This is a genomic window from Micromonospora sp. LOL_014, assembly GCF_048060245.1.
Taxonomy (GTDB): Bacteria; Actinomycetota; Actinomycetes; order Mycobacteriales; family Micromonosporaceae; genus Micromonospora_E.
The window spans coordinates 115,012-172,682 of record NZ_JBHMIP010000006.1 but is presented as its reverse complement, the minus strand read 5'-3'; the positions used below and the strand labels follow the sequence as shown (position 1 = coordinate 172,682).

The 57,671-nt window shown below is 70.1% G+C and carries 48 protein-coding genes, 2 tRNA genes and 1 riboswitch (2 of these 51 only partly in view); of the genes, 25 read left to right on the top strand and 25 right to left on the bottom strand.

Annotation, left to right across the window (positions count from 1 at the left end; all coding sequences use genetic code 11):
* The 4 genes from ACFHW1_RS07785 to fabF all read left to right on the top strand — a co-directional run.
* A protein-coding gene (locus tag ACFHW1_RS07785) for an acyltransferase domain-containing protein (protein ID WP_416556308.1) crosses the window boundary here: on the top strand, positions 1–535 show its 3' end. The gene continues 671 nt to the left of window position 1, outside the view; the window shows 535 of its 1,206 coding nt (coding positions 672–1,206); its start codon lies beyond the left edge, outside the window; its stop codon occupies positions 533–535.
* A gap of 38 nt (positions 536–573) precedes the next feature.
* Positions 574–1,518, top strand: coding sequence for a beta-ketoacyl-ACP synthase III (locus ACFHW1_RS07780; RefSeq protein ID WP_416556307.1), 945 nt, complete (start codon positions 574–576; stop codon positions 1,516–1,518).
* An 86-nt stretch (positions 1,519–1,604) separates the two neighbouring features.
* On the top strand, positions 1,605–1,844 hold the full coding sequence (locus tag ACFHW1_RS07775) for an acyl carrier protein (protein ID WP_123602866.1): 240 nt from the start codon (positions 1,605–1,607) through the stop codon (positions 1,842–1,844).
* Positions 1,841–3,067 (top strand): beta-ketoacyl-ACP synthase II, encoded by a 1,227-nt coding sequence (gene fabF, locus ACFHW1_RS07770; RefSeq protein WP_416615143.1) that lies wholly within the window; start codon positions 1,841–1,843, stop codon positions 3,065–3,067. The genes ACFHW1_RS07775 and fabF overlap by 4 nt, the downstream gene beginning before the upstream one ends.
* Before the next feature lie 84 nt (positions 3,068–3,151).
* On the opposite strand, the gene ACFHW1_RS07765 is transcribed toward fabF, so the two are convergent.
* Positions 3,152–4,891, bottom strand: a complete 1,740-nt coding sequence (locus tag ACFHW1_RS07765; protein WP_416556305.1) for a glycoside hydrolase family 3 protein — start codon at positions 4,889–4,891, stop codon at positions 3,152–3,154.
* A gap of 93 nt (positions 4,892–4,984) precedes the next feature.
* Positions 4,985–5,476: a DUF3145 domain-containing protein gene (locus ACFHW1_RS07760; protein WP_416556304.1), complete on the bottom strand. Its 492-nt coding sequence runs from the start codon at positions 5,474–5,476 to the stop codon at positions 4,985–4,987.
* Positions 5,477–5,870: 394 nt separating this feature from the next.
* Here ACFHW1_RS07760 and ACFHW1_RS07755 point away from each other — a divergent pair, with 394 nt between their 5' ends.
* Positions 5,871–6,200, top strand: a complete 330-nt coding sequence (locus tag ACFHW1_RS07755) for a hypothetical protein (protein ID WP_278170518.1) — start codon at positions 5,871–5,873, stop codon at positions 6,198–6,200.
* A gap of 100 nt (positions 6,201–6,300) precedes the next feature.
* Here ACFHW1_RS07755 and ACFHW1_RS07750 read toward each other — a convergent pair whose 3' ends face one another.
* Entirely contained in the window at positions 6,301–6,960 is a 660-nt protein-coding gene (locus tag ACFHW1_RS07750; RefSeq protein WP_416615141.1) for a carbonic anhydrase, read from the bottom strand.
* A gap of 508 nt (positions 6,961–7,468) precedes the next feature.
* Between ACFHW1_RS07750 and ACFHW1_RS07745 the strand changes: the two genes are divergently transcribed.
* The 4 genes from ACFHW1_RS07745 to ACFHW1_RS07730 all read left to right on the top strand — a co-directional run bounded on the left by ACFHW1_RS07745 (position 7,469) and on the right by ACFHW1_RS07730 (position 15,438).
* Positions 7,469–9,613 carry a HelD family protein gene (locus ACFHW1_RS07745; protein WP_416556302.1) on the top strand — a complete coding sequence of 715 codons (2,145 nt, stop codon included), beginning with the start codon at positions 7,469–7,471 and terminating at the stop codon, positions 9,611–9,613.
* 45 nt (positions 9,614–9,658) lie between these two features.
* Entirely contained in the window at positions 9,659–10,567 is a 909-nt protein-coding gene (locus ACFHW1_RS07740; protein ID WP_416556301.1) for a cation diffusion facilitator family transporter, read from the top strand.
* Between the two features lie 168 nt (positions 10,568–10,735).
* A riboswitch (cyclic di-AMP (ydaO/yuaA leader) is annotated at positions 10,736–10,866 on the top strand.
* A 4-nt stretch (positions 10,867–10,870) separates the two neighbouring features.
* A complete protein-coding gene (locus ACFHW1_RS07735) occupies positions 10,871–12,070 on the top strand; it encodes a coiled-coil domain-containing protein (RefSeq protein WP_416615139.1) in 1,200 nt (399 codons plus the stop codon).
* Positions 12,071–12,480: 410 nt separating this feature from the next.
* Positions 12,481–15,438, top strand: a complete 2,958-nt coding sequence (locus ACFHW1_RS07730) for a glycosyl hydrolase (protein WP_416567514.1) — start codon at positions 12,481–12,483, stop codon at positions 15,436–15,438.
* A 161-nt stretch (positions 15,439–15,599) separates the two neighbouring features.
* On the opposite strand, the gene ACFHW1_RS07725 is transcribed toward ACFHW1_RS07730, so the two are convergent.
* Entirely contained in the window at positions 15,600–16,478 is an 879-nt protein-coding gene (locus ACFHW1_RS07725) for a serine/threonine-protein kinase (protein ID WP_416615137.1), read from the bottom strand.
* Between the two features lie 112 nt (positions 16,479–16,590).
* Positions 16,591–16,950, bottom strand: coding sequence for an STAS domain-containing protein (locus tag ACFHW1_RS07720; protein ID WP_278170530.1), 360 nt, complete (start codon positions 16,948–16,950; stop codon positions 16,591–16,593).
* A gap of 431 nt (positions 16,951–17,381) precedes the next feature.
* On the opposite strand from ACFHW1_RS07720, the gene ACFHW1_RS07715 reads away from it, so the two are divergent.
* Entirely contained in the window at positions 17,382–17,777 is a 396-nt protein-coding gene (locus ACFHW1_RS07715) for a hypothetical protein (RefSeq protein WP_416556298.1), read from the top strand.
* An 85-nt stretch (positions 17,778–17,862) separates the two neighbouring features.
* Here ACFHW1_RS07715 and ACFHW1_RS07710 read toward each other — a convergent pair whose 3' ends face one another.
* Entirely contained in the window at positions 17,863–20,583 is a 2,721-nt protein-coding gene (locus ACFHW1_RS07710; RefSeq protein ID WP_416556297.1) for a cellulose binding domain-containing protein, read from the bottom strand.
* Positions 20,584–20,826: 243 nt separating this feature from the next.
* Between ACFHW1_RS07710 and ACFHW1_RS07705 the strand changes: the two genes are divergently transcribed.
* Complete coding sequence (locus tag ACFHW1_RS07705) at positions 20,827–21,264, top strand: hypothetical protein (protein ID WP_416556296.1); 438 nt, start codon at positions 20,827–20,829, stop codon at positions 21,262–21,264.
* A gap of 176 nt (positions 21,265–21,440) precedes the next feature.
* The gene (locus ACFHW1_RS07700; protein WP_416556295.1) at positions 21,441–21,857 is read left to right on the top strand and encodes a hypothetical protein; all 417 of its coding nucleotides are present in this window, start codon (positions 21,441–21,443) and stop codon (positions 21,855–21,857) included.
* A gap of 104 nt (positions 21,858–21,961) precedes the next feature.
* Here ACFHW1_RS07700 and ACFHW1_RS07695 read toward each other — a convergent pair whose 3' ends face one another.
* Both ACFHW1_RS07695 and ACFHW1_RS07690 read right to left on the bottom strand, forming a co-directional pair.
* A complete protein-coding gene (locus ACFHW1_RS07695; RefSeq protein ID WP_416556294.1) occupies positions 21,962–23,278 on the bottom strand; it encodes a hypothetical protein in 1,317 nt (438 codons plus the stop codon).
* A 523-nt stretch (positions 23,279–23,801) separates the two neighbouring features.
* Positions 23,802–24,560 (bottom strand): S1 family peptidase, encoded by a 759-nt coding sequence (locus ACFHW1_RS07690; protein WP_416556293.1) that lies wholly within the window; start codon positions 24,558–24,560, stop codon positions 23,802–23,804.
* A 285-nt stretch (positions 24,561–24,845) separates the two neighbouring features.
* Between ACFHW1_RS07690 and ACFHW1_RS07685 the strand changes: the two genes are divergently transcribed.
* Positions 24,846–28,778 (top strand): patatin-like protein, encoded by a 3,933-nt coding sequence (locus tag ACFHW1_RS07685; RefSeq protein WP_416615135.1) that lies wholly within the window; start codon positions 24,846–24,848, stop codon positions 28,776–28,778.
* On the opposite strand, the gene ACFHW1_RS07680 is transcribed toward ACFHW1_RS07685, so the two are convergent.
* Complete coding sequence (locus ACFHW1_RS07680) at positions 28,743–30,842, bottom strand: prolyl oligopeptidase family serine peptidase (RefSeq protein ID WP_416556291.1); 2,100 nt, start codon at positions 30,840–30,842, stop codon at positions 28,743–28,745. The genes ACFHW1_RS07685 and ACFHW1_RS07680 overlap by 36 nt on opposite strands.
* Positions 30,843–31,105: 263 nt before the next feature.
* Between ACFHW1_RS07680 and ACFHW1_RS07675 the strand changes: the two genes are divergently transcribed.
* Complete coding sequence (locus ACFHW1_RS07675; RefSeq protein WP_416556290.1) at positions 31,106–32,698, top strand: restriction endonuclease; 1,593 nt, start codon at positions 31,106–31,108, stop codon at positions 32,696–32,698.
* A gap of 65 nt (positions 32,699–32,763) precedes the next feature.
* Here the strand turns inward: ACFHW1_RS07675 and ACFHW1_RS07670 are convergent, their stop codons facing one another.
* Positions 32,764–34,020, bottom strand: a complete 1,257-nt coding sequence (locus ACFHW1_RS07670) for an FAD-binding protein (RefSeq protein WP_416557622.1) — start codon at positions 34,018–34,020, stop codon at positions 32,764–32,766.
* A gap of 78 nt (positions 34,021–34,098) precedes the next feature.
* On the opposite strand from ACFHW1_RS07670, the gene ACFHW1_RS07665 reads away from it, so the two are divergent.
* The 3 genes from ACFHW1_RS07665 (at position 34,099) to ACFHW1_RS07655 (ending at position 36,774) form a co-directional block, all read left to right on the top strand.
* Positions 34,099–35,103: a 2-hydroxyacid dehydrogenase gene (locus ACFHW1_RS07665; protein ID WP_416557621.1), complete on the top strand. Its 1,005-nt coding sequence runs from the start codon at positions 34,099–34,101 to the stop codon at positions 35,101–35,103.
* A 263-nt stretch (positions 35,104–35,366) separates the two neighbouring features.
* Positions 35,367–36,188 carry an alpha/beta fold hydrolase gene (locus tag ACFHW1_RS07660; protein ID WP_416557619.1) on the top strand — a complete coding sequence of 274 codons (822 nt, stop codon included), beginning with the start codon at positions 35,367–35,369 and terminating at the stop codon, positions 36,186–36,188.
* A gap of 512 nt (positions 36,189–36,700) precedes the next feature.
* Positions 36,701–36,774: transfer RNA gene (locus ACFHW1_RS07655), tRNA-Ile, on the top strand.
* Positions 36,775–37,311: 537 nt separating this feature from the next.
* On the opposite strand, the gene ACFHW1_RS07650 is transcribed toward ACFHW1_RS07655, so the two are convergent.
* Entirely contained in the window at positions 37,312–37,992 is a 681-nt protein-coding gene (locus ACFHW1_RS07650; protein ID WP_416554533.1) for a TetR/AcrR family transcriptional regulator, read from the bottom strand.
* Between the two features lie 114 nt (positions 37,993–38,106).
* Between ACFHW1_RS07650 and ACFHW1_RS07645 the strand changes: the two genes are divergently transcribed.
* Positions 38,107–38,841: an NAD(P)-dependent oxidoreductase gene (locus ACFHW1_RS07645; protein ID WP_416568095.1), complete on the top strand. Its 735-nt coding sequence runs from the start codon at positions 38,107–38,109 to the stop codon at positions 38,839–38,841.
* A 5-nt stretch (positions 38,842–38,846) separates the two neighbouring features.
* Positions 38,847–39,011 carry a hypothetical protein gene (locus ACFHW1_RS07640; RefSeq protein ID WP_416568096.1) on the top strand — a complete coding sequence of 55 codons (165 nt, stop codon included), beginning with the start codon at positions 38,847–38,849 and terminating at the stop codon, positions 39,009–39,011.
* A 68-nt stretch (positions 39,012–39,079) separates the two neighbouring features.
* Here ACFHW1_RS07640 and ACFHW1_RS07635 read toward each other — a convergent pair whose 3' ends face one another.
* Positions 39,080–39,763 (bottom strand): hypothetical protein, encoded by a 684-nt coding sequence (locus tag ACFHW1_RS07635; RefSeq protein ID WP_416554527.1) that lies wholly within the window; start codon positions 39,761–39,763, stop codon positions 39,080–39,082.
* 58 nt (positions 39,764–39,821) lie between these two features.
* Positions 39,822–39,894 (bottom strand) — tRNA-Asn (locus ACFHW1_RS07630).
* Between the two features lie 354 nt (positions 39,895–40,248).
* Here ACFHW1_RS07630 and ACFHW1_RS07625 point away from each other — a divergent pair.
* The gene (locus tag ACFHW1_RS07625; RefSeq protein ID WP_416554525.1) at positions 40,249–40,611 is read left to right on the top strand and encodes a hypothetical protein; all 363 of its coding nucleotides are present in this window, start codon (positions 40,249–40,251) and stop codon (positions 40,609–40,611) included.
* 116 nt (positions 40,612–40,727) lie between these two features.
* Here the strand turns inward: ACFHW1_RS07625 and ACFHW1_RS07620 are convergent, their stop codons facing one another.
* From ACFHW1_RS07620 to ACFHW1_RS07605, 4 genes are all read right to left on the bottom strand, one after another.
* Positions 40,728–41,738 (bottom strand): sugar phosphate isomerase/epimerase family protein, encoded by a 1,011-nt coding sequence (locus ACFHW1_RS07620; RefSeq protein ID WP_416554523.1) that lies wholly within the window; start codon positions 41,736–41,738, stop codon positions 40,728–40,730.
* 352 nt (positions 41,739–42,090) lie between these two features.
* Positions 42,091–42,996: a sulfotransferase family protein gene (locus tag ACFHW1_RS07615; RefSeq protein ID WP_416554521.1), complete on the bottom strand. Its 906-nt coding sequence runs from the start codon at positions 42,994–42,996 to the stop codon at positions 42,091–42,093.
* Positions 42,997–43,000: 4 nt separating this feature from the next.
* Positions 43,001–44,110, bottom strand: coding sequence for a sulfotransferase family protein (locus tag ACFHW1_RS07610; RefSeq protein ID WP_416554519.1), 1,110 nt, complete (start codon positions 44,108–44,110; stop codon positions 43,001–43,003).
* Complete coding sequence (locus ACFHW1_RS07605) at positions 44,107–45,342, bottom strand: glycosyltransferase (protein ID WP_416554517.1); 1,236 nt, start codon at positions 45,340–45,342, stop codon at positions 44,107–44,109. The genes ACFHW1_RS07610 and ACFHW1_RS07605 overlap by 4 nt, the downstream gene beginning before the upstream one ends.
* A gap of 275 nt (positions 45,343–45,617) precedes the next feature.
* On the opposite strand from ACFHW1_RS07605, the gene ACFHW1_RS07600 reads away from it, so the two are divergent.
* From ACFHW1_RS07600 to ACFHW1_RS07590, 3 genes are read left to right on the top strand one after another with little or no spacing between them, the layout of a single operon-like run.
* Positions 45,618–46,580, top strand: coding sequence for a hypothetical protein (locus ACFHW1_RS07600; RefSeq protein ID WP_416554515.1), 963 nt, complete (start codon positions 45,618–45,620; stop codon positions 46,578–46,580).
* 18 nt (positions 46,581–46,598) lie between these two features.
* Positions 46,599–47,405, top strand: coding sequence for a sulfotransferase family protein (locus ACFHW1_RS07595; RefSeq protein ID WP_416554513.1), 807 nt, complete (start codon positions 46,599–46,601; stop codon positions 47,403–47,405).
* Positions 47,402–48,880, top strand: coding sequence for a hypothetical protein (locus ACFHW1_RS07590; protein ID WP_416615133.1), 1,479 nt, complete (start codon positions 47,402–47,404; stop codon positions 48,878–48,880). Before ACFHW1_RS07595 ends, ACFHW1_RS07590 begins: the two co-directional genes overlap by 4 nt.
* Here the strand turns inward: ACFHW1_RS07590 and ACFHW1_RS07585 are convergent, their stop codons facing one another.
* Positions 48,881–49,828 (bottom strand): DUF559 domain-containing protein, encoded by a 948-nt coding sequence (locus ACFHW1_RS07585; RefSeq protein WP_416554509.1) that lies wholly within the window; start codon positions 49,826–49,828, stop codon positions 48,881–48,883. It lies immediately after the preceding gene.
* Between the two features lie 214 nt (positions 49,829–50,042).
* Positions 50,043–50,852 carry a helix-turn-helix domain-containing protein gene (locus tag ACFHW1_RS07580; protein ID WP_416590574.1) on the bottom strand — a complete coding sequence of 270 codons (810 nt, stop codon included), beginning with the start codon at positions 50,850–50,852 and terminating at the stop codon, positions 50,043–50,045.
* Positions 50,853–51,008: 156 nt separating this feature from the next.
* On the opposite strand from ACFHW1_RS07580, the gene ACFHW1_RS07575 reads away from it, so the two are divergent.
* Positions 51,009–51,200 carry a hypothetical protein gene (locus ACFHW1_RS07575; protein WP_416568102.1) on the top strand — a complete coding sequence of 64 codons (192 nt, stop codon included), beginning with the start codon at positions 51,009–51,011 and terminating at the stop codon, positions 51,198–51,200.
* A 38-nt stretch (positions 51,201–51,238) separates the two neighbouring features.
* On the opposite strand, the gene ACFHW1_RS07570 is transcribed toward ACFHW1_RS07575, so the two are convergent.
* Together ACFHW1_RS07570 and ACFHW1_RS07565 are read right to left on the bottom strand one after the other, a co-directional pair.
* Positions 51,239–51,682, bottom strand: coding sequence for a nitroreductase family deazaflavin-dependent oxidoreductase (locus tag ACFHW1_RS07570; RefSeq protein ID WP_416615131.1), 444 nt, complete (start codon positions 51,680–51,682; stop codon positions 51,239–51,241).
* Positions 51,679–52,503 (bottom strand): SDR family NAD(P)-dependent oxidoreductase, encoded by an 825-nt coding sequence (locus ACFHW1_RS07565; protein ID WP_416554501.1) that lies wholly within the window; start codon positions 52,501–52,503, stop codon positions 51,679–51,681. The genes ACFHW1_RS07570 and ACFHW1_RS07565 overlap by 4 nt, the downstream gene beginning before the upstream one ends.
* A 55-nt stretch (positions 52,504–52,558) precedes the next feature.
* On the opposite strand from ACFHW1_RS07565, the gene ACFHW1_RS07560 reads away from it, so the two are divergent.
* A complete protein-coding gene (locus ACFHW1_RS07560) occupies positions 52,559–53,167 on the top strand; it encodes a TetR/AcrR family transcriptional regulator (RefSeq protein ID WP_416554499.1) in 609 nt (202 codons plus the stop codon).
* Between the two features lie 414 nt (positions 53,168–53,581).
* On the opposite strand, the gene ACFHW1_RS07555 is transcribed toward ACFHW1_RS07560, so the two are convergent.
* The 4 genes in view from ACFHW1_RS07555 to ACFHW1_RS07540 are tightly spaced (at most 17 nt apart) and all read right to left on the bottom strand, a layout consistent with a single transcriptional unit that may run on beyond the window.
* Entirely contained in the window at positions 53,582–54,433 is an 852-nt protein-coding gene (locus tag ACFHW1_RS07555; protein WP_282231720.1) for a sulfotransferase, read from the bottom strand.
* Positions 54,430–56,076 (bottom strand): oligosaccharide flippase family protein, encoded by a 1,647-nt coding sequence (locus tag ACFHW1_RS07550; protein WP_416568104.1) that lies wholly within the window; start codon positions 56,074–56,076, stop codon positions 54,430–54,432. Before ACFHW1_RS07550 ends, ACFHW1_RS07555 begins: the two co-directional genes overlap by 4 nt.
* Complete coding sequence (locus ACFHW1_RS07545; RefSeq protein ID WP_416568105.1) at positions 56,045–57,193, bottom strand: Wzz/FepE/Etk N-terminal domain-containing protein; 1,149 nt, start codon at positions 57,191–57,193, stop codon at positions 56,045–56,047. The genes ACFHW1_RS07550 and ACFHW1_RS07545 overlap by 32 nt, the downstream gene beginning before the upstream one ends.
* 17 nt (positions 57,194–57,210) lie before the next feature.
* Positions 57,211–57,671, bottom strand: partial view of an O-antigen ligase family protein gene (locus ACFHW1_RS07540; protein WP_416568106.1) — the end only. It continues 1,021 nt past the right edge of the window; only the last 461 of its 1,482 coding nucleotides appear in the window; its start codon lies beyond the right edge, outside the window; it ends in the stop codon at positions 57,211–57,213.

Here is a 57,671-nt window from a genome sequence, read left to right as displayed (position 1 = left end):
CCGAATTCTGCTGTCCAACCTGGATGGCGCGGCCGTCGACCACGGCCGGGAACTGCTGCAACGCCTCGTCCGGCAGGTGACCGCACCGGTGCGCTGGGATCTGTGCATGCACACCCTGGCGGACCTCGGTGTCACCGGAATACTGGAGCTGCCACCGGCCGGCACCCTCGCCGGTCTGGTCAAGCGGGAGTTCAAGGACCGCGGCGTGCCGGAGATCGTCACCCTGAAGACCCCGGACGACCTGCCTGCGGCGCGGGCCCTGATCGCCCGGCACGGAATGGCCCCCAGCCACGAGCCCACCAGGCAGTTCCGGATCGTCGTGTCGGCCAGCGCCGGCACCTTCGAACCAGCTGCCGGACTCGCCGAGGGCGACCCGCTCACCGCCGGTCAGATCATCGGACACGTCACCACCCGGCAGGGTCCGGTCGAGGTCGCCGCACACGACGCTGGTGTGCTCACCGAATGGCTCGCCCACCACGACGACCCGGTCGCACCGGGCCAGCCGCTGGCCCGGATCAGCGGTTCCGCACTGTGAGCGCGCGCCCCGACAGCGCGCCGGGAAAGGCAGCAACCATGACCGGATCGCAGATCGTGGCACTCGGGCACTACCAGCCCTCCCGGGTGGTCACCAACGACGAACTCGCCCAACTGGTGGAGACCGACGACGCCTGGATCCGGGACCGTGTCGGTATCGTCACCCGCCGGATCGCCGACTCGGAGACCGTCGCCGACATGGCCTCGGCGGCGGCCGAGAAGGCGCTGGCCAACGCCGGCCTCACCGCGGTCGACATCGACCTGGTGGTGGTAGCGACCTGCACCGCCATCGACCGCAGCCCGAACGTCGCCTGCCGGGTCGCGGCCCGGCTCGGCATCACCGCCCCAGGCGCGTACGACATCAACACCGCCTGCTCGGGCTTCAGCTACGCGCTCGGCACCGTCGACCACGCCGTACGGGCCGGTGCCGCACGCAACGCCCTCGTCATCGGCGCGGAGAAGCTCTCCGATTTCACCAACTGGACCGACCGCTCCACCTGCATCATCTTCGGCGACGGCGCCGGTGCCGCCGTGGTCACCGCCACCGGCGGCAACGAGCCGGCCGGGATCGGACCGGTGGTCTGGGGCTCGGTTCCGGACAAGAGCGACGCGGTACGCATCGAGGGTTGGCGGCCGTACATCGAGCAGGAGGGCCAGTCGGTGTTCCGGTGGGCGACCACCGCGCTCGCCCCGTTGGCCCTGCAGGCCTGCGAGCGCGCCGGGGTCGACCCGACGGAAATCGCCGCCTTCGTCCCCCACCAGGCAAACGCCCGGATCATCGACGGCATCGCCAAGCGGCTCGGGATGCCCGGCGCGGTCGTCGCCAAGGACATCGTCGAGTCCGGAAACACCTCGGCGGCCAGTGTGCCGTTGGCGCTGTCGAAGCTGGTCGAGCGGCGGGAGATCCCGTCCGGCGCCCCGGTGCTGCTGTTCGGCTTCGGCGGTGGACTCACCTACGCCGGGCAGGTCGTCCGCTGCCCGTAAGCTCCTACCGCCCGCTCCGAGGTGGAGCGGGCCGCCCGCCGATCCGGCAGGCATCATTGGTTCAACCGAGAGGAAAGTAGAAACCCATGACCCGTGACGAGATCACCGCCGGCCTCGCCGAGATCCTCGAAGAGGTCGCCGGGGTCAACCCGGACGACGTGGCCGGCGACAAGTCGTTCACCGATGACCTGGACGTCGATTCGCTCTCCATGGTCGAGGTCGTGGTGGCCGCCGAGGAGAAGTTCGGCGTGAAGATCCCGGACAACGAGGTGCAGAACCTCAAGACCGTCGGCGACGCGGTCGCCTACATCGAGACGCAGGCGTGACGATGGTCGACGTCGTCGTCACCGGGCTCGGCGCGACGACCCCGCTCGGCGGGGACGTCGCGGCGACCTGGGATGCCATGCTCAACGGCAAGTCCGGAGTCGACAAGCTCACCCACGACTGGGCCGCGCAGCTGCCGGTCCGGATCGCCGCCGAGTTGGCGTCCGAACCCGCCGAACGGTTGGACCGGGTCAAGCTGCGCCGGCTGGACCGATCCGAGGCGATCGCGCTGATCGCCGCAGGTGAGGCGTGGACGGACGCTGGGCTGGACGACGCCGGCGTCGACCGGGAACGGCTCGGCGTCAGCATCGGTTCCGGCATCGGCGGCGCGCTCACCCTGCTCGCCCAGGACGACATCCTGGAAGCCTCCGGGCCCCGACGGGTGTCGCCGCACACCGTACCGATGCTGATGCCCAACGGCCCGGCCGCCTGGGTCGGGTTGGAGTTCGGTGCGCAGGCCGGCGTCCACTCGGTCGCCAGCGCCTGCGCGACCGGCGCGGAGGCGATCGCGCTCGGCCTGGACATGATCCGGGCCGGCCGGGCCGACGTGGTGATGGCCGGCGGCACCGAGGCCGTGGTGCACGGCCTGCCGATCGCCGGTTTCGCCGCGATGCGGGCCATGTCCACCCGCAACGACGACCCGGAACGGGCGTCGCGACCATGGGACAAGGCCCGCGACGGGTTCGTCCTCGGTGAGGGTGCCGGCGTCGTGGTGCTGGAACGGGCCGAGCACGCGGCGGCCCGCGGCGCCCGGGTGTACGCCCGGCTCGCCGGGGCCGGGCTCACCTCCGACGGGTACGACATGGTGCAGCCGCACCCCGAAGGGCTCGGCGCGGCCCGGGCGATCCGGCTGGCCCTCGCCGACGCCGGAGCATCCGGCGGCGACATCCTGCACGTCAACGCGCACGCCACCTCGACCCCGGCCGGCGACCTCGCCGAGCTGGTGGCGCTACGCGAAGCGATCGGCGACCACCCGGTGCTGACCGCGACCAAGTCGATGTCCGGCCATCTGCTGGGTGCGGCCGGCGCGTTGGAGTCGATCGCCACCATCCTGGCGATCCGCGACAGCGTCGTCCCGCCGACAATCAACCTGGACGACCCGGACGACCAGCTCGACCTCGACGTGGCAGCGCAGAAGGCTCGACCGATGGACGTACCCGCCGCGTTGAACAACTCGTTCGGATTCGGTGGGCACAACGTCGCGCTCGTCTTCACCCGGGTCTGATAGCCGACCGGGTCACGACGACAGCCGGCGGCGCTCCGGCCCGCCACGGCCGGAGCGCCGCTGGCGCCTGGTCGACGCGCGTTGTCAGCCGGTGCAGCTGGTGGCGGGCAGGGCGGACACTGGCACCGGCAACCGGCCGGGCGCCGGTACGGCACCCCGCAGTACGTCGGCCAGCGCGGACATCGACGCCGGGCTCGAGGAGTAGGTGGCCAGCAACGTCGCGGACCGGGCCTCGGCAAGCAGGTGCGGGGTGTCCATGGCAACAGTCACCGCCGCGTCGACGTTCAGGTCGGACGGGCCGTCGCCGTAGCCGACCAGGTGCACGACCGTACCGCCCTGGCCGACCACCTCGACGCCGGCGGCGCGCAACTCCTCGATCAACAGCGCCCGGGTACGCTCCCGGCCACCCGAGGCGGTGACGGTCACCGGCCCGTCGACCCCGGCGCAGTTCCCACGCACCTGGGTAACGGCGGCGGCGGCCAACCGCCGGGCGGCTGCGTAGTGGTCTTCGGCACCGAGCACCGTCATCGGCGGGGTGGGCTCCTCGGCGAGCCGCTGTTTGAGGGTCAGCACCCGGGTGACCGCCTGCACAAGTCGCGCCCGGGGCAGTGACCCGTCGCGCAGCGCGGCGAGCAGACCCTCGTATGCGGCCGTCACGTCCGGCGGCATGAGGATCAGGTCGTTCCCGGCGTTGATCGCCGCGACGGCCGCGTCGCCGGGCGACAACACGCGGGCCGGCGCCATGTTCATCCCGTCGGTGACCACCACCCCGTCGAAGCCGAGTTCGCCGCGGAGCAGGTCGGTGAGGACCTTGCGGGAGAACGTCGCCGCCACCCCCGGGTCGACCGCCGCGACGTCCAGGTGTCCGGACATCACCAGGCCGGCGCCGGCGTCGATGCCGGCCACGAACGGCGGCAGGTCGGCGGCGACGAGAGCGGTCCGGTCCTGGTCGAGCACGGGCAGGTCGCCGTGGGAGTCGACAGCGGTGTGGCCATGCCCCGGGAAGTGCTTGAGGGTGGCCGCGACGCCGGCCGCCTGCAGGCCGCGGACGGCGGCGGCGACCTGTCCGGCTGCCGCGTCCGGGTCGGCGCCGTACGACCGGGAGCCGATCACCGTGCTGTTCACCCCGAGGACGTCGGCTACCGGCGCGAAGTCGACGTTGACGCCGAGCGCCGCGAGTTCGGTACCGGCCGCCCGCCAGGCCGCCTCGGTCAGCTCCGGCTGCCCGGCCGCACCGGCTGCCATCGCGCTGGGCAGCAGCGTCACCCCCTGGTTGATCCGGGTGACGATGCCGAACTCCTGGTCGGTGCCGATCAGCAGCGGCAGCTCGCCGACGCCGTCGGGCAGCTCGGCGGCGGGCAACCGCCCGGCGGCGTCCTGCAGCCCGGTGGTCAGCTCCCGCACCTGGGTGGTGCTGTCGACGTTGGTGGTGGGTTGGTTGCTGCCGGTCGGGTCGTCGGCCGAGAAGCCGACCAGGATCAGGCCACCGACCCGGTAACGGTCGATCATCTCAGCCGGGGTGTCGACTCCGGCGAGCTGCTGGTTACCGGCCGCCGACCCCGGCGAGACCTCGGTCGCGGACGCTCCGTACGCGTACGGCATCAGCACCTGACCGACCAGATCCTCGTCACTGAGAGTCGCGGTCAGCTGGGCGGCCGGCGACGCTGCAGGGCTGGCTTTCGGTTCGCCGGAAGGGCCTTTTGGACTGCTGGGAGTGCTGGCTTCAGGCCGGTCGCCGGGTCCGGCGCAGCCGCTGGTGACACCGAGGATAGCCAGCAGAACGGAGGCGATGGTTACGCGGGGTGAGGGGAGCACACCGGCCATCCCATCAGGCTACGGTCGCGGCGGCAACCCGTGGCCGGCTGGCGTAGGTTCGTGCCCGGCTCACCCGGCCGGGTCTCTCACCCGGTGACCGGGTCAGCCCACCCGGGTGAGCAAAGTCACCGGCGCTCCTTCACCGGCGTGCCGGTACGGCTCGAGTTCGGTGTCCCAGGCGGTGCCCATCGCCTTGTCGAGGGCGTGCGCGACCGCTTCGGGAGCCGGCGACGCCGCGATGATCGCCCGGATCCGGTCCTCGCCGAGCTGGATGTCCCCGGCCGCCCCGATGGTGGCCCGGAACAGGCCGCGACCGGGTACGTGCATGAACCGCTCCCCGTCGGCACCCGGGCTGGGTTCCTCGGTGACTTCGAAGCGGGTCATCGGCCACTGTCGTAGGGCAGCGGCCAGCTCGGCCCCGGTCCCCGCCCGGCCGGTCCAGCTGCACTCGGCACGTCGGCCGTTCGGATCAAGCGGCTGAGCGGTCCAGTGCAGGTTTACCGGCGCGACAAGGACGCGCGATATCGCCCATTCGACGTGAGGGCACACGGCGAGCGGGGTCGAGTGGACGTATACGACGCCACGCGTTGGCACGGTGACCTCCCGGAGAGCGAGGTGCGTCTTCCCCTACGACCTCGACCACCGGGCGGTGGGACCAATGATGACTGGTGTGACGGGTGGTGCGCCAGTTAATCGGCGAACTGGTCACGGAAATTGTCGCCGCCCGACTCCTCGGGTCCGCCCCGCCGCTGGGAATGCCGGCTCCGGGTGCGTCGTTGTCCCTGCTGGTCGGCCGGAAACCATGGCCGAGCGCAAGGTGGCCGAGCCGATCTGCGGCCAGCCGTCCGGTAAGATGAGGGCGGCGTATGCCCGACACCCAACGAACCCGTTCGTGTGATCAGCCGCACCGCCAGCCCTGCCCGTACCACCAGACTTGCCCGTACCACCAGTCCTGTCCGTACCGTCAGTCCTGCAAGGGAGTCCCCCCGTGGCGAGCAACACCTCCAAGACCGCGCGCGCGTCAGTCCGCGCCGGCCAGGCCGGTCAGGGTGGTGCCCTGAGCGTCCTCGGCGAGTTCAAGTACCTGATCCCGCTCAACGGCGGCAAGCACGCCTATGTCCGCAACCTCACCAACGGGAAGACCGCTCACCTGCGTACCGACTCGGACGCGTTCGTGGAGGAGATCCGGTCGCTGGCCGGTGCCGGCCACGCCGCGAAGATCCGGTTGGAGATCAACGCGCTGGCGGCCGCCCACCCGGGTCACGGCTGGGAGCTGACCGAGAAGCGGCTCGTCGAGGCCGGGGTCTTCGAGGCCTGAGCATGATCTGACGGGTCGGCGACGACCCGGACCTTGGACGGCCCCGCCGGGCGACACGCCCGGCGGGGCCGTTTCCGTCGCTGGTGGTGGCGGTGGCTGCTCAGTTGAGCAGTTCCACCTGACCGTTTCCGAGGTCGTAGACCCCGCCGGTGACGTCGATCCGCCCGTCCGCGAGCGCCGCGGCGAGCAACTCCACCTGCCGCAGCCGATGCACGGTCCGCCGCACATTGGCCCGTACTGCGAGGGGCTGCACGTCGGGGTGCCCGACACCGACCTCGGTCACCGCCGGAGCGATCTGCTCCACCAGGTACCCGATGCTGCCGGCCGGGCGGCTGCCGGTGCGTTGCGCGCTGATGGTCGACGCCACCGCTCCGCACCGCTCGTGTCCGAGCACGATGACCAACGGCACACCCAACGCGCCGACGGCGAACTCGATCGACCCGACGATCGCCTGGTCCAGCACCTGAGCGCCGGACCGTCCGACGCAGATCGAGCCGAAGTTCTGATCGAAGATCGCCTCCAGCGGCACCCGCGAGTCGATGCAGCCGAGCACGAACGCGATCGGATGCTGCTCGCCGAGCGCCGCGCTGGCCGCAGCCGCCGACACGTCGTGACCGTGCCGTGGTCGTCCGGTGACGAAGCGCTCATTGCCGGCCAGCAGCTCAGCCAGCGCCTCGGCCGGGCCGGGGTGATCGGGTGGTGGCGGGCCGGACGGACGCGGTGCCCGGGAGTCCGGCATCGGGAACGACGGTGACGACATGGTTGCAGCGTGGCGTGCTACTGGCCGGTCGGGAAGGCAGTTGCGAGTCTTCTCACCGTGCTGGTTCCAGATCCGACCTACCGGGGTGCGTCCAAGTCGGGACCGCCAGCGACATCGGCGGCGGTGACGACGGTGGGCAGGCCTCAGAAGTTCAGCGTCCGGCTACCGGACGGAGCGGTGCTGCGCGGGCGGTCGAGCGGCCCGGGCGCTGCGGAACTGGCGCCCGGTCGCCCGGCTGGTCCGGCTCTACGAGGTGCCCGGAGCCGGCGTGCTGGCCAGGTGCGGCACCTGGCGACCCCATCCGGGCTCGGCAGGGCGGAGCGCGGTCGCCGGGTGCCCCGGGAGCCGGCACCGGGCTGGCGCGCGGACGGTAACGTCGTTAGGCTGCCGGGTCCGATCACGTGACGGGGTCACCACGCTCCGCCGTCGCTGCCCGGCGCCGTGACCGTCCGCCGACGGACCGGCCGCCCTGCCCCGGCCGGCCCGCCCTCGCCCAGGAGCCGCAGCGTTGACCGACGCCACCACGTTGGACCAAGAAATCGCCGCCGAGCAGCGGCACGTCGACCGGGTCTACGCCCGGTTGGCGCAGCTACGCCAGGACGCGGTACGCGCCGAGCGGGACGGCTACCGCCTCGCCCGGGTGGGCAACGTCGGCGCCCTGGTGGAGCGCGACGCGATGGTCTTCCACGCGGCCCGGCGGCGGCATCTGCTCGACGCCGAGCACGAAGGGCTGGTGTTCGGCCGGCTCGATCTACGCGACGGCGCGGTGTTGCACGTGGGTCGGCTCGGCGTGCGCGGCGAGCGGGCCGAGCCGCTGCTGATCGACTGGCGTGCCCCGGCCGCCGCCGCGTTCTACCAGGCGACGCCGGCCCGACCGCGGGGCGTGGTGCGGCGGCGCACCATCCAGTCCCGGGGCGAGCGGGTCACCGGCGTCTCCGACGATCTGCTCGATCCGGCGGCCGCGCCGGCCGGGATGCGGGTGGTCGGCGACGGCGCGCTGCTGGCCACCCTGGCCCAGGCCAAGGGACGTGGGATGCGCGACATCGTGGCCACCATCCAGCAGGAGCAGGACCAGGCGATCCGGTCGCCCGCCACCGGGGTGACGATCGTCTCGGGCGGCCCTGGCACCGGCAAGACCGCGGTCGCGCTGCACCGGGCGGCGTACCTGCTCTATTCGGACCGGAGCCGGTTCGCTGGCGGCGGCATCCTGGTCGTCGGCCCGACCGGTGTCTTCGTCGAGTACATCGCCGCGGTGCTGCCGGCCCTGGGCGAGGAGAGCGCCACCCTGAGGTCGTTGGGGTCGCTGCCACCGGGAGTGTCGGCGACCCGGACGGATCCAGCGGCGGTCGCCGTGCTGAAGGGGTCACTACGGATGCGGCGGGTACTGGAACGGGCGGTACGTGACGCGGTACCGGACGGGCCGACCGAGCTACGCCTGCTCTACCGGGGGCAGTTGCTGCGGCTGCGCGGCCCGGAGCTGGACGGCATCCGAGCCCGCGCGCTGCCCCGGGGCGCACGGCGCAACGAGGTCCGGCGGGCCGGTATCGACGGGTTGTTCGAGGCGTTGTGGGCGCAGGCCCGGCAGTTGGTGGCCCCGGCCCGGCTGCCCGGCCAGGCCGAGTTCGAGGACGAGTTGTCGGACCGGGACGATTTTCGGGACTTCCTGCGGGCCTGGTGGCCCCGGCTGCTGCCGCGACACGTGCTGGGCTGGCTGGCTCGGCCGGACCGGCTGCGTCGGTACGCGCGGGGAGTGCTCGACCCGGCCGAGATCACGGTGCTGGCCGATTCGTTCGGTGACCTGGCGGACAACGGGCTGACGATCGCGGACGTGGCGCTGCTGGACGAGTTGGACGAACTGCTCGGCCGGCCACCCCAGCCCCGCCGCCGGCACCGGGATCCGTTCCAGATGGCCGGCGGGGTGCGTGAGGTGACGACCTTCGCCGACCGGGACCGGGCGGCCCGTGCCGCCGCCCGGGAGCGGCCGGCCGACTACCGGGAGTACGCCCACGTGGTGGTCGACGAGGCACAGGACGTGTCGCCGATGCAGTGGCGGATGATCGGGCGCCGGGGCCGGCTCGCCTCCTGGACAGTGGTCGGAGATCCGGCGCAGACCGCGTGGACCGGAGATCCGGCCGAGCTCGCCCAGGCCCGGGACCGGGCGTTGGGGCGGCGGCCGCAGCGGGAGTTCCAGCTGACCACGAACTACCGCAACCCGGCGGAGATCTTCGAACTGGCCGCCGAGGTGATCCGCGAGGTCGCTCCGGACGCCCCGTTGCCGACGGCGGTCCGATCGACCGGGGTGGCGCCGCGCCGGGACCGGGTAGCTGCGGCGGTGCTGCCGGCTGCCGTCCGTACCGCGACCGCCGAGATGCTGGCCGCCGTGGAGGGGACGGTCGGCGTCATCGCCGCGGTGGCCCGGCGGGACGAGGTCGCCGGCTGGCTCGGCGAGCTGACGACCTCCCGGCTACAGGTGGTGTCGAGCCTGCAGGCGAAGGGCATGGAGTACGACGCGGTGGTGCTGGTGGCCGGCGAGGAGATCCGTGCCGAGTCCGAGGCCGGGGTGCGCACGCTCTACGTCGCGCTCTCCCGGGCGACGCAGCGGCTGGTCACCATCGACCTCGACCCGGAGTCGACTGCACATATTGCTATGTGAGCATTAGTCTACTGACGAGACGCCGGGCAACGGAGGGTGGCAGGCGTGGGAGTCGGACACGATCACAGCGCCGGGAGCACCGGCCAGCGACACTACGGGCGTCTCTGGGCCGCCTTCGCCCTGCTGGCGGGCTTCATGGTCGTCGAGGCGGTCACCGCGCTGGCCACCGGCTCCCTGGCGCTGCTGTCCGACGCCGGGCACATGTTCACCGACGTGCTCGGCATCGGCATGGCGCTCGCGGCGATAGCCGCGACTCGGCGACCGACCGGGGAGCCGCAGCGAACCTTCGGCCTCTACCGCCTCGAGGTGCTGGCCGCGCTGGCGAACGCCGTACTGCTCGCCGGGGTCGCGCTCTACGTCCTGGTGGAGGCGGCCCGCCGGTTCGCCGATCCAGAGCCGGTGACGGTCGGCCCGATGCTGATGGTGGCGGTCGCCGGACTGCTCGCCAACATCGTCGCCTTCGCCCTGCTGCGCCAGGGGGCCGGGGAGAGCCTCAACGTACGGGGCGCCTACCTGGAGGTACTCGGCGACCTGCTCGGCTCGGTGGGGGTGCTGGTGGCCGCCACGGTGATCGCCACCACCGGCTGGTGGTACGCCGACCCGCTGGTCGCCGTCGGTGTCGGGGTGTTCATCCTGCCACGCACCTGGCGGCTGGCCCGGGCCGCGCTGCGCATCCTGGTGCAGGCGGCGCCGGAGCATGTGGAGGTCGCCCGGGTCCACCGCCGGCTGGCCATCGTGCCGGGCGTCTGCGACGTGCACGACCTCCACGTCTGGACGCTCACCCCGGGCATGGAGGTGGCCTCGGCACACCTGGCCGTGACCCCGTCGGCCGATATCGGCACGGTGCTGCGGGACGCCCGGACGGCCCTGCACGACGAGTTCGGTATCGAGCACGCGACGCTGCAGATCGAGCCGCTGGCCCCCGCCGACTCCTGCGGACCGGCCGACTGGTGATTAGCAGATGCTTAAGTTTCGTGACCTTACCGCGACGGTCACAGCCACGATATACGTATATTTCTGATTTTTCCAGACATAACATGGCTATCGATACCGGGACGACGACCCGGGGAGCCGGTAGTCTCGGCCCCGGTCTCCGCTCGGGCGGCGCCCCTCCGGCGCCCGCGGAGGCCGTCGCCTAATCGCCGTACGGCGAGCCGGGGAACCACGTACCTGGGGTGCATCCGCGTCACGCGGTAGGGATCTTCCGTCCCGAACCCGTCAGCTAACCCGGTCGGCGGCTGACGGAAGGAATGCACAGTGTCGCGCACAGTCCACAGAAAAACCCGATTCACGTTATTGGCGGCGTTGACCGCCGCCCTGATGGCCGTCACCGGCACCCCGACCGGCTCGCCGGCCGGAGCCGCCCTGCCCGCCAACCGGCCCGACCGGGTCGACAACGAGGGAGGCACCGACAGCCTGCGCAAGGAGCTCGATGCGGCCTCGAAGGGCTGGATCGACGCCAAGGCGGCGCTCAACCATTCGAAGGACCGGCAGAAGAAGCTGTCCGAGCAGCTCGACACGGTCGGTGCTGAACTGGAGCAACGGAACAGGAACGTCGGGCACATCGTCGACCGCGCGTACCGCAACGGCCGGCTCGGCCCGGTCTCCGCGCTACTCAACAGCACCTCGCCGGAAGGGTTCATCGACCGGGCGGCGGCGCTGAGCGCGGTGACCGCCAACGAGGAGAAGCAGCTCCGCGAGCTGTACCGTACCCGTGACCAGGTGACCAGGTCCAAGGCCGCGATCGAGCATGAGATCCGGGAGCAGCAGAAGCAGGTCACCATCATGGACCAGCGCCGGAACCAGGCGGAGCGGGCACTGGCCGTCGCGGTCGCCGCCGAGAAGCAGGCGGAGGAACAGGCGAGGCAGCAGGCGGCGGAGGAGGCCGAACGGGCGGCCGCCGCCAGCGGTTCCTCCGGCTCCGGGTCGTCGGGATCCGGTTCCTCCGGCTCCGGGTCGTCGGGATCCGGGTCGTCGGGATCCGGGTCGTCGGGATCCGGGTCGTCGGGATCCGGGTCGTCCAACGCGTCGGCGACCCCGGCTCCGCGCAACGCGAACGGTTCCTGGCCGGCCGAGTCGTGCAACGTCGACGACCCCACCACCTCCGGCTGCATCACGCCCCGTACGCTGCACGCCCTGAACCAGGCGAAGGCTGCCGGCTTCACCCGCTACGTGTCCTGCTTCCGCAACGGCAGCTCCGGCGAGCACCCCAAGGGCCGGGCGTGTGACTTCGCCGCCCAGCCCAACGGCTTCGGTGGAGTGGCGACCGGCGGTGACAAGAGCTACGGCGACAACCTCGCGAACTACTACATCAACAACGCCGACCGGCTCGGTGTGCTCTACGTGATCTGGTACAAGCGGATCTGGCTGCCCAGCAGCGGCTGGAAGACGTACAGCGGTGCGGGTGGCGACCCGTCCAGCGACCACACCAACCACGTGCACCTGTCGGTGTACTGACGTCGCGCGCATGGGGGCGGACGGCCACGTCGGCGGCCGACCGCCCCCATTTTCTATTCGCGACGGAATCAGCATACGGAGTTATTTGCGCAGCATCGGCAGACCGATCGGCATAACGACCGACGGCCACCGGCAACTATGCGAGAGCGCTCTACCACCACGCAGTCACACCCGGCTCACGCTGGGCACATTGCAGCTCGCGCGACTGAGAGAGCGCTCTCACAGTTAGATATATAGCAGCAGCGGTACGGCTGTCAACAGACCGCGACGACCCCGTGCCGGATGCACGAAACTTCATGTCGGGATATTGACAGAAGCCCGCATGTCTGGTGACCTCCTGGCAATAACTCATTAATGGTCGTGAAAATTTTCGCGATCGTGGACCGCGCCCTACCCAACCCGGAGGCACCATGAACCTGTCGATCCGTGGCGCGCGAACAGGTCGTACGCCGCGCCGGATCCTGGCAGCCACCACCGTGACGGCGCTGGCCGCCACCGGACTGATCTTCGGCGTACTGCGCACCGCCGACGCCGCCATCGTCGGCGCCGGCAGCTACACCACCACCCGTCCGGCGGGCGCGGCCGCCCCGACCGCCTGCGGCAGCATCTCCGCCAACCCCCGGCAGTACGTCACGGGCAGCGCCCCGGCTGGCGCGGTGCCGACCAACGACTGGTGGTCGTCGCTGTTGTTCAAGCGGTACAACTGTGCCTACTCCGACCCGCTGCACGCCCACCCGATGTCGTTCCAGCCGACCGCTGGCGGGCTCGGCGTCTCCTACACCACCGAGGCGGCGATCTCCGGCACATCGACCGGCGTCGGCGAATACCACTACCCGTACACCCGGGAGTTCACCCTCGGCGTCGCCGGACTCAACGCCCCGGACGTCAAGGTCGACGGCTGGACCGACTGGACGGTCAGCCCGTACTGGTCCGACGGCACCCGTACCCTGCGCGCGACCGTCGGCCACGGCCTGCCGTTCGTATACGCCCAGGTCACCGGCGGCAACGCCGAGCTATCGTTCCCCGGCACCCCGACGGTCTGGCACCACAGCGGCACCCGGGTCGGCTTCTCCATGCGCGGCCACGACTACGTCGCCTACGCCCCCAGCGGAGCGACCTGGTCCGTCAACGGGACCACCATCAGCTCCACCCTCGCCGGCCGCAGCTACTTCTCCGTCGCGCTGCTGCCGACCGGCGCCGGCACCAGCGCCGCCCGGCGCACCGCGCTGATGGACAGCTACGGTCGGTACGCCCACGCTCACGTCACCGGCACCCGGGTCAGCTGGAGTTACGACCAGGCCGGCAGCACTGTCGACGCCACCTACAGCTTCACCACCACGGCCCGGGAGGGCTCCGCCACCGGCACGGTCGTCTCCCTCTACCCCCACCAGTGGAAGCACCTCGACGGCGGCAGCCCGATCGCCGAGACGTACGTGTCGGCCCGCGGCCCGATGCGCAACCTGGTCGGTGCGACGTCGTTCCGGACCGCGATGCGCTTCCACGGCGTACTGCCGGAGGTGCCGGCGGTGGCCACCAGCGTCGGGGCCGACCTCGCCACGCTCACCGCACACCTGGACCAGGCCGCGTCCGGCGACCCGCTCGCCGGCTTCGACAACGACACCTACTGGACCGGCAAGGCGCTCGGCCGGGCCGCCCGGCTGGCGGAGATCGCCGATCAGCTCGGCCGCACCGCCCAACGCGACCATCTGCTCACCGCCATCCGAAACCGGCTGACCGACTGGTTCACCGTCAGTCCAGGCAAGACGCAACGGGTGTTCTTTTACGACCAGGCGTGGGGCACCCTGGTCGGCTACCCCGCCTCGTACGGCTCCGACACCGACCTCAACGACCACCACTTCCACTACGGCTACTACATCGCCGCCGCCGCGACGCTGGCCAAGTTCGACCCCACCTGGGCGTCGACCAGCCAGTACGGCGGCATGGTCGACCTGCTGATCCGCGACGCCAACAGCTGGGACCGCAACGACCCGATGTTCCCGTTCCTGCGCGACTTCGACATCTACGCCGGCCACGACTGGGCCGCCGGGCACGGAGCGTTTTTCGCCGGCAACAACCAGGAGTCGTCCTCGGAGGGGATGAACTTCGCCAACGCCCTGATCCAGTGGGGACTGGCGACCGGCAACACCGCGATCCGCGACGCCGGGCTGTACATCTACACCACCCAGTCGGCGGCCATCCAGGAATACTGGTTCGACTCCTCGGACACCAACTTCCCGGCCTCCTTCGGCCACCGGTCGGTCGGGATGGTCTGGGGCGACGGCGGAGCGTACGCCACCTGGTTCAGCGCCGAGCCGGAGATGATCCAGGGCATCAACATGTTGCCGGTCACCGGCGGCTCGCTCTATCTCGGCTACCGGCCGGACTACATCGCCACCAACAGAAACGCGCTGGTCACCAACAACGGCGGCCCGCCGACGGTCTGGCAGGACATCCTCTGGTCGTTCCAGGCGCTGGGCGACGCCAACGGCGCCCTGACCGACCTGCGGGCGAACCCCAACTACCCGGTCGAAGAGGGCGAGAGCCGGGCGCACACCTTCCACTGGGTACGCAACCTGGCAGCGTTGGGCCGGGTCGACACCGGCGTCACCGCGAACACTGCCCTGTACGCGGTGTTCAACCGCAACGGTGCCCGCACCTATGTGGCGAGCAACATCAGCGCATCGCCGGTCACGGTCACCTTCTCCGACGGCACCCGGATGACCGTACCGGCCGGCCGGACCGCCACCACCGGGGCGCATACCTGGAGCGGCGGCAACGCTACCGGTGCCCCGACCACCCCGAACCCGTCACCGAGCCTGTCCCCCACGCCGCCGACCTCGCCCACGCCGGATCCGACCACCCCGCCGGTCACCTCGGACCTGTTCCATCTGCGGTCCGCCGGGGTGCTGAGCAACACCGCCGGAACGAACGCGACGACGGTCACGGTGCCGTCGGCCGGCGGGGCGAACCACGACGGTACGCCGCACAGTCCGGTCACCTTCCGGGCCTGCGGGTTGACCGGTGCGTACCGGTCGGTGGCCAGCACGTTCGACCTCCAGGTGGACGCAGGCACCTCGGTCGGTGCGGGCATCCAGGCCCGGGTGTCGTACGACTTCACCGGCTCCGGCAGCTACGGCCGTACGGAGACCTACCATTACTTCGCCACCGACCCGGTGCCCGGCACGGAGTCCTACCGGCAGGGCGCCGGACTGAAATCCGCCTCGGGTGAGTTCCGGGCGATGAGCAACGGGTGCGTCCGGCTGGAGTTGTGGAATGCGATCGGCAACGCACCGACCACGGTTCGGGTTGACGTGGCGAACGCCGACGCCGGTCCGTCGACCCTGCGGGTGCCGTTCCGGATCGGCTGATCCGACCAGCACCTCCGACCGGTGCCGAAGGAGGAACCCTTTCCCGACGCGGGGCGCCGGGAAAGGGTCCTCGCCGTTGACGATGCCGGACGTGCCGCGACGGCGGAGCCACTTCCCGGACATCTGCTACATATTGCACAATCCCCCAGCATGACCGATAATTACCAGATCCAGGGCAGAACGTCGTGACTCGCCCTGGCGACGCCGCTGCCGCTATCTGGGCCGACGCCGCTGTCGCTGTCGCCGAGCAGGTCCCAGAGCGCGAACGCCGCCTCGACGCTGGTCGGTCGGTTCTCCGGACGCTTGCTCATGCAGGCCCGGCAGAGATCGGCCACGGGATGCGGCAACCCGGCGACCGCCAGCACCGGAGTGGGAGCCAGGGCCCCTGTCCGCACACCGGTCACCGGCGACCCCGGGCTGACCCCCGGGTACGGCAACCGCCCGGTCAGCATGTGGTAGAGCAAGACGCCGAGGGAGTAGACGTCGTCGCCCGGTCGACCGGAGCCAGCCACCGTGCCGGCCGACCGGCCGGCCACCGGCGGGCCCGCCAACCGAGCCAGCCCGAAGTCGATGATCTTAGCGCCGGACCGGGTCAACATCACGTTGCCGGCGGTGAGATCCCGGTGCACCACGCCCCGCCGGTGGGCCACTGCCAGGACGTCTGCGGCGGTGCCCGCCGTGCGCACTGCGGTCGGCCACGGCAACGGACCGCCGGTCAGCCGGTCAGCCAGCGACTCGCCGCAGATCAGCTCCATGACGACATACGACGACGTGCCGCCCCCGGGTAGCGGCAGTTCGCCGACGTCGTAGACGCGGGGCACACTTGGATGCCGCAACCGCTGGGTGATCGACGCCTCCCGGCGGATGTCGTCCCTGGCCCGTCGGTCGTCGGCGGCGGCCGGTGCCAGCAACTTGATCGCGAACGGTCGGGCCGAGTGGACGTCGATCGCCTGGTAGACGACCGATACCCCACCCCGACCGATCGGACGAAGAAGGACATAGCGCCGGAGAATGGTGGTACCCACCAGCAACCATGTCACGATGGACCATTTTCCGGCAGGACAGCGCTACCGACAAGATCTACCGCCGGGTGTTAACACGGCCCTAATCAGCCGTTCGAGCTGCGGCCGGACGCCACCGACCGCCGCGAGTTCAGGAGAGCGGCACCTCGCGCTCAGCGCTGTCGCCGACATACGGCTCAGGCGCGCCGAACAGGCCGAGCAGCCCGGTCACCCACAACTGACGGTGCACGAACCGACTCGGCTCGGTCACCACCAGCTTGATGCCGCTCACCTCGGCCGCCTGAAAACCGGCGACCATCGCGCTGATGCCCACCGAGTCGATAAACGTCACCAGCCGCATGTTCAGCTGGATCCGGGTCGGACGGCCGTTGGTCAGCACCGCCTGCACCGCTTCACGCACCTCATGCGCGGTATCCACGTCGATCTCACCCTGTGGTGAAATCTCGACCACTGCGCCAGGCAGGGTCGATGTGACAACCGACAGGCTCACGCGAGCACCTCCACTCGCCCATCCGGGCGTCTCGTCAGTACGCGGGCCGCGACCGAGAGTATTCCGGTACGGGCGTCGCCGCCAGCTTCCGCCGGGCCGGATCCGCATCCGACGGGCACAATAATCGCTAACAATCAGACATCCCGCATCATAGCCCCCTGCGCGCTGAGCTACGGCACGGACACCCAGGCACGATCCGTAGAGGCTTGGAGCGCCTGAGTGCTCACCACGAACCTCTGGTGCCCCACCGGCCTCCGGCTCCGAGCCGGCTGTCGTCCCAACAGTAGCGGCCCGATACGACAGAAGACAGCCGTAACGGCGCGCCGACGAGGGGGTTTGCCGCCGACCAGGGCTGGGCACGTGGAGGCAACCGCAGCGCGCCACGGCCGCCGGGCGCTACCGGCATCCGTGGCGCTGGAGGAGGTAGCAGCATGTTCGCGACCAATCTGATGGAGCGCCGCCGCAAGCCGCAACGCGTCACCGACCAGGCCTGGGCGCATCTGGTCTCGGCGGTCGACTCCGCCGGCGACGCCGCTCGCCTGGCCCGCCGGCACACCTCGAGCCTCGCCACCGAGACCGGATCGCGGATGGGCCCGGCCAGCGCGGAGGCACGGCACCGGGCGCGAGCTGCCGTCGACGCGCTCGCTGGCCGTCGTCTGGCCATGCCGTGGGCGTGGCTCGCCGGTGCGGCGGCGGCCGGGGTGGCCCTCGGCTGGCTGGCCGGGGCGATGACCCGGTCGGTGCTCCGGCCCGGCGAGCGGTTTGACGAGGCGCGAATCGAGTTCGTCGACGTGGACGAGCCGACCGGCAGCGCCCCGCGAGGGTGATCGGCCCCGACCGCAGCATGACCGCTGGGGGCGGCGTCGACCGAGGTCGACGCCGCCCCCCCTGGTCATGGACCCGCCACCTGGCTCAGGCCGCTGCGCAGCTCACGACCGCTGGAACTCCGTTACCAGCTGTCCAGTTGGCCAGGAAACCCAGCGTGGTACTGGCCCCGGGACCAAGGTCACCGTTCCACGACGCGTTTTGAACTGTGACATCGTCACCGCTCTGCGCGTGCTGCCCGCCCCAGAGCTGGGTGATCCGCTGACCGTCGGGAAAAGTCCAGGTCACCGACCAGCCGGTGATCCCGGTGCTGCCAGTGTTGGTCACCCGGACCTCACCCTGGAAGCCGCCCTGCCAGGAGCCGACCACCTGGTAGACCGCCGTGCATCCGCTCGGCGGCGGGGTGGTCGGACCGGGGGTGGGGCTGCCACTCGGACTCGCCGTGGGACTCACCGACGGGCTCGGACTGGCCGACGGGCTGCCGGACGGGGTCGGGCCGACGGTCGGTGACGGCGGCGCACCGAGCCGGTCCGCCATCAGAATGCCGCGGCCGTTGGTGCCGAGGTACACCCGGCCGTACACTCGGGGATCGCCGGTGATCGCGTCGCCCATGTTGCCGTACTGATGCTGGTCGTCGTTGATCCGTACCCAGCTGTCACCGGTATCGTCGGAGCGGAACACCCCGGTGACCCCGTCGATCGTGCCGACCAGGAAGACGGCGTGGTAACCGGCCCCGGGTGCGGCCTTGCCGAACCCGACGTTGCGGCCAGCAGCGACGCCAGCCACCCGGCTGAACGTGGCACCGGAGTCGGTGGAACGGAACAGGCCGGAGTCGCCGGCCAGCCAGATGTGACCTTCGTGGCCGGCGACCGTAGCGAACCGGCCCTGCTCGGCCGGCAGACCGGTGGCCGCCGAAACGACGAAGCTTCGACCCCCGTCGGTGCTCACATAGAACTGCCCGTCCGCGTAGGCGTAGAACGTCTCGCCGTCCACCCGATCGGCCTCCACGCGCGCCCCGGCAGGCACCCCGGTGGACGGGCTGAACCCGCCGCCGAAGCTGGTCGCATGGTGCACGCCGACCCCGCCGGGACTCCACACCACCGCGCCACCGTCGGCCGCAACGGCGACCGTACCGCCGGAGGTGACGCCAGCAGGCTCGCTGCCGGCATACCAGTTGGCCCCGGAGCTGTACGAGTAGGCGATGTGGCTGACACCGGAGTCGCCGTTGCCGACCCGGACCATCTGCTGCGGGTTCAGCTCGGCGTAGTCGATGCTGGTGTTGCCGGAGAGGTTGGGCTGGTCATGCATCATCGCGGGCACGGTGTCCGGGTCGGTGTGCCGGAAGCCACCGATGTCGCCGAGCCCGGAGATCAGGAAGGCGTCGCCGGTCGGCGGGCTGACCAGGTCGAGCACCGCAGTCTCCTCCAGGCCCTCGACCATGGTACGGATGGCGACCGTGCCGCCGTCGTCCAGCGCGGTGAGGTTGGTCGAGCCGTAGATGGTGGCACCGGTGCCGTACATGAACCGGTCCGGGTCGTGCGGGTCGATCGCCAGGGCCTCGGTCATCCAGCCGAGCTTCGGGGTGACCTCCGGCGGCTGCGGGTTAGCCCCCCAGGAAAGCCACGGCGAGCCGCTGATGTCCATGGTGTAGTGGTCGGTTCGGTTCGGGTAGGTGATGTCGTAGAACGACGTCCAAGAAGCGCCGCCATCGGTGCTGCGGTAGATGAACGTGTCCGGCCACCACGAGCTGTAGCCGGTCACCATCACCGTGCCCGGGTTGCTCCGGTCCACGCTCAATCCGGAGTAGCCGTACCAGTTGTTCGCGGTGTCGTCCGACGGCGTCGGGCTGATCCGGATCCACTCGCCAGTCGCGGTGGCGTACTTCCAGACGTCGCCGTGGTCGCCGGCGTAGGGACCGCCGTTGTCACTGGTGGCGATGTAGAGGGTGCCGGTCGCATGGTCGATCTTGCCCTGGTGGGCAATGAAGCCGGTTGGCTGACCGGCGAGCCGCTGCCAGGTCACCCCGGCGTCGGTGCTGCGGTAAACCGTGTTCTGCAGGTCCGCCACCCCGACGTAAATGTGCGGCGTACGGCTGCCGGCGCTGCCCGTCGACTCGTCAAAGGTCACCCAGACCACCCCCGGCTGGTGGTCGAGGTACCCGTTCGGGTCGGCCGGATCCTCGGCCCAGTTGCCGGGGTTCGGGAAGCTGGTCACCTCGGCCCAGGTCTGGCCGTGGTCGGTGCTGCGCCACAGGCCGTTGCCGTTCTCGGCGCCGAAGTAGACGACGCGGTTGTCGTTCGGGTCGACTGCCAGCCGCTCCCCCATGCCCCGGCCGGGCATGTTGCCGCCGACCTTGAACGGCAACTCGGTCGCCTGCCAGGTGTCGCCTCGGTCGGTGGAGCGCAGGATCGCGCCGTTGTTCGGGTCCCAGTCGTTGGTGTACATGCCGACCGCCGCGTAAAGCCGGTTGGTCTGCACCGGATCGGTGGCCAGGCTGAGCACACCGTTCCAGCCCCAACGATCCCAGCCCACCCAGTCCAGCAGCGGGGTCCACGACTGGTCGGCCTGGCTCCAGCGGTAGGCCCCGCCGATGTCGGTCCGGGCGTAGATGAGGTCAGGTTCGGTCTCGTTGAAGACGATGCCCGGCACGAAGCCGCCGCCGTCGATTCGGACGTTGCGCCAGGAGTACGGGTCAGCGGCGACGGCGCGGGCGGGCGAGGCGGCTCCATCGGCCATCACCTGGGTGGCGACGGCCGCGACGCCGGCGAGCACCACCGCCGCGAGTGTGCCGGCAAGGGTTCTGCGCATGTAACGGGCTTCCTCTCTGCACAGGCAGACGAATGCTGCGTCGGGTTTGCCGGGGGTGCCCAGGCCCCACTTCCGGCTTGCCGACTCCCGCAACCGGCCGATGCCCAGACGCTCACACACACCGCGACAAGGTGTCAATAGTTTGGTTGGCAAACAAAGAAAACCCGCACCACCGACCCGTCCGGCGACGCTCGGCGGCGGTACGAGCGCACCGGACGGCGGCACCGACAGTAGGCTGGTCAGGTGGGGCAACGGGACCAGCAGGACTGGGCGCGGCAGCGCCGGCAGGCAATCGCCGCCCATGCGGCCGACCAGCAGCGCCGTCGGGCCAACGAGGCCCAGCAGGCCGCGGATCTGCTCGCTGAGTTCGTCGCGACCGCCCGGCGTCACGGAATCGCCGCGCAGCACCTGTCCGCCCAGCCACACCACGGCCGGGGCCGGTACCGGACCGGGCTGCACGGCTGGTACCTGAAATCGGACCGCGCCCTGGCCGTCGGTACGGACGGGAACCTCTACCTGTTGACCGTCCCGGCCAGCCTGCGGTCCAGGTTGACCGGCATACGCGTCTCTCCCATGGAGCCACGGCTGGTGATCGGTGCCGGCGGTCGCGACGGCGAGTCCATCCCGCTCGCCACCCTGCTCGAACGGCGGCTCGCCACAGGCCCCGGGCAGTCCGGCTGACCGAAGCGGCGCCCTGTCCTCGATTGGACATCATCAGGCTCTAGTTACACTCCGCTGTCAAACATAGACTTCAAATCACTTGCCGTTCTGCTCGGGCCCGGCGGACGGCACCGGTTCCATCCCTTTCGGCATCTCGCGTCCACACTGCGGAATGCCAGTTTGCGAGGAGTCCCACCATGTCCGAATCATTCAGCGCGGAACGTGACGCCGGCATCACCGAACAGCCGCCGGTGTCCAAGACCGAACGGGAGCAGGCCAGCATCGCGCTGGTCCCCGCCACCACGTCCGGGATGCCGCCGACCGCCCAGAGCTTCTTCGCGGTCGTCAACTCCAACGGCACTTTGGCCCGCGGTTTCGGCGCAGTATCCGCAACCCGTCTCGCCACCGGCACCTACCAGGTGGTCTTCAGCCACAACCTGACCGGATCGGCCTACGTCGGCAGCATCGGCCTGTCCGGCAGCCTCGGCGCGTCGGCCCCGGGTGAGATTACCGTCGTGGGTCGGGCCGGTATCCCCAACGGGGTGTTCATCCAGACCTTCGCCAGCGCCGGAGTGCTGGCCGACCGCGGCTTCCACCTGGCAATCCTCTCCTGACCGGCCGGTTCTGTTGATCAGCCCAGAACCGCGCGCGACCGGAAAGGCTGCGGGCCCGGACTCGTCAGAGTCCGGGCCCGCAGATAGTTGAGCTATGGAACTGGTCAGTTCACGGTGATCCGGACCGAGTCGAAGGCCGGAGTCTGGTTGGCCCGCTCCGACATCGGCAGCCGGTGCGAACCGTCGCCGGCCCAGACCGAGCACTGCGCGGTGCCGGACTGCGGCATGCCTGAAACCTGAATGGTGATCTGGTCCGGCTCACGACCACCACCGCCATCCTCGGTCGCCACGAAGAACTCCGGTGCCGGAGCCGGGTCTGGCGCGACCTCGGTCGACTGCAGCATCCGGCACGCGGTGTGGAAGTGACCACGGGTTAGGCCCTGCTCGTCAAGCAGCGAGCTCTCGACGTAGTAGCCACCCTGAGCCGCCGGGAGGAAGCGGTCCCGAACCAGGTTACGGGTGCTGACCTGGATGGTGAACGGCTCTTCCACGCCAACCTCGTCCGGGAACTCAGTGATCAGCAGCGACGGGTTGTTGGCTGCCGCGCCAACCTCACCGAACTGCGTGTCGATACACCGGTTGCCGACCTGGAAACCGTCGTGGTCGTCCAAGTTACTGTCGTCACAGCTGTTGGCCAGGATTTCCAGCCCGTCGTTGCCGCCGTCGTCGCCGTTGTCCCCGCCACCGTCGTTGTTGTCGCCGTTGTCCCCGCCACCGTCGTTGTTGTCGCCGTCGTCGCCGTTGTCCCCAACGCCGTCGTTGTTGCCGTCGTCGTCGCCGTTGTCCCCGCCACCGTCGTTGTTGCCGGGACGGTTGACGAGCTCGCAGGTGGCCAGTTCGTCGAGCCCACGCGGCTGCGGCGCGACCCGGCCGATGGCGATCGCGATCCGGTCCATGGTGGCGACCCGCTTACTGGCCAGCGGGCCGAGGATAGCGTTGTTGATGAAGTTCGGCCCGCCCTCGCCGACGCTGTCGGCGAGCCGGTTGTTGGCCTCTTCGATCTGCTCTTCCAGCAGGCCGAGGTTGCGCTCCACCTCGGTGCGCGCCGCAGCGGGGACCTCCGGCAGTTTGTCCGCCACGGACGGACACTCGATGGTCGGAGCCGCGACAAGGGTGGTGCCGCTCTCGCACTCCTCGAGGGTGGTCTGTCCGTCACCCCAGTGGTGCCGTACCTCGCGACCGTTCTCCCGAGTCACGGTGGTGGTCACGCCGCCTTCAGCCGTCGAACCAGGGCTCGGGGCGACACACTCCGTGGCGGTACGCAGCTGGTCGTTGGCAGAGGAGACCTGGGTGACCGCGACGATTCCCGCGAACACCGCGACCGTGCCGAGGACAGCGATGATGCGTTTGTTGCGGCCACTGACAGTGCGCTGGTTTCGGCCACGCGGGGTCGAACTGCGCCGTTGTGCCGACCTGTACATGGGGGTTACCTACTCCTTCTCGTCGAGGGCGGCGCGGTTGACAGGCGTCGTCCAGTGGGGCAGCCGTGTTCTGCTAGCTGGTCAAACGGGTGCCATCAAACGCCCACTTCCATTACCGGAACGAGTTCGCACCACGTTTACGAGAAGCCACGCTAAAAGCGGGTTATCCGAGCTGTCAAGCAGCCCGATCCTGCATCCAGGGAGTCTCACGGTTAGTGAAAAATTGGCAGGCGTCCCTCAACCCGCCGACATCATACTTTCGGTCAATGGGCCGGGTTCAACCTCGGCTGAAAAATCTTGCCTCGGCAGCTCAGAGCCGCGTGACGGACACCGACCGCATTCACCTCGTTCGACCAACAAGGCGACCCACGTACCGCAAGCTACCGCCTGGAAACTCAGCGGAATCGCTACGAGTCGAACCGATACCGCAGTGAGATATTCCACCCGCCGGGTGATCGCAGGGGTGCGCCGCACCGGCGGACCGGCGCGGCGCACGGAAAGTTGGGGTTCAGGCTGGTGCGGGTCAGGCAGGCAGGCCACCCACCTGGGTGTCGATCCAGGAGCGGATCGACGGCAGGTCGCCGTAGATCGACGGGCCGGTGGCACAGGTGGAGTTGTTGTTACCGGCGCGGCTGGTGGCGCCGATCAGGTACCACCGCCCGGAGACCCTCCGAACCTGCGGACCACCGGAGTCCCCGTAGCAGGCACCGGCGTTGCCGTTGGTGTTGTTGGTACAGATCTCGTACGCGCTGTCGATACGGCGACACCGACTGTCCGCGACGATCGAGGTGTCCAGCTCGTGGGCGACGGTCGGGGCCGAGCCACAGCCACGCGGAGCACAGGTCTGGCCCCAGCCGATGATCCGGGTGGCGGTGCCGACCGCACCGGAGGTGGTCGGGATCGGTGCCGGAGCGTAGGTCACCGAGCTGGCCAGCTGCATCAACTTGACGTCGATCCGTGGATGATTGACCGCGCGGGTCACCCGGACCACCGTGCCGCCGCTGGTCCGGTTGACGCTGCCCACCCGCACCGAGGCCGGAGTCGGGCAGTGCCGGGCGGTGACCACCCAGTTCGACTTGATTAGTGAACCGGTGCAGCCGGAGGTGTAGACCATGAACGGGTAGTTTTCGGTGGCCGGACGGCCGTTCACCACCAGGGTGCCGATCTCGTCGGCGGTGCTGGACGGCGGTGCGGCCTGCGCCGTGGTGGCCGGCATCGCGAGGCTGGCGGCGGCGAGCCCGGTGGCCAGCAGCAGCCGGGACAGGAGCGGGAGTGCCTTCATCGTGCGTGTCCTCATCGTCAGGGGGTACGCGCCGACCGATGGCGGCGCGGCGACAAACAGGTTGTTCGGCCTTGTCGGACAGGCGTTGCTAGGTACCCGATGCGAACTCTATCGACAAACGGCGATATTTCAATGCGTCTGGGGATACCGGTCCTGCCCTACCACCGGGTGATGGGGCGCCGGACGCCGCATGTCACAGGATGAGGTCGCCTGGGATCGGCCCGGCACGCCCGCGGCCCGTGCGACCATGCGAATGCCTCCCGGTGCTGCCGAGCGGAGGTGAACATGTCGGAGGATCGAGATCCCCTACCGGAGGAGAACGCTCTACCCAACCGCCGTGAGCTGCGGGTCGCCCTGGCCATGCGCGGCGGTGTCAGCCTGGCTGTTTGGATCGGTGGGGCGGTCGCGGAACTGGATGTGCTGCGCCGGACCACACCCGGCCCGCAGGGCACCGCGACTCTGCGGCGGGGGAAGTCCCCGGAACGCCCCGCCCAGCAGCAGCGGGCCGAAATCTACGCCAGCATGCTCCGGCTCGCCCGCTACGACGAGGTCAAAATCGACGTACTCGCCGGTGCCAGTGCCGGTGGTCTCAACGCCGTCGTCTACGGCGTGGCTCAGTGCGTCGGCTCGACCGTCGACGCGGTCCGCAACCTCTGGCTCGACGACGCCGACCTGTGGCAGATGATGCGGCAACCCCGCCCGGTCGGTCGGGTACCGTCGCTGCTGGCCGGCGACAAGTATCTCTACCACCGCATCTGCCGGGCGCTCTACCGGCTGCGCGACCGGGGTCACGCCGCACTCGCCACCGACGACATGACCGTCGACCTGTCCGCCACCCTGCTGGCCCAGGACCAGAACCAGGAACGCAGCCTGGCCGAAGGACAGGCCCAGTTCCACTTCACCCGCCGCGACGCTCCGCTCGACACCGGGATCACCGACTTTCCCGGACCCGCCGACCGGCCGGACGCCACCGACCATCCGTGTGACGATCCGCCGCACCCGGTCAAGTACCGGCTGGATCGACTCGCTCTTGCCGCCCGCGCCACATCGTCGTTCCCCGGGGCGTTCGAGCCCGCGTCGATCCACGCCGTCGCCGGTCACCACAACAGGTTGGAGTACGGCGCCGGCACGGACCGGACCTCGGTGCCGGAGATGTCGATGGTCTTCTCCGGACTGCGGCCGCGGAGGACCAGTCTGTACATCGGGTCCGAACCGTACTACGTGGTCGACGGAGGGATCTTCGACAACATTCCGATCCGGCGGGCGCTGCTGGCGATCTGCCGGACCGCAGCCGTCTCCCCCACCGACCGACGGTTGATCTACCTGGACCCGGATCCGTCACCGTCGGCTCGTAGCTCCCCGACTCAGCCGGACAGCAAGGGTGCCCTGCACTGGCTCCGGGTGCTGCTGCGGGCGATCGCGTTGAAACAACGCACCGAGACCGAGGAGGGCGAGCTCGGGCACATTCGCAGCACCAACGACATCGGCCTCGCCGCCCAGATCCGGCAGCACCTCATCACCCAGCAGATCATGCTCACCAGAGCGCGCCGCCGGCCCCTGGGCAGCTGGCGACCACCGGCCTGTGAGTGCCGGACCTGCCGCCGAACGCTGATCAGCGACCGAGTCGTCAGACGTGATAGCGATCCGCCACCACCGCTACCGGATCATTATCGTGACTATCGACACTCCGTCGACGCCCAGAAGCTCGCCGAGATTCTCACGAAGCCGGCGGAGTACTCCATCGGCCGACCGGCACTGTCCGGGCCGTATCAGGTTCTCGGCGAGTACGAGGCGCTGAACATCCAGGCACAACTCGACGACATCTACCACCAGGGAACGGGGAACGACGAGGAGGAGTTCCAAGACATCGAAGCGGCCTACAGCGCCACCACCATGCTGATCTCCTGGATCCGTGCACTCGAGGAGAAGAATCGCAACTCCGATTACCACGACGACCAGGCAGCGGGCGACGAGGCAGCCAAACGCCTACGGAAGGTCAAGGGCAAACTTTACCGGCTGCTGGCGCTGGCCGACCACATCCGGGACCTGGCCGGCGCCGAACTGCTTCGGGACTTCCAGGGATCGGGCGGCGCGCTGAAGAACCCGGACCTGCTGACCGCCACCCGACGCGCCCGCGCCCTGCAGCACGGGCTGCCAGGTCTCCCCGACAAACTCCGCCAAGCGATAGCCGACGGGCAATGCGACGATCAACAGTTCAACCGCATGCTGTTCGAACAGTACCCGGCGAAGTACATGGCCAGGGAAGTCGACATGTCAAGCCCTGGGAGGACCGCGCTGCACGAAATCTGGACGCTGGCCGAGGACCTTAAAGTAGAGTTGCTGGAGATTGGCCAACCGATCGCCAGGCGAAAACTGCGCAGCGACGACGACCTGTGTCCAAAGGACCGGCGAGCCTGGTGCGACTCGGCATTCAAGGACGTCCACGAGTCATCACTGCGCAAATTGAGCATCAAGAAGCTGCACACCATCTTCGCGGTAGCCGGCGGCGTGCCGGGAGTTCAACCCGTCGTCCATTACCACAAGATCACCGGCAACCAGGAGAGCCCGCTGCAGCAGAAGTTCCGCAACATCGACTGCAGCGAACGGCGCAAGCGCCTGACCGAGCGGCTGCGCACCGGCCGACTCGAGCCAGCCGATCCGGTAATCAACTCCCGTGCCAAGCTGGCCGGTACCACGCTGCACAACTTTGGATCCTTCCTCCGCCGGTCGTGGCGGGCCAACGACTGGGCCTGGGGCCGGCTGGACGCCACTGCCGGCATCACCGACATGATCGTCGACGGGCTTTGCGGTTGCTGCGACGACAACGAGCTCAACCGCGTCTGGCAGCGATGGGTCCAAGAACCCGTCCCCGGTGTGTCGGGACGGGAATGGCGACGGATCCTCACCGGCAGCAACGGTGACCTACCGCCCGCGCCTACCAGAATGAGCCGCTTGCAGCCTGACCAGCGGGAGTGTCTCAAGCGCGCGCTGAAGAGCTGGCTGCAATATCAGGTTCTGCTGGAGGAGGACCAGGAAGCCAGGGAAACGGGCCGGCCCGACAACCCTGACCAACCCCGGCAGCCAGCGGCGATGGACCACTGGGAGCAACTCACCAACCGGGTGTCCTGCGGCAACGAAGGCGTCCGAGACCTTCCGGTCGCCTACCGCTACGGTCTGTCCAGCCGAGCGGCCCACCTCACCTACCGGGCCCTCTGGCCGGCCGGCAAGGGCTGGCCGACCAGGGTCGGCCGCGCCCTGCTGCTGCTGATCCGGCCGCTGATCGTGTTGCTACCACTGGCCGCTGACCCGGCCCGCGCCGCCGCCACCACCCTGCTGGTCCTGCTCGGCTACGCGTCGATCGCCGACGCGTCCCGCGCCGACGAGAACCACCCCGGCTGGGTCGCTGGCGTCGCCGCGCTGCTCACGGCTGCCGCTATCGTCGCCGGCTGGATCCGGGGCACCCGAGACTGGGCACGGCTCGACCGCGAGACCGAATCGTGGAGCGAGGAGTGGCACCGGGTCGGCCATCAGATGTGGTGCACCGCGCGGCGCTGGCGGGCCCTGGGCCTGGTGCTGGCGGTCGTCTTCACCGCAGGAGGCGTCGGGCTGCTCTGGTTGCTTCCGAGCGGCAGCCTGCTCGGCAACCGCCCGGAAACCCTGACGATCGTCGGCACCGTCACCGTCACCACCTTGTGGTGGCTCGCCCACCGGCACGACCCGGCCCGGATCCCGCTACCCCGCCTCCGGCGCCAGAAGCAGCCGTACGACGCGGCGTGGAGCGCGGCGAACCATCGTCGTCACGTCCCCGTCCGGCGGGCCGTCTTCGTCTGCGCCATGCTGCTTCTGCTCCTGCCGCTGGTCATCTGGAAACAGCCCCGCCGGCTGCTGGAAGGACTCGCGCTCGAGTCGCTGCGGCTGGTGACCCCCCGTGCCGAGGTCACCGTGCAGGGCGTTCCCGAAGCGCACTTCCCGGCGATCGGAATCGGACTGCTCGCCGTAGCGCTGAGCGCGGTCCTGCTCTGGGGCTGGACGAAGCCGTGGCCGGCTCTCGCCGCGATCATCGGCACCGGCATAGTAGTCGCAACCGCCGCGCACCTGCTGTGTCCCGGCCGGATCACCAGCGGTCAGCTGACCGGGCTGCTCGTCGTCTGGGCGTCCTGCATGGCGGTCGTCACCGTCTTCCTACCTGTTACCGAGCAGTCCCCGGATCGGGTCTGACGCCGCCCGGCGCTCACCGGTCAGGGTACGCCGGACAAACTCCAGCAGCAGTGCCCATTTGAACGCCTGCTGTGCGTTGTCCGCGGCTGCGGAATGCCCACCCTCGACGTTCTCGTGGTAGGTGACGTCGTGGCCGTACTCGCGCAGCCGGGCGACCATCTTGCGGGCATGGCCGGGATGGACCCGGTCGTCGCGGGTCGAGGTGAGAAAGAGCGACGGCGGGTACGCCGTGCCCCGTCGGATGTTCTGGTACGGCGAGTACTCCCGCAGAAACGCCCAGTCCGCCGGATCGTCGGGGTCACCGTACTCGGCCATCCAGGAGACTCCAGCGAGCAGCTTGTGATATCGGCGCATGTCCAGCAGCGGCACCTGCCCGACGATCGCGCCGAACAGCTCCGGGCAGCGGGTCAACATCACGCCCATCAGCAGCCCGCCGTTGCTGCCGCCGTAGGCGCCGAGCCGGTCCGGGCTGGACAGGCCACGGGCGACCAGGTCGGTGGCGACGGCGGCGAAGTCATCGTAGGCGCTGAGCCGGTTCTCCCGCAGCGCGGCGGTGTGCCAGCGCGGTCCGTACTCGCCGCCGCCCCGGATGTTGGCGACCACGAAGCTGCCGCCCCGGGCCAGCCAGCCAGCACCGACGACGCCGCTGTAGGTCGGGGTCCAGGCGATCTCGAAACCCCCGTACCCGGTCATCAAGGTGAGCCCGGCCGCCGGTCCGGGCGGGCTGGTCTCGCCCGGTGTGACCAGGAAGTACGGCACCTCGGTGCCGTCGGCGGAGACGGCGAAGAACTGCCGGACGGTCATCTGGTCCGCGTCGAAGAATGCCGGACCGGTCTTGACCGGCCGCATCGGCCCGTCAACGGTGCCGTGCAACAGCGTCGGTGGCCGGATGAACCCGGCGGTGTGCAGCAGGAACTCGTCGCCTCGGTCCGGCTCGGTGTCGGCCACATCGGTGTGGTCGAATCCGCCGGCGTCGGGCAGCGTGCGCCGCCGCCAGCCGTCGTCGCCGGGGGTCAGTACGGTGATCTCGCTACGGACGTCGGTGAGGGTGACCAGCAGCAGATGGTTGCGGGTCCAGGCGTGGTAGCTGTAGGCGGAGCGCTCGGTCGGCTCGAAGACCGTGGTCAGCTCCCGTTTGCCGGCCAGGAACTCGTCGACCGGGGTGACCAGCACCGCGCCGGCCGGGTAGGTAGTGTCACCGGCCTGCCAGTCGCTGCGCAGCTCAATCAGCAGCCACTGCCGATGCAGGTCGATCTCGGCGTCCGAGGGCACGTCGACCAGGCCCCAACCGCCGTCGGGCCGCAGCAGGTAGGTCCGGTTGCGGAAGAACTCGGTGCGCCGTACCGCCAGGTCACGCTCGTAGCCGGCGGTCGGGTCGTGTACCACGGAGACGGTGACATCGTCGACCTCGCCGGCGAACGCCAGCGGGGCGTCGGCCAGCGCGGTGCCGCGCTGCCAGCGCCGGATGGTCCGCGGGTAGCCGGATTTGGTGACGGTGCCGGGCCCGAAGTCGGTGCCCACGTAGATGTGGTCGCGGTCGATCCAGCAGACGGTGCTCTTCGCCTCCGCGACGATGAAGCCGTCCGGCACGAAGTCGCGGGTGGTCAGGTCGAACTCGCGGACCACCGCGGCGTCCGATCCGCCCCGGGACAGCACCACCAGGCACCGGTCGTACCCGGGCCGCAGCACGTGGGCGCCCTTCCAGACCCAGTTCTCCCCTTCGACCCGGGCGAGTTCGTCGAGGTCGAGCAGGATCTCCCAGCTCGGCTGCGGCCGACGGAACTCGTCGAGGGTGGCCCGCCGCCACACCCCGCGGGGATGTCCGGCGTCCTGCCAGAAGTTGTAGAGGTGGTTTCCGCGCCAGGTCGGGTCGGGGATCTTGTCGGCGGAGTCGAGCACCTGCTTGATCTGGTCCCGCAGCTGGGTGAACCCCGGCTCGGCGGTCCAGCCGGCGGTGGTCTCCGCGTTTCGGTCGCGCACCCAGTCCAGGGCAGCGTCACCGAGCACCTCCTCCAACCAGAGGTACGGATCGCCGCCGTGCGACACCCGGCCGTCCATCACCATCCGTCTTCCTCCCCGCCCCCGGCCCGCTCTACGGGGGTACGCACCAGGATAGGCAAACTCGTCGTACCGCACCGCCCAGCAGAGGGTGCTGTCTCAAGGCCGGCTGCGAACGTCGCCGCCGAAGCTGGACACTGGACGCTACCGTGACGGTCGGACAAGATTGACGCACGTCCAACCTGCAGACGTGCGACCGGTGATCCGTCCGGGCCGGGTGGCGCGGACGGTTGGGGTGGGAGTGGACCGGCGACGATCGGGGCTGACAGATGAGCAGCATGCAGGAGGCGCAGCGGGCACACGCCCAGCAGGTGCACGCCCAGCACCGGGCCCAGGCCTTCGCGTACCGTCAGCATCAGCAGATGGTCTGGGAGGCGGAGAACGCCCGGCAGGCCGCCGAGCAGGTCGCCACCGAGGACGAACGCCAACGCAAGCGTCTCTACACCGAGGCCCGTGCGGCGAAGGTCGCGGCGGCCAACGCGAACCTGCGGTCGCGGGTAGCCGAGCTGGAGGAGCTGCTCGCCGACACCCTGGCCGTCGACGACCACATCGACCTCGAACGGCTCAAGCGCAGCAGCACCCCACCGCCGTTCGATCCCGGTGATCTCGCCGTACCGCTGGCCGCACCGCAGTGGTCCGACTTCGCCCCGCCGGAGCCGGCCGGTCTGGGCCGAATGTTCGGCGGCGAGGTCCGCCACCAGCAGCAGGTCGCCGAGGCGCGACAGGCGTTCGAGCAGGCCACCGCGAAACACGAGGCGGCGGAGGCGCAGCGGCGCCGCCGGCTGGCCGCAGCCGAGGAAAAGTACCGTCAGCAGTGCGAGAAGCTGGCCGCCAAGATCGCCGCGCACAACGCGGCGATCGACCGGTTCTCCGCCGTCTTCGCCGCCGCCGACCCGAAGGCCGTCGTCGAGTACTTCGGGCTGGTGCTCGGAAACTCCGTCTACCCGGACGACTTCCCGCAGCGTTACCGGCTCGCCTACCTGCCCGAGTCCCGTCAGTTGGTGGTCGAGTACCACCTGCCGGCGGTCGAGGTCGTGCCCCGGATCCGGGAGTACCGTTACCAGCCGGCCGACGACGAGGTGACGGCGGTCGGCCGCTCGGCGACCGAAATCGCCGACCGGTACGCCGACCTCATCACCCAGATCACCCTGCGTACGGTGCACGAGTTGTACGAGGCGGACCGTACCAGGCTGCTGGAGACTGTCTGTATCAACGGCATCGTCGAACGGATCGACCCGGCCACCGGCCGACCGGCCCGGCCCTGCCTGGTCAGTCTGCGTACCACCCGGGACGAGTTCGTCGCGATCAACCTGGCCAACGTCGACCCGGCTGCCTGCCTGCGCCGGCTCGGCGCACGGATCTCCGCCGACCCGGTGGATCTGGCGTCGGTGCCCGCCATTGTCGACTTCGACCAGGTCGACAAGCGGTTCGCCAATGAGATCGACGTCCTCGCCGACCTGGACCAGCGACCAGACCTGCTGACCACACCGGCTGACCAGTTCGAGCAGCTGATCGCCGACCTGTTCACCAAGCTCGGGCTGCAGGTACGCCAGGTACGTACGACGGCCGACGGCACGGTGGAGTGCATGGCGCACGATCCCCGCCCGTTGTTCGGCGGCACGGTCGTCGTGCTGGCTCGGCGCGGCGGCGGAACCATGGACGTGTCTGCGGTCCGTGACCTGTTCGGCGTCGTCCAGGCGGAGAACGCCTCGAACGGCATCCTGGTGACCACCGCCGGCTACACCTCGGCGGCCTTCGACTTCGCTTCCGGAAAGCCGTTGGAGCTGATCGACGGCTCGGCGCTGCTGCACATGCTCGCCGAGACCGGCGGGGTCAAGGCCCGCATCGACCGCCGGGCCTGAGCCGCGACCGTCGCGGGTCAGCGGGTCAGCGGGTCAGCGGGTCAGCGGGTCAGCGGGTCAGCGGGTCAGCGGGGAAAGTACCGGTCCAGGAAGTCGTTGTGGAACACTCCGGTTGGGTCGTAGCGGGTTAGCAGGTCGGCGAAGTCGTCCCACCGCGAGTACCTGCCGGCGAGTTCGTCCCGGCCGATACCGAACAGCTTGCCCCAGTGCGGTCGGGGGGCGTACGGCGCCAGCGCCTGCTCGACCGCGGCGATCACCGGCGTCACCGCCGTAGCATCCGCGACCCAGGTGAAGTGGATCGCGACGCTGTCCCGCGAATGGTTCATGCTCAGCCACAGTTCGTCGGCGGCGACGGTACGAATTTCGCAGACCTGCAGCACGGGCGCGACCCGGTCGCGAATCCGGGCCACCGCGTCGAGGGCGTCTACCACGTCGCCGGCCGCTACCAGGTATTCCGACTGTAGTTCGGCACCGCTGCTCGGAGTGAAGTCGAGCCGGAAGTGCGGCAACCTGGTGTGCCACGGACCGGCCACCCCCAGCTGGCTGGTGCAGTTCTCCACCGGCATTCCGGGCACCGGGTGGCGGGGGCCGTCGGCGGCGGCGAGCCCCAACCCGGCGGCGTCGACCGGCGGATGGTCGTGGTCGGTGCGCCGTTTCACCCACACCTGGTCGATACCGGTCCCGGTCCAGTCGGTGAACATGCTGACGCTGTAGCCGCTGGCCTGGAGTCGGTCCCATCCGGCGACGAGCGCGTCGCGGGACAGCCCGTGATAGACGTACTGCGCCACATCGAAGGTCGGCTCGATCGACAGGGCAACGCTGGTGACCACGCCGAGCCCGCCGAGACCGACCACCGCGCCGGCGAAATCGGGATGGGACTGGTCCAGCCGGACCAGGTCTCCGTTGGCGGTCACCAACTCCACCGCCCGTACGGCGGTGGCGAGGTTGCCGTTGCCGCGCCCGGAGCCATGGGTAGCGGTCGTGCAGGCACCGGCGACCGAGATGTGCGGCAGCGAGGCCAGGTTGTGCAGCGCGTACCCGTGGGCGTGCAGGTGTTCGGCAAGCTCGCCGTAGCGGACACCGCCGCCGGCGGTGACCGTCAATGTCTCGGAGTCGACCGTCACCTCGGCGGGCAGGCCGGCGAGCGAGACGAGGTCTCCGTCGGTGTCGGCGATCCGGTTGAACGAGTGCCCGGTGCCGAGCACCCGCAGCCGGGCCGATCTGCCTACCACCTGTCGCAGTTCGTCGACGGTGGTCGGGCGATGGACGTGACGCGCGGCGAAGGTTACGTTACGCGCCCAGTTGGTGACCACAGCGGCCATCAGCCCGTTCTCCTCTCGCCGACCCGCCTCACCGTACCCTGGACCGACGCAAGCTACGGTCGCGCCGGAGGAGGTCCCATGCGGGTGGCGGTGTTCAGCACCAAGCCGTACGACAAGCGGTTCCTGGCCGCCGCGAACGCCGAGGCCGGTCACGACCTGGTGTTCCTGGAGCCGAGGTTGTCGGCGGACACCGCACCGTTGGCCGACGGCTGCGACGCGGTCTGCGCGTTCGTCAACGACGACCTCAACGCACCGGTGCTGGAGACGCTGGCCGGCGGCGGGGTCCGGCTGGTCGCGCTGCGCTCGGCCGGGTTCAACCATGTCGATCTGGCCACCGCGCGCCGGCTCGGGCTGACCGTCACCCGGGTGCCGGGCTACTCGCCGCACGCGGTCGCCGAGCACTGTGCCGGGCTGATCCTGGCGCTCAACCGCAAGATCCATCGCGCCTACAACCGGGTCCGGGAGCACAACTTCGCCCTCAACGGGCTGCTCGGTTTCGACCTGCACGGCCGGACCGTCGGCGTCGTCGGCACCGGCAAGATCGGCGTCCGGTTCATTCGGATCATGGCCGGGTTCGGCTGCCGGGTGCTCGCCGCCGACCCGTACCCGTCGGACGAGGCCATCGCCGCCGGCGCCAGTTACGTCCCGTTGCCGACGCTGCTCGCCGAGTCGGACATCATCACCCTGCACTGTCCGCTCACCCCTGACACCCATCACCTGATCGACGAGGAACGGATCGCGCAGATGCGCGACGGCGTGATGCTGATCAACACCAGCCGGGGCGCGCTGGTCGACACCGCCGCCGTGATCCGCGGTCTGAAGAGCGGCAAGATCGGCCATCTGGGCCTCGACGTGTACGAGGAGGAGGCCGATCTGTTCTTCGAGGACCTGTCCGACCAGATGCTGCGCGACGACCTGTTCTCTCGGCTGGTCACCTTCCCCAACGTGCTGATCACCGGCCATCAGGCGTTCTTCACCGAGGAGGCGCTGCACAACATCGCCACCACCACCGTCGGCAGCCTGACCGCGTACGAGCGGGAGGGCACCCCGGCGGACATCCAGCCCGACGCCCTGGTGCGCTGACCGACGAACCCCGTACGCGGGCGTCCGGGCCCAGCGCCGGCCGCGGCCCGGTCCGATCCGGCCGGGAGCAGACAGTGTCAAAGTCATGGCTGAAGGCCGGCCGGCCGGTTCCCCGTGCCCGCCGGTTCACACCGGTTAGCTTCCCACGTCTGCGGAAACTCTTCACCTTGACGGATGCTCAGCCCGGGCCGGCCCGGCAGCGCGGCCCGGTCGGCCGATCAAGGGGCAGGACCAGGAGCGCACCGAGAGTCAGGAGTGACGCCATGGGGTACCTCACCACGCAGGACGGCAGCCAGCTCTACTACAAGGACTGGGGTTCCGGCCCCGCCATCGTGTTTTCACACGGCTGGCCGCTGACCGCCGACGCATGGGACGGCCAACTGCTGTTCCTCGCCCAGCAGGGGTTCCGGGTCATCGCGCACGACCGGCGTGGGCACGGCCGGTCCAGCCAGTCGCCCGAGGGCAACGATATGAACGGCTACGCCGACGACCTTGCCGCGGTGATCGAGGCGCTCGGCCTGACCGACGCCACGCTGGTCGGGCACTCCACCGGTGGTGGTGAGGTGGCCCGGTACATCGGCCGGTACGGCACCGGACGGGTGGCGAAGGTGGTGCTCATCTCCGCCGTACCGCCGATCATGGTGCAGACGCCGGACAACCCGGACGGGCTGCCGCTGGCCGTGTTCGACGAGATGCGGGCCAACCTGGCCCACGACCGAGCGCTGTTCTACCGGGATCTGGCGATCAAGTTCTACGGCGTGAACCGGCCAGGTGCCGAGGTATCCGACGGCATCCTGCACCAGTTCTGGTCGTGGAGCATGCAGGCCGGGCTGTGGAACGCGTACCAGAGTGTGGCGGCGTTCTCGGAGACCGACTTCCGTGACGACCTCGCCGCCTTCGACGTCCCCACCCTGGTGATGCAGGGCGACGACGACCAGATCGTGCCGATCGGGAACGCTTCGATGAAGACCGCCCAACTGGTGTCCGGCGCCCAGGAGGTCTATTATCCGGGCGCCCCGCACGGTATCACCGCCACCCACCAGGACCAGGTCAACCAGGATCTGCTCACGTTTTTAAAGAGCTGAGCCCGGCACCGGCCGCGTTCGTCGGCCTTAACCGACTCCGTCACAAGAAGCCGAGCGGTCCGTTTCGCCAGGACCGCTCGGTCCCCGCTGGCGACCACCTCTGCCTGCCCGACATCGGCCAGCACACCGGGGATTCAACCGCACTGCCACGTTTGTCCGGGTCCGTGGTGCCAACGCCAGCCCGACGAGCCGCAACTTCCGACCGGGCGTCCGCAGCAATGAGATCGACAGAGCCGCCGGCGGTGTCCGGCTGGTGGATCCGCCGATGCCGGGCCGCTTCGACCAGCACCGCGCGGCCGAATGACGACATCCCGACTACCAGCAGCCGACTGAGCCGTACGGTCGGCATCGGGTCCTGCCGGAACAACCAGCGGGCGGCGAGCTCGTATCACCCATAGACGCCAGTCGGCTACCGAACGCTTGACCATCACATTTCACGGTGAAGTGGGAAAATCTGCCTTGGTGCCACTGGTCCGTCACCACGCACACCGACCGGATAAGATTCCTTCGCCGGGGCGGTAGCTCAGCCGGTCAGAGCAGGGGACTCATAATCCCTCGGTCGCGGGTTCGAGCCCCGCCCGCCCCACTACCAGGTACAGCGTTCCGCGAACCGGATCCGGTTCTCGAGTGTTGCCGGTTGACGCCATGGGCCATTTGCATCCACAGCGGACTGCCGCCCAGCGACAGCACCACGGCGGCGAACAGGACGGCGGCCGGAGACCGGGGAGGGGGACAGAGGCGCTCGGGGCACCAACCACATCGTGCAGCGCAGCCCGGACGGCAGCAAGCCGGGGTTACCCGAACCTGTACATCACGTTCGTTGACGTGCGCGACGTCGCCGCCGCCCGCGCGCTGGCCATGACCACGCCCGGTGCCGCCGGCCAGTGGTTCCTGCTCTCCGGCGGCCCGGCGATCGCGATCAAGCAGGTCGGCGTCCTATTAGAGGCCAACCTCGGCGACGCGGACAAGCGGGTGCCCGCCCGAACCATACCCAATCCCGTCGTGCGGGTGGCGGCCCTGTTCAACAAGGCGTTCCGGGGCGATCCTCGCCGCCGCAACCACCGTGCCCGACAAGGGTTTTGGTCAAGAAGTGAGGGGGTGCCGGCAGTGACCCGCCCACAGGTCACCGCCAGCTTTCCCGGCGCCGCTGCAGACCGTCGAGGATCAGGTCGAGCCCGACGTCGAACTCGGCCGCATAGGAGTAGCCGGGTGCCAGCGCCCGATGAACGATCATCTCGGCGAGATGCGGCAACTCGTCGCGGGGCAGTTGCTCCAGGATCGCGCCCGCCACCTGGGTGACCTCGGCGGACGAGGTGAACGGCAGGCTGAGTTCCTGCAGGGTGAACCCGTAGACGTAGCTGTCCAGCATGGAGAGCGAGTGCGCCGCGCCGGCGATGGAGAAGCCACCTGCACGCAGGCAGCCCAGCACCGCGTCGTGGTGGCGCAGGGTCGCCGGGCCGGGGTTGGTCCGGGAGTCCATCAGACCGATGGCCCACGGGTGTCGGATCAGCGCCGCCCGCATCGAAGCCGCCCGGTCCCGCATCGCGGCACACCAGTCGACCCCGTCCGCCGGTAGGTCAATCTCACCGAACACGACATCGACCATTCCGTCGAGGATCAGGTCCTTGTTGCGGAAGTGGTGGTAGAGCGACATCGCCTCGACGCCGAGCCGCTGCGCTAGCCGGCGCATGCTCGGCACCCCCGAGCCGGCCTCGTCGGCCAGCGCGACCGCTTCGCGCAGCACCAGGTCCCTGGTGAGCGCGGTGCGCCGGTTCCCGGGCGTACCGGCTGGCTCTGTGCCCACGTGATCCTCCTGCCGTCAGCCGCTCGGACCTCTTGACAACCTTACACCGCAAGGCTGTACCTTACAGCGTAAGCCAAACGTGGTACGGGGAATTCGAGAGACAGGAGCGGGACCATGGAACCGATCGGCACCGACGGAGTCGGCCAGCCAGGTGCGGGCCGGCGGATCTGCGTCGTCGGCGCGTCCGGGAAGCTCGGGCGGTACATGGTGCGGCACGCGCTGGAGCGCGGGTACGAGGTCGTCGCCGTGTGCCGTGAGAAGAGCGTGCCCAAACTGTCCGAGTTCGACGGTCGGATCACCGTGGTCCCCGGTCCGACCAACTCCCGTACGGTCATTGCCCGGGCGGTGCGCGGCTGCGACGCTGTGCTCACCGTGCTGGTGCCGTGGGGGGTGCAGAGCTACGCTTCGGGCACCGCGCAGGCGGTGCTCGACTACGCCGAGCCCGGTGCCCGGCTAATCTTTTCCTGCGGTTGGCACATCACCCGCGACGGCCGGGACGTCTACCCCCGGGGGTTCAAGCTCTACACGACGATCTTCGGCTGGCTGGCAAAGCTGCTGCGGGTGGTGGACGTCGACGACCAGGTGCAGGCCTGCCAACGGGTCTTCGCCAGCGGCACCGACTGGACCGTCGTACGCGGCAGCGACCTCGAGGAGGGCGACAGCCAGGGCCTGCCGGTGTGGAGCCGGCATGTGGGTGACCCGGTGCTGGCCAGCAACCTGACCCGGCGCATCGACTACGCCAGGTTCATGGTCGAGGCCGTGGACGACGACACCCTCATCCGGCAGGCTCCGGCCATCGTCGGTCGGCTGACTCCGTCCGCCCTCGCCCATGCCGGTCTACCGCAGTGACAGGCGTGGCCCAGCCGGCACCGACCACCGCGAACGACGCCCAGTGGCGCAACGGTGATCCGTCGTCCCGCGACCGCCGCATCGCCCGCCGCAGCGCCTCGCCCACCGGTGCCCCGGTACGGACAATCCGGTTCGGCGCCGCAGCCGAGCTGCTACGTCGACGCGGTTGAGGCCGGTACGCCGGCGTACCGGCTCGCCGGCCCGGTGTCCGAGGTCGGACAGGGCTGCGACGGCGGTCTCAGGATCCCTGTCCTACTCGGTCAGCGGCGTGGTGGTCGGGATAGCGTCCGGATTGCCCGGCGGGGACGCCCGCAGGTATCCCATCGTCACCGACGGTCGTCGCGACCACCTGCGCCGGCGCGCGCAGCGTGCCACGCGGCGGCGCTCCCGCCGGCAGCGCGCCGACGACAGCCACCGTCCGCAGGTGACACCAACCGGTGGTCGGGGTCTGGGACAGCCGTGCCAACTCGGCCCGGACGACTGTCTCTGGCGGTGTCTCTCGACCGACAACGGAGGTGGCGATCAGGTGCTGACCGGGCGGTGCGTGGTCCGGTGCCGCCTGACTGACCACGACGGTGTTCGTGACCGGCCTGCGGCGGTGCCCGTCGAGCAGCAGGGTCGTCTCCGCCACCGGCGGCTGGTCGGCGGCATGATAGTTGGTGGTCAGCTGGCGCATCCGTACCGGCGAGACCGACTGGATCAGCCGGGCGGCCGCCGGTGGATCGGTCGCCACGATAGTCCACTGGCAACGGGTGCGCACCAGGCCAGGCTCGATCGCCGATCGTCTCCGCTCGGGTGAGCAGCCGGCGGGACCGGCCAGGGCGTACCGCACCAGCAGCCGACCGAGTCGGAGCCGGTCCGGCAGGGTGCCGACACCGGTGAGCAGCGTCGCCGGCTGCGGAGAGTCGGCGGGCTTCCGCAAGCCCAGTGAGCCCGGCACCGACTATGACGGCTTCCGCCACGACGGCCATCCGTGAAAGCTCCCCCGTTTGGACTCGAACCAAAAACCTGCCGGTTAACAGCCGGCTGCTCTGCCAATTGAGCTACGGGGGACCGCTGCGTAGCCGGTACCGGATCTCTCCGGCCGCCTAGCGACGGAACAAGAGTACAGGACGCCAGCGCCGGATGGGCGACCGGGTTCGCCGCCCCGGACCGAACGGGTCCACCGTCTCGGACCGGCCGGGTTCGCGGCACGGCCCGGCGGTCGAGCTCCCAATAAGAAACTAAGAAACCTATCGAAACGGACAAAAGACCGAGTTGTCTGCGCTGACGCGTGAGAAGGGAGCAGGATGGGTAGACAGCACCGGACAGATGACGAAGGCACGACCGGGTCACTCATCGGCCAGCCGGCACCGAACCGGACCGACGGCCGACGGGTACACCGGGTCAGGTACGGAAGGAGCCGCTATGCGCGGAAAACTTTGGTTCATCGGCGGGGTGGCCGTGGGTTTCGTCCTGGGCGCCCGCGCCGGTCGGGAAAAGTACGACGAGCTGGTACTCAACGCACGCAAGGTGATGGACCACCCGACGGTGCAGGAGGCCGCCGGGGTGGCGCAAGCTCAGGCCAACCGGATCTACGCGGAGGGCCGGGAGCGGCTCAGCCACACCCGGCTGGCCGAACGCCTCAACGGCCACGACCACCTCACCACCCCCGACAGCAGTCTCGCCGACGCCGGGATGGGCACGGCCTCCTCGCCCGGGTCCACCGGTGCGACGACGGCCGGGAGCAAGCCAGGCAAGGGCACCGGGCCCGGCGGCAGCGCCAGCTGACGCCGGCACACCATCGAGAACGCGGCGTACGCGTGGGCCGGTCACCCCCGTTGACGGGGGTGACCGGCCCACGGTCGTACCGGTGTGTCGCCGCCGCTGGTGCGGCGGCGGCCAGGTCAGTCCCGGCTGCTGGAGAACGCCGCGTCGAACGCCGCCGCCGGGGCGTCGAACGCCTGCTGACGGACGAACCGCAATGCCTCGGGAGCGCCGACCAACCGGTCCATCCCGGCGTCCTCCCACTCGACCGAGATCGGTCCGTCGTAGCCGATGGCGTTGAGTGCCCGGAAACAGTCCTCCCACGGCACGTCGCCGTGCCCGGTGGAGACGAAGTCCCAGCCCCGACGCAGATCCGCCCAGGGCAGGTGGGAGGCGAGCCGGCCGCGCCGACCGTCGCCGGTACGGACCTTCGCGTCCTTGCAGTCGACGTGATAGATCCGGTCGGCGAACTCGAGGATGAAGTTGACCGGGTCCAGTTCCTGCCAGACGAAGTGCGACGGGTCCCAGTTGAGGCCGAACGCCGGGCGGTTGCCGATCGCCTCCAGGGTGCGGCGGGTCGTCCAGTAGTCGTAGGCGATCTCGCTTGGGTGCACCTCGTGGGCGAACCTGACCCCGACCTCGTCGAACACGTCGAGGATCGGGTTGAACCGGTCCGCGAAGTCCTGGTAGCCGCGTTCGATCATCTCCGGCGGTACCGGCGGGAACATGGCCAGGGTATGCCAGATCGACGAGCCGGTGAAGCCGATGACGGTGTCGACGCCGAGCTTCGCAGCGGCCCGGGCGGTGTCCTTGATCTCCTCGGCGGCGCGCTGACGGACGCCTTCAGGTTCCCCGTCGCCCCAGATCCGGGCGGGCAGGATCCCCTGGTGTCGCTCGTCGATCGGATGGTCGCAGACCGCCTGGCCGACCAGGTGGTTGGAGATTGCGTACACCTTGAGGTTGTACCTGGCCAAGGTTTGCAGCTTGCGTTCGACGTAGTCGTCCTCGGTCAGCGCCCGGTCCACCTCGAAGTGGTCGCCCCAACAGGCGATCTCCAGGCCGTCGTAGCCCCACTCCGAGGTCAGCCGGCACACTTCCTCGAACGGCAGGTCGGCCCACTGGCCGGTGAAGAGCGTGATGGGTCGCGCCATGGTCCTTCTCCCGTTGTCGTCACTGGGATTCCAGCCCACGCCACAGGTGCGGCGCGTGGTTGGACCGGTGCGAGGTGACGGCCCGATGAGCTACGGCGTGGAACTGCCTGGTCGTGGTACACCGATCGGTGGCGCAGGCAGCGAACACCGGCCGGCTGGTCACGGCGGCACCCGGCACGGTCACCGTGCGGCGCGGCGCTTCGCGACCGGGCGGGTTGCGCCTCCCGCCCGGACACCGGCCCGGGTACGGGCCTGCCCGCACCACTCTAGGCCGGTTGCCGGCCCGCGCGATAGAGGCAGCCGAGGTACAGGCCGACAGGGTACGACGCTAGCGGGGTACGAGCCTGGCTGGTCAGTAACCCCACTCGGCAAGCGGCTTCTCCAGCACCCGGTCCACTGCAGCCAACTGCTCCGGACTGAGTTCCCGGTGGTACGCCGCCCCGCGACCGCTGTGGAACTCGTACCGGCGGAAGCCACGCTCGAACGCGGACGACCAGTCGAGGCCGAGAAAGTCGAGCATCCGGGCCACCTCGTCGCGCGGTGCGACCAGCAGGTCCTCGTACCGTACGTCCAGCCATTGGCCGGCCGGGTGGCTGGCCCGAGCCTCGGCGAACGCGGTCATCAGCATCTTCCAGCCGAGCGCGGCCAGCACCGGAAACGACCGGTCGGCTTCTTCCCACTCGGCCCGCAGGTCGGCCGGCAGCGGGCCGAGAAACCAGCTGTCCGGCCCACGCCAGCCGTCCCACCAGCCCATCTGCAGCCACGAGTTGGCCACCGCCCGCCCGTCGCGGACCACGTTGACCACCCGCAGATCCGGGTACGCGGCATGCAGCCAACCGGTGCGGGGCCAGCCGGTGACGTGTTGCAGCAGCACCTGGCAGCCCTGCCGCTCGACCCGGCGGTCGAAGAAGGCGCGCAGCCGCTGGCCCACGTACGGGGTGAGGTCGTCGGCCCGCAGATCCCGGCACGGCCTGGAGTAGCCGGCCATCACCTGCCGGTCGATCAGCCGGTACGCCTCGGACGGCGCCACTCGCAGCCGGCCGCGTTCCAGCAGGCGACGGCTGTGCCCGAGCGAGGTCATACCGGCCGGCCGGGGCGTCGAGCGGCGGTAAAGCCGGCCGTTGCGGCGACCGGCCAGGTTGAGCCGGGGCAGCTTGTCGTCCAGCCCGGACACGAAGCCGACGGCCGGGTGCCGGGCCAGGATCTCCTGGACGAGGGTCGATCCGCACCGTCCGGTACCCACGACGACGGACAGCATCGGGTCAGCCTTCCTTGCTCGGTGTCGTGGCCGGGACCGGCCCGCCCTGGGTCCTGGCCGGAGGCACAGCCGGGGCCGGGGGCGCTGCGGGACGCCGTACCGGGTAGCCGAAGCGGCGCAGCAGCGGCAGCGTCACCGCGGTGACCACCGCGAACGACCGGCCGGGCAGCGCCCAGACCCATTCTGCGTCGTCGCTGACCGGGACCGCTCCGGTACGGTGCCGCGCTGGGTTGCCCGCCACCGAATGGGTGGGGGCCAGAGTGACCCGGCCTTCGGCGTCCACCGGCAGCCCGGCCGGATCCAGCCCGGCGAACAGCGCGATCCGGCGTAGCTGACCGGCCGGGTCGGCAACCACGTCCTCGTAGCGGATCCGCAGGTAGCGGTCGGGTCCGGCGGCTTCGAAGAACCGTGCGGTGGCGGCGTTCCACACCCGCCACAGCAGAGCCGCCTTCCACACCGGCGGGCGGCTCATCAGCTTGCGGTCCGCCGCGCCGTCCAGTCCACGCCGACGGCGCCAGGAAAAGGCGGTGCCGCGCGGGTCCCGAACCAGGTGCAGCACCCGCAGGTCGATGCCGGGCAGGTCACGCAGCAACGCACCGTACGGTGGCAGCTTCGACGAGTCGACCACCACCACCGGCCCGTCGCCGCTACGACTCACCTGGCGGGCGACCGCCGGATAGACCGCTGCGATCGCGGCATCGTCGGCGTGGTGCGGCACGGCCCGCCGGCCTGCGCCGGCCCGGCGCAGCATGGCTGGCAGGTCCCGCATCCGCAGCCTGGTCCGCAGTCGTCGGGCTATGCCGGCGGCCGCCGAGCCGGCAGCAAATGCCGGACCAGCAGCAGCTGTCAGCTCGGCGGTGACCGCCTGCCAGACCGGACACGCGTTGAACGGCGCGCCGCAGCCGCAGGGACGGTTGTCGACCATCCCGCGCTGCCAGAGGTAGCGCAGCTCGCCAGCGGCGAAACAGCCGTCCAGCTGCCCCAGGACGGTGGTGATCAGGGTGCTGCCGCTGCGACCACTGCCGGCCAGGTAGAGCACCCGGACCGGAGGACTCGTCGGGCCGTACGCGCCAGCGGCAGAGGGCGTACCGGCAGCAGGGGGCGTACCGGTCATCGTCGGGTTCCGGCCGGGGCGGTCAACGCCGCGGCCAGATAGGCGTCGCGGAGCCGGTTCAGGTGCAGGTCGGGCGTGAAGTCACGGTCGATCTTGTCCCGGGCGGCCCGGCCCATCGCGTACGCCCGGTCCGGATCGGCGATTAACCTGCCCAGCGCGTCGCCGAGCGCCGCCGGGTCGTCGGCCGGGACGGTCTCGCCATCGACGCCGGGACTGATCAGCTCCGGCAGCCCACCAAGGTCGGTGCCGACCACCGGCACGCCGCAGGCGAACGCCTCGAGCACCGCCATCGGCTGGTTCTCGTGCCAACGGGACGGCACCGTGACCGCCGCCGAGGACCTGATCAGGTCGTGTAGCCGGGACTTGTCCAGCCGGCCGTGGAACCGCACCCGGCCGGGTGCCACCCGGTCGGCGAGGGCCCGGACCGCAGGCAGTGCGGGGCCGTCGCCGGCCACGTGGACGGGCACCTGCCGGGGCAGCCGGGCGGCCGCCTCGACCAGCGTGTCCACCCCCTTCTCAGCGGAGATCCGGCCGGCGAAGACCACTCCCCCGCCCGGCGAGTCCTTCACCGCCACGGCAGCTGTGTCCACGAAGTGGTTGATCACCCGGAGCCGGTCCGGGTAGACGCCGGCTCGGCGCATCACGTCGGCGAGGAACCGGCTGGGACTGACGAACACCCCGACCGGACCATATGCCTGTGACTTTCTGTGTATCCACGACTCCACAGCGAGTAGCGTACTGGCGGTTGCCGATCCATCCTTGCACCTGCGCCGCGCGGCGTGGAGCGGACCTCCATCGACGCACGCCTCACAGACCTTCCCCCGGTCCAGCAGCTGGTAGCTGGGGCAGGCGAGCTTGTAGTCGTGCATGGTCAGCACGCACGGCACCCCGACGTCGCGGGCGGCGGCGAGCACCGACGGAGACAGCTGGTGGTAAATGTTGTGCAGGTGGATGATGTCCGGCCCAAAGTCCTCGATCACCCGGGTCAGGCCGCGGCGGCTCGCCGGCGACCAGATCATCCGACCGGCGACGGCCAGCCGGGGGCGCAGTCCGCGCGGCGCCGGTTCCAACTCGACGTGCGGCGGGAAGTGCCGGGCGTACGGCAACGGCCCGTCGTTGTCCGGGTGGGTCATCCCGAAGTACGCAACCTCGTCCCCGGCGGCGCGCTGCAGATCGGCGAGGTCGATCAGATACCCCTCAGCGCCACCCCGACGGTACAGAAACTTGTTCACATGGAGGACACGCATCAGTCCGGCCCGCTCGCTCGATACCGGGGTGTGGCCACCCGGTTATGGTGGCGCAGGGCTCCCGCCCTGGCTGCTGCCTCACGCTATGCACCCACGCCGGGTTAGTCCAGTACCGAATCGCCAACTAGCTGATCGGATGATCTTGTGTGGCTGACCAGCCTGCGTTCTGGCGTTTCGCCCCGATCCGTGAGTAGCCTGACCGCGGCCCGACCTCGCCCCAGCCTGGCCACAGCGGCTGGTGACGTACCCGAGGAGGACCGGTGAACAACGACGAGCCTTCCACCCTGGCCTGGACCGCGCGGCGAATCGCCCGGCACGCCCGATGGTTCCGCACCGAAGGACTCCGCCGCCTCGTCGAGGAGGACCGGCTCAACCCGGTCGACCGGGTCACCACCGCGTGGACCAAGCTGCGCTGGCGACACCAGCACGGCGTACCCCGTGGTCAGGCCACCCCGGTCTACCTGGTCGGCCTGCAGCGGTCCGGCACCAACATGCTGGTCCGCGGGCTGGAGAACATCGGCGAGTTTGAGGTCCGCAACGAAAGCGACCGGCGGGTCTTCCATCGTTTTCAACTCCGCGACGACGCGGTGCTGACCACCGTGGTGAACCGGAGCCGACACGCGTACGTCCTGGTCAAACCGCTGTGTGAGAGCCACCGGGTCGACGAGTTGCTCGCCCTGCCCGGGATGGCGCCGGGTCGGGCGATCTGGGCCTGGCGCGACGTCGACAACCGGGCCCGCTCCGAGGTGGCCAAGTTCGGCGACGCCAACCTGCGGGCGCTCGCCGCCATCGCCGACGGCACCATCGGCCGTCGCTGGCAGGGCCAGCGCCTCGACGCGGACACCTACGAGCTGATCCACGGCTTCGACTACCGACGGATGGACCGGCACACCGCCGCCGCTCTTTTCTGGTATGTCCGGAACACCCTCTACTTCCGCCTCGGCCTAAACCGCCGCGACGACGTGCTGCTCAGCTCGTACGACGCGTTGATCGCCGATCCGGCCGGGCAGATCAGCCGGCTGTGCGACTTCCTCGGGATCGCCTACCGCCCCGACCTGTCCGCGCACATCGCCCCTCGTACCCCCGCCCGCCAGCCGCTGCCGATCGACCCGGCGGTCCGTACGCTCTGCGACGAACTCACCGCCCGACTGACCGCCAGCGGCCGCCCGCAGTCCCCCACCACCCCACCTCGACAAGCCGACACCGACCGGCGTGCCCGGTGAGCGTGGAAAGGACCGACCATGGCTGAAGCCCTCGCGCCGGCCACCGCCGAAGTGACGCAGTTGCCGACGGCGCCCATCTTCCTGGTGGGCTGCCAGCGCTCCGGCACCACCTTCCTGCGGCTGGTGCTCGACTCGCACTCCCGAATCTCCTGCGGACCGGAGACCCGGTTCCTGCCGGACCTGCGACGCATCGTCGGCTCCGACTGGGAGCGACTGGCCCGCTTCGGCTTCACCCGGGAGGACTGGCTGCGCCGCATCGCCGACTTCTTCGGCGGCGTGCACGCCGACTACGCCACCGGCCGGGGCAAGGCCCGGTGGGCCGACAAGACCCCGCTGTACGCGATCTCGCTCGACTTCGTCACCGAGGTCTTCCCGGACGCGCAGATCGTGCACGTGATTCGAGACGGCCGCGACGTGGTGGTCTCGCACCGCAAACGGTTCGGGTACTGGTCGGCGGTGAAGTGCGTGGTCAAGTGGCCGCGCTACATTCGTACCGCTCGTGCGGTGGGTGCCACCCTGCCGGCTGACCGCTACCACGAGCTGCGCTACGAGGATGCGGTACGTGAGCCGGAGAAGTCGATGCGCGCGCTGTTCGAGTTCCTCGGCGAACCGTGGGAGGAAGGCGTGCTCGACTACGTCGACAAACCGCATGACGTGGCCGGAAAGTACACCAGTGAGGCGGACCGACGCCGTGCCTCCGCCGGCACCGACTCGGCCATCTACCGGTCCCGCGTCGGCAGCTACCGCCGGGAGCTGGACCCGTTCCTGCGGCTGCTCGTCGCGGTCTTCTCCGGGCGGATGCTGCGCGAGCTGGGTTACCGATGAACACTGCGACGCGGCCGGACACCGTGGCCCGGCGCTGGGTGGCGGCGGCGCTCGGCGGGCTGTTGCTCCTTGCCGGCTGCACCAGCGCCGACGAGGACACCACCCCGCCACCGGTGCCGCCGACCGGCGCGCCGCTGCCGAGCCTGCCGCCCTACCCCGAGGACACCCACCCGTTCGGCGCGCACTGGGACTGGAACCGGTACGACGAGTTCCTCCCGTACCTGCGCAAACTGTCCGGGTCCGCCACCTACCATGAGATCAGCTGGTGCAGCATCGAGCCGACCCAGGGGCAACAGGACTGGTCGGCCCTGGACCAGATTGCCCAGCGCAGCCGGGTACTCGGCATCGCGCTGAACATCAAGATCCGGACCGAGATGTGCTGGGCCACCGGTGGCACCCCGGAACACGTCCGCGGTCAGGCCAACAAGACCGAGTCGACGATGCCGCTGGACATGGCCGCCTATCGGCAGTTCGTCGGTGACGTAGTGCGCCGCTACACGCCCTACGGCGTCCGCCAGTACGCAATCGAGAACGAGGTCAACGCCCCGCAGTACTGGCGCGGCACCCCCGCGGAGTACGTCGAGCTGGCCACCGCCGCCGCTGAGGCGGTGCACGCCGCGAACCCGGACGCGGTGGTCGTCGACTCCGGCATCAGCAGTGTCGCGTACGGCTTCGGGGTGGTCGACCGGCTGGTCCAAGCCGGCCGCAACGACGAGGCGATCGCCGCCTACAACGCGTACTTCCAGCGGCGGATCGGCACCCGGGGCCGCAAGATCCCCGAAGTGGACACGATCGAGACGCTGCGGACCGCGCTCGACAACGAGACCAACGTACGTAACGTCGCCTTCCTGGCCGCGACCGAGCAGCTGATCGACGACGGGGTGGTGCAGCTACGTCAGGTGCACTACTACGAGCACTTCGACGGCGTACCGGCGCTGCTGGACTACCTCGCGGCACAGAACCCGGTCGACGTGCCGATCGAGGCGTGGGAGGTCGGGCAGTTCTGGCGCGACGGCGACGGCGACGACGTCAGCCGGGCCGAGGAGGTCGTCAAGGTCTCCACCATGCTGCTGGCCGGCGGTATCCGACAAGTGATGTGGCTGCCGCTGGGCTACAGCCCGAACAACCAGGCCGGCAGCGAGGTTCGCTACGGCCTGCTCGACCCCGATGGTACGGAACGTGAGGCTGGCCGGATGTTCGAGAGCCTGGCGGTGGCGGCCCGTGGTGCGACCGTCACTCCGGTCCGCCGGGACGGGCTGATCGGCGTCGCGTTCCAGCAGGGCGGGGAGAGCACCCTGGTCGTCTGGTCCGGCGAGGTCAACGACGCGGTACGGGTGTCTGCGGTGCCGAGCCTGCACGCCGGGCCGGCCGGCGCCTCGCCGACCAAGACAGCGGCCGAGGTGACCGTCACCGACCGGCCGGTGCTGTTGCGCGCCACCGGCACCCCGGAGTCGATCCTCGCCGACGTCGACTGATCAGCCGTACCCCCGGCGGTGGAGAATGGTCAGGATCTCGCGGCGGACCTGCCGCGGCTCGGTCACCAGCCGGCGGTGTGCGAACCGCACCACCTGGATGCCGACAGTGGCCAGCAACGCGTCACGCCGTAGATCGATCTCACGCTGGGCAGGGCTGCCGTGCGAGGCGGCTCCATCGAGCTCGAAGTCAATCCGTTCCCGCTCGGCGTACACGTCCAGGTAGATGGTGCGGCCGCCGACCCGGACCGGATACTGCCGCTGGAATTCGGGCATCCCGGCACCGACGAAGACGTGCTCGTGGCCCCAGATCTCCAGCTGGCTGCGGCAGCCGGCGGCGAGCTTCGCCAGCAGCGTCCGCAACGCGGCCCGGTCGGTGAGTCGCGGCAGCTCATTGAGAGTTGCGCAGATCCGGTCCGCGTTCGTCCACCTGTCGTTGACAGCCCGGATCAGCGGAGCTGGCCGGTCGGCGGCCGGCAGCAGCGGCCAGGACTCGACAAGACTCCGTTCCAGCCGCGTCACCGGCGCCTCGTCGCGTACCACCACCTGCGGCGGACCGACGGTGAACGCCGGTCGATGGTGCACGGTCAGGCCGGCCTGGCTGCGAATTCCCACGCCGATCGGCACCGTCAGGTGCAGTACCTCGGCAGTGGGTTGCTGGCGCAGCCCCCAGAGATCGAGTGCGGTGGTGTGGCTGAACGCGACCCGACCGGCGGCGTGGGCCAGCACCGCATGCCGACGCAGCTGCGGTGCGAGCAACTGGATCGACGACACTCCGCCACGGTCGTCGTCGATCAACTCGGTGGTGACGTAGACGCCCGGCAGAACGCGCCGCAGTCGACCGGCGCGTACCGCGTCGTCCAGCGCCCAGCGCGGCACCATCTGAAGGGCCTGGCGACGGGTCACCACACCGCCGCTGCGCCGGCACAACTCCTCGATCACCTCGTTCATGCCCGGCTACGATGCCGCGACCTAAGCCATCAGACGACCCAGGTAGAGCCACGCTGTGGACAACTGCTCGACTGTGGATCAGGTGGCGGGTTCCTCGGCGACGCGCTACCGGACCATGATCACTTGATGCTCTGCTGGGCGCTCACCGGCGTGTCGGCCGAATTTCCGTCATCTGATCATGAAGGGCAGCTACTGATCATGAGGCAGCGGGCTGCTACTCCGGATCGGGCCGACGGTCGTAGGCGGCCAGAGTCGCCTTGTTCGTGCTGGCATCCTGGAATACCAGCTCCCACGGGCCGGTGTTGACCTCCATCTCCTTGCCGAACCCGATCCACTTTCCGGTCAGCCGACGCCCGGTAGGCTCGGCCAGCAGTTGGATCGCGCCATGGTACCGGGCGCCGCGGTAGTAGCCCTGCGGCGCGGTCTGCTCGATCCAGGTCCCGGTGACCACATTGCCGTCGACGGTCAGGTCCATGGTGAGCGGCGCATCGGAGGAGTTGGGCAGACTGCGCACGGTGAGCCGGTCACCGTGCTGCAGCAGCACGACATAGTGCCGACCGGTGAACGTGGCACCACGACCCGAGCTGTGATACTCGTACCGGGACAGCCACACTCCGGAGTAGTTGCCGGTCGGCGCGGTCCATGGGGCAGGGCCACCGCGCGGCACCGGGGTGGACGCCTGCCCGGTCGCCGGCACCTGAGCACCCCGAGCTTCGTCCCCGCCCTCGCCACCCCGGCCGCCGGCCCCATCCTCGCCGGCGTCGGCGCTGCGGGCATGCGGGACCGCCACAGTGAAGCCGAGCGAGCTGATCGGCAGGCCGGTGACCGATTCCAGGGCACGCGCGTACGCCGGACGGGGCGAGGTGATCGCCCCAGCCTCCCAGCGTTGCACGAGGCGCTTGTTCGCATCGTTGGGCATTCCGGCGCGATCCCCTGCCTGCCGCAGCGCGCGGGCGAAGTCGTCCTGACTCATCAGCAGGCCCATCCGCACAGCCCGCAACGTCGCGTTCGGAGTGGTCGTCATGCGAGTGACCGTAGCCCTTGTGTCGCCGGAATGTCGCCCTGCAGGTCGCCGGAACGTCGTCCCATGGAAGCCGTCGCGCGGGGCGACAATTCGGCGACATCCTTGTTTTCGTGGCAGCCGGCGCGACCGCCGGCGCGAGCAGGCAGGAGACATGCGATGGCAGAGGTTCAGATCCTGGTGATCGGGCCACGGCAGCTACCCGCCAGCGGGACGGTCGAGGTGTGGGCCGACGCAGGCAGCGGCGCAACTGGACAGCGAATCAACATACCGGTGACCGACCTGCAGACAGCCGAACTGGACAGTGGATCAGGCAGTTCGGCTGTCTACGTACTCCGCCCCTGTGGCTGATGCGACCGGCGCGGGGGCCTCGCCAGCGAGTGAGCGGGTCAGCCGCGCGGCTGGAGGAGAAAGACCGAGTGGCGATCCACTTCGGTGCGAAACCCGGACGGACCGTCGCCGGGGGTGGCGTCGAAGGCCTGCCGGACGAACGGGATGAACCCGAACGCGCGGCGGTAGCGATGCAGGACGTCCAGTTTGGTCTCGCCGTCGACCTCGACGAGGCCGACGGTGCGGAGCCGGTGTCCGCGGCCGAGTTCGGCGTGGCCGTTGGCGCGGATGTTGCGCACCCACTGGGTGGCACCGAACGGTGAGACGAGCCAGTCGAGGTCGGCGTGCCGCAGCGTGACGACCGGCACGGTACGCGGCAGGCCGGTGCGCCGGCCCTGGGTACGCAGCAGGGTCAGCGGCCCCATCGGCACCCCCCAGCTGAGTAGCCGGTACGGGATCCGGCTGACCCGCTCCACCCCGGCGGGCAGGGCAGCGGCGTTCACGACGGGGCCACCGTGGTGGTGGCTTCCCGTTCGGCGAGGCGGCGGGCGGCCTGGCCGAGCATCCGGCCGTTGAGGCGGATGGACCGGGTCCGGGGCAGCAGCCGGGTCATGATCCGCATCGACCGGCCCGGGATGTGGGTGGGCCGACCGCGCAGGAACGCGGCCACGCTTTCGCGTACGGCGTTCTGGACCGGCTGGGGCCGGATCGGCATGGCTGCCCGGTCGATGCCGAGGGCGTCGATGATCGGGGTGTCGACATTGCCCGGCAACAGCACGGTGACGGCCACGCCTGCGGCGGCGAGTTCGTGGTGCAGGGCCTCGCCGAGGTTGAGCACATAGGCCTTGGCCGCGCTCTCGTGGGCCATGTTCGGCAGCCCGTGCACCGCACCCAGTGACGACACGAGGATGATGCCGCCTCGGCCGCGGGCGACGAACCGCCGCCCGAAGGCGTGGGTCAGATCCAGGTGTGTGGTGGCGTTGACGGTGAGCCGGCGGTGCAGGTCGCCGAGGTCCTGGTCGAGCAGTGGTCCGGGTTGGCCGGTGCCCGCGTTGGAGACCAGCAGGCCGACGTCGAGATCCGCGGTCGCGTCGACGAGCTCGACAGCGGCCTCGGTCCTGCCGAAGTCGACGGTGACCACCCGGCAACTAATGCCGTGGGCACGGGTCAGCGCGGTGGCGAGGATCTCGAGCCGGTCGGTGGATCGGGCCGCCAGGACAAGGTGCAGCCCGGCAGCGGCGAGGTACTCGGCGAACGCCTCACCGATGCCGGATGAGGCACCGGTGATCAGCGCCCACGGGCCGTAGGATCTGATTTCAACCATGATTTAGACTGTAGTCTGGATTCTGATCCAGGACAAGCGGATAGGCTGTGTCAACGTGAAGACCCCTCCGGCTGACCTCGCGCGACGCCTGCTCGACGTCAGCGAGCAGGTGCTCCACGGCGACCCCGCGCCCCGGCTGGAAGACATCGCCGGCATGGTCGGGGCGTCGCGGGCGACGTTGTACTACTACTTCGCGGGCCGCGACGACCTGCTCGCGTTCCTGCTGACCGCGCACGCCCAGGACGGAGCCGAGGCGGTACAGGCGTCGGTAGACCCCACCGACCCGCCCGAGCGGCGACTACGGGCGATGGTGGCGGCTCTCGCCAGCTACTTGTCGCAGCACCCCGGGATCTGCGCCGGCCTGCTCAGCGCCCTCGGTTCCACCGGCCGGATGACCGACGTCATGGCCGCCAACGACAGATGGATCGCCGGCCCGCTCCGGGAACTCCTCGCCGAAGCAAAGGCCGACACAGACGGCGCAGTCACCGTCGCAGACATCGCCAACGCTGCCGACACCGCCAACGCCGTCCTCGGCGCGTTGCTGCTCGCCGTGCTCGGCCGGTCCGTCGCCGGGGCCGACCCCACCGACACCCGGTTCCGCGACCACCTCACCGACCAGGTACTGCACGGCGTACTCACCCGTGCACCAGCCGACGGTTCCTGAACCTGGCCTTGCCGCCGGATCATGATCACTTGATGCTCTGCTGGGGGCCTGTCGGCGTGTCGGCCGAACTTTCGTCATGTGATCATGAAGCGGTGGGCGGCTGCTCCGAGGTCGCTACGGGCAGGACACCGCCCTGGCGGTGATGTCCGAGTAGACCCGGCCGGTGAGCCCGAACACCCGCTCCCCCGATTGCTGCAGCGGATCCTTGCGGAACTCCAAGCACGCGGCCGTCCGACAAAGGGAGCAGAAAACCGCCGCTACCCCGCAGAACACGAGCAGCAGGGAGGCAGCGGCACCCAGCGGCTCACGGGGTCGAGACGGCAACGGACAACCGCCATTCTGGCCGGAGACACCCAGTGTCTCAGCCGACGGCAGGCCCCGGCCGGCATCAGCGGAGCCGCGATCGAGCGTCGGTCAGCTCCGGGGCGACCAGGTGTGCGGCCAGCCGAGCAGGTCGGCGAGGTCGGCGTTGTGCGGGGCGAAGTAGCTGCCGAGCTGGGCGCGCAGCTCGTCGGTCAGCTCCCCCGGCCCCTGGTCGGTGCGCCGGGTGTGCTGGGCGAACCCCGCCGGGGTGAACGGATCCAGGTCAAGGAAGCGCAGCACCCGGTCGTAGACGCCGGCCGGGTCGACGTACATGTCCTCGCTGCGCAGCACCAGCAGCCGATCCGCCGGTAGGACGGCGTACCAGCGTTGCAACTGCTCGGCGTAACGGCCCCGGGCCAGGTACGAGTGGTTGCGCAGCGCGGTGTGCGCGGCCGGACTGCCCGGCCCGTCGCGCAGCGCGTCGGCCAGCCGCCGCTCCTCGGCGGCGACCGCGTCGGCGAACGACAACGGCTCGGCACCGTACGAGCGGGTGTGCAGGTAGTGCGAGTAGGCCCGCTCGACCGGGTCGCGCAGCAGGGCGATGCAGCGGGCCTGCGGCAGGTCGGTGGCGACCCGGGCCGGCACGCTCGGGTGAAACAGGTAGTACGGACTGGCCTCGAAGCTGCGGACCCCGGCCGGGCGGGCCGGGAAGTGCGCCTGATACCAGCGTTCCCCGCGTCCGTGGTGGATGCTGAAGTACTGCAGTTCCTTGCCGGTGGCCGGGCGCACCTGCGGATGGGCGGCGAGATAGTGGTGCAACGAGGTGGTGCCGCAACGTTGTCCACCGATGATCAGGAAGTCCGGCAGGGCACCCAGCTGGCCGGGCACCATCGTGCGCGCCCAGGCCCGCGCCCCGCGTACCGTACGGCGCAGCCGGTCGGTGGTCCCCCGGTTGCCGGTCATCGTGCCGCCTCCTCCAGGTTCGCCACCGGTGCACCGGGCCGGTCCGGGCCGTCCGCCCCGCCGGGACGGCCGACCCCGCCGCGCCGGCCACCCCGGCGCAGGGTACGCAGCACCATGATGTCCTCCCGGCTCAGGCCCAGCGCCAGCACGACGCCCACGTAGACGGTCACCACCACCGGCAGCCCGACCAGCAACTGCTCCGGCCAGCCGGGCAGCAGCAGCCGGACGACCAGCCCGGCGGCCAGCGCGACCAGCCCGGCGGCGAGCCCTTTGAGCATGCCAACGGTCACCGGCACGGCGTGGATCAGGGCCCGCACCTGCAGCACCCGGGCGACGTTGACCACCGCCAGGGAGATCGCCCAGGCGACCGCCGCGCCGATGATCCCGTACGCCGGGATCAGCCACAGGTTGAGCAGGATGTTCAGCAACAGCGCGGCGATGTTGTCGTACATGTTGATCGCCACCCGGCCGGACATGTTCAGCACCGTGCCGCACGGCCCGGTGGCCGCGTTGACCAACTGCCCGACCGCGAGGACCAGGGTGACCGCAGCGCCGGCGGCGAACCCGCCGCCGAAGACCGTCAGCAGGCTCTCCGGGAAGACCAGCAGCGCCACGAACGCCGGCAGCGACAGCCGCACCACCCAGCCGGTGGCGGCGCCGTAGATCCGGCGTACCTCGTCGGCCCGCCCCTGGTGGTGCAGGTACGCCAGGTACGGCCCGAACGCGGCGTTGATCGGGGCCAGCACGAAGATCGCCACGGTGACCAGCCGGGTGGCGACGTTGTAGACGCCGATCTCGTCGTTGGCGAAGAAGCCGAGCATCAGGGTGTCGACCCAGATCAGGCCGGTCGACGACAGCGACGACACCCAGCTCACGGTGGAGAAGCTGAACAGTTGCCGGGGCCGGTAGACGACCGGGCCCGGCGCGACCCGGCGCATCAGCCGGGCCAGCGCGCCGAGGGCCAGCAACGCGGCCGACCAGCCGGCGATGACCAGCGCCCAGTAGCTGCCGGTGACGCCGGCGCCGAGGATCAGGGCCAGCGCGGTCAGTAGGAGCCGGGTACCCGGCTCGTAGATCTGCCCGATCAGGGTGAACGGCCGCTGGGTGCGCCAGCCCCGGGTGGCGGCGAGCGCCGCCTCGCAGACGGTCAGCGCCGGCAGGGTCAACGCCACCAGGCGCAGCCCGGTGACCAGGCCAGGGTCGTGCAGCGCGGCGGCCAACGCGGGGGCGGCCACGGCCAGCGCGACCGCGATCGCGGTCGCCGAGCCGGCGGAGATGGCCAGGCCGAGCCGGATGGTGCCACGGATCGCGGCCGGGTCGTCGTCGGCGAGGTGTACGGCGACGAACCGGGTCAGCCCGGCCCGGAACCCGGACAGCGACAGCAGGCTGAGCAGGGCCAGTACGGCGTAGCACTGGGCGTACTGACCGACCTCGCTGATCCCTAGGAAGCGGGCCAGCAGCAGCATGACCAGGAATACCGCACCCTGATTGAGGATCGCCCCGACCAGGTTCAGCCCGCCGCCCCGGGCCATCCCGCGGATGTGCTGATCGCCGGAGTCAGGGCCCGACGGGGTGCTGGCGGCGGGGGCCGGGGGCGGCTCGGCCGTCACGTCACCGCCCCGGGTGCGGTTCGAGCGGGCCATCGGATCCGTAGACCCGGCCGCCGGCCTGGGACAGCTGACCGACCGGCGCGGCCCGACCAACCCGGCCGGCCCGGGCCACCGGGATCTCCCGGGTCTCGTCGCCGCCGGTCGGGCGGGGGCCGGGCGGCGGGTTCGGGCTGTCGGTCGACGACGCCGGGGGTTCACCGGCACGGTTGCGGGCGAGTAGCTCGAGCATCGCGACCAGGATGACGGCGAGCAGCAGACCAGCGCCGGCGACCGAGACGGTGGTGTTGATCAGACTGGTGGTACGAGAGACCGCGCGGACCGCGCCGATGCTGGCCACCTCCGCCGGGTCGGCGGCCTGGACCTGTGCGCGGGCGGACTGCAGGCCCTGCCGGGCCGAGGAGAGCGCGCCGGTGGCGGCGTCGCATTGGGCGATCAGCGCCTGATAGTCGGCCAGTTTCGGGCCGATGGTGTCGAGTTGTTTCTGCCCGGCCTTGATCGCCTCGGTGGCGGCGTCGGCGCCGCGGCCGTTGCCGACCGCCTGCATCTGCAGGCGCTGCTGGCGCAGGCTCGCCATCTCGTTGAGGGTCGCCTGGTAAATCTTGTCGGGCTGGGTGACCTTGTTCTCCTTCTCCCAGGCGGTGATCGCGGCGGTCGCGGCGGCGACGTCGGCGCTGGCCGCGGCGACCTGCTCGGTGGCGATCGCGACCTGCGAGGAGAAGAGGAACGCCAGCGCGCGTTCGACGGTCGCGGTTAGCACTGGTGAGACGGTCGCCCGGTCCGGCGAGGTGAAGGTGATCTCCATCTGGCTGCTCACGCCAACCTGGTTGACCACCAGCCCGGACCGCAGCCGGTTGGCGGCCACGCCGGTGTCGGCGACGACCTCGTCGATCACGCGGGGGGAGGTGGCGGCGGCGCTGAACGCGGCGGCGAACTGGTTGGCCGCCTGGTTGCCGGTGAACTGCTGGGCTGCGGTGCCGCCGACCAGAGCCGGGGCGGCCACGTACGCCATAGCGGTGTACTGCTGCGGGGCGATCAGCACCAGGGTCGCGGCCGCGCCCGCAGCTAGCACCGGCACACCGACCAGCAGCCACAGCCGCCGGCGCGCGATGCGCAGGTAGTCGACGATCTCCACGCTGTGGCTCCTACTCATGCCGGCTTTGTCGGTGTTCAGTACTGTCCGGCGGCCGAACGTGGTGACCGGGCCGGTGGGGTAGACGGGTCAACGATCAGGCCGCGGTCCGGGTTGCCGACGGCCGGGGTGGCCCGCCCGTGGGCGATGGCGCTGGCCGCGGCGGCGAACGCGACGAAGTACCACAGCGTCACCACGTTGGAGATGACGTTGGAGCCGAGGCTGACCGCGATGAACACCACCGCGCAGCCGGCGAAACCGACCGCGGCGCCGCGTTCCAGGCTGTCCGGCGGGGCGCGGCGCAACGCCGTACGGGCGGTGTACAGCAGCAGCACCAGCATCGCCAGGTAGGCCAGCAGCCCGGCCAGACCGGTCTCCACGTACGCCCGCAGCAGGTCGTTGTGCGGCTTCTTCGCCTCTAAGGTCTCGTGCTGGGTCATGTTCGGCCCGATCCCGGTTACCGGGTTGCGGTTGGCCAGGGTGACGATCTCCGCCCAGT

Bases quoted from the DNA above. Each gene is read 5' to 3' on its own strand.
- ACFHW1_RS07775 (WP_123602866.1), top strand. From the start codon at position 1,605: ATGACCCGTGACGAGATCACCGCCGGCCTCGCCGAGATCCTCGAAGAG.
- ACFHW1_RS07595 (WP_416554513.1), top strand. From the start codon at position 46,599: ATGGCTGAAGCCCTCGCGCCGGCCACCGCCGAAGTGACGCAGTTGCCG.
- ACFHW1_RS07565 (WP_416554501.1), bottom strand. From the start codon at position 52,503: ATGGTTGAAATCAGATCCTACGGCCCGTGGGCGCTGATCACCGGTGCC.
- ACFHW1_RS07715 (WP_416556298.1), top strand. From the start codon at position 17,382: ATGTTCGCGACCAATCTGATGGAGCGCCGCCGCAAGCCGCAACGCGTC.
- ACFHW1_RS07625 (WP_416554525.1), top strand. From the start codon at position 40,249: ATGCGCGGAAAACTTTGGTTCATCGGCGGGGTGGCCGTGGGTTTCGTC.
- ACFHW1_RS07690 (WP_416556293.1), bottom strand. From the start codon at position 24,560: ATGAAGGCACTCCCGCTCCTGTCCCGGCTGCTGCTGGCCACCGGGCTC.
- ACFHW1_RS07610 (WP_416554519.1), bottom strand. From the start codon at position 44,110: ATGACCGGTACGCCCCCTGCTGCCGGTACGCCCTCTGCCGCTGGCGCG.
- ACFHW1_RS07675 (WP_416556290.1), top strand. From the start codon at position 31,106: ATGAGCAGCATGCAGGAGGCGCAGCGGGCACACGCCCAGCAGGTGCAC.
- ACFHW1_RS07555 (WP_282231720.1), bottom strand. From the start codon at position 54,433: ATGACCGGCAACCGGGGGACCACCGACCGGCTGCGCCGTACGGTACGC.
- ACFHW1_RS07780 (WP_416556307.1), top strand. From the start codon at position 574: ATGACCGGATCGCAGATCGTGGCACTCGGGCACTACCAGCCCTCCCGG.
- ACFHW1_RS07615 (WP_416554521.1), bottom strand. From the start codon at position 42,996: ATGCTGTCCGTCGTCGTGGGTACCGGACGGTGCGGATCGACCCTCGTC.
- ACFHW1_RS07700 (WP_416556295.1), top strand. From the start codon at position 21,441: ATGTCCGAATCATTCAGCGCGGAACGTGACGCCGGCATCACCGAACAG.
- ACFHW1_RS07575 (WP_416568102.1), top strand. From the start codon at position 51,009: ATGGCAGAGGTTCAGATCCTGGTGATCGGGCCACGGCAGCTACCCGCC.
- ACFHW1_RS07590 (WP_416615133.1), top strand. From the start codon at position 47,402: ATGAACACTGCGACGCGGCCGGACACCGTGGCCCGGCGCTGGGTGGCG.
- ACFHW1_RS07680 (WP_416556291.1), bottom strand. From the start codon at position 30,842: ATGGTGATGGACGGCCGGGTGTCGCACGGCGGCGATCCGTACCTCTGG.
- ACFHW1_RS07645 (WP_416568095.1), top strand. From the start codon at position 38,107: ATGGAACCGATCGGCACCGACGGAGTCGGCCAGCCAGGTGCGGGCCGG.
- ACFHW1_RS07730 (WP_416567514.1), top strand. From the start codon at position 12,481: ATGAACCTGTCGATCCGTGGCGCGCGAACAGGTCGTACGCCGCGCCGG.
- ACFHW1_RS07550 (WP_416568104.1), bottom strand. From the start codon at position 56,076: ATGGCCCGCTCGAACCGCACCCGGGGCGGTGACGTGACGGCCGAGCCG.
- ACFHW1_RS07585 (WP_416554509.1), bottom strand. From the start codon at position 49,828: ATGAACGAGGTGATCGAGGAGTTGTGCCGGCGCAGCGGCGGTGTGGTG.
- ACFHW1_RS07670 (WP_416557622.1), bottom strand. From the start codon at position 34,020: ATGGCCGCTGTGGTCACCAACTGGGCGCGTAACGTAACCTTCGCCGCG.
- ACFHW1_RS07620 (WP_416554523.1), bottom strand. From the start codon at position 41,738: ATGGCGCGACCCATCACGCTCTTCACCGGCCAGTGGGCCGACCTGCCG.
- ACFHW1_RS07580 (WP_416590574.1), bottom strand. From the start codon at position 50,852: ATGACGACCACTCCGAACGCGACGTTGCGGGCTGTGCGGATGGGCCTG.
- ACFHW1_RS07695 (WP_416556294.1), bottom strand. From the start codon at position 23,278: ATGTACAGGTCGGCACAACGGCGCAGTTCGACCCCGCGTGGCCGAAAC.
- ACFHW1_RS07545 (WP_416568105.1), bottom strand. From the start codon at position 57,193: ATGAGTAGGAGCCACAGCGTGGAGATCGTCGACTACCTGCGCATCGCG.
- ACFHW1_RS07765 (WP_416556305.1), bottom strand. From the start codon at position 4,891: ATGGCCGGTGTGCTCCCCTCACCCCGCGTAACCATCGCCTCCGTTCTG.
- ACFHW1_RS07660 (WP_416557619.1), top strand. From the start codon at position 35,367: ATGGGGTACCTCACCACGCAGGACGGCAGCCAGCTCTACTACAAGGAC.
- ACFHW1_RS07665 (WP_416557621.1), top strand. From the start codon at position 34,099: ATGCGGGTGGCGGTGTTCAGCACCAAGCCGTACGACAAGCGGTTCCTG.
- ACFHW1_RS07750 (WP_416615141.1), bottom strand. From the start codon at position 6,960: ATGTCGTCACCGTCGTTCCCGATGCCGGACTCCCGGGCACCGCGTCCG.
- ACFHW1_RS07710 (WP_416556297.1), bottom strand. From the start codon at position 20,583: ATGCGCAGAACCCTTGCCGGCACACTCGCGGCGGTGGTGCTCGCCGGC.
- ACFHW1_RS07685 (WP_416615135.1), top strand. From the start codon at position 24,846: ATGTCGGAGGATCGAGATCCCCTACCGGAGGAGAACGCTCTACCCAAC.